General features: G+C 73.0%; 53 protein-coding genes and 1 pseudogene (1 of these 54 cut by a window edge). 26 read left to right on the top strand and 28 right to left on the bottom strand.

Annotated elements, in window-relative coordinates:
* A protein-coding gene (locus ABZS80_RS20050; protein ID WP_355057826.1) for a cupin domain-containing protein crosses the window boundary here: on the top strand, positions 1-1,128 show its 3' portion. The gene continues 144 nt to the left of window position 1, outside the view; the window shows 1,128 of its 1,272 coding nt (coding positions 145-1,272); the start codon falls outside the window, past its left edge; its stop codon occupies positions 1,126-1,128.
* Positions 1,129-1,300: 172 nt separating this feature from the next.
* Here the strand turns inward: ABZS80_RS20050 and ABZS80_RS20045 are convergent, their stop codons facing one another.
* From ABZS80_RS20045 to ABZS80_RS20025, 5 genes are all read right to left on the bottom strand, one after another.
* Complete coding sequence (locus ABZS80_RS20045; protein WP_355057824.1) at positions 1,301-1,972, bottom strand: hypothetical protein; 672 nt, start codon at positions 1,970-1,972, stop codon at positions 1,301-1,303.
* On the bottom strand, positions 1,969-4,641 hold the full coding sequence (locus ABZS80_RS20040) for an FtsK/SpoIIIE domain-containing protein (RefSeq protein ID WP_355057822.1): 2,673 nt from the start codon (positions 4,639-4,641) through the stop codon (positions 1,969-1,971). Before ABZS80_RS20040 ends, ABZS80_RS20045 begins: the two co-directional genes overlap by 4 nt.
* Positions 4,634-5,515, bottom strand: a complete 882-nt coding sequence (locus ABZS80_RS20035) for a hypothetical protein (RefSeq protein WP_355057820.1) — start codon at positions 5,513-5,515, stop codon at positions 4,634-4,636. The genes ABZS80_RS20040 and ABZS80_RS20035 overlap by 8 nt, the downstream gene beginning before the upstream one ends.
* A gap of 9 nt (positions 5,516-5,524) precedes the next feature.
* Positions 5,525-5,785 (bottom strand): hypothetical protein, encoded by a 261-nt coding sequence (locus ABZS80_RS20030; protein ID WP_030504016.1) that lies wholly within the window; start codon positions 5,783-5,785, stop codon positions 5,525-5,527.
* A 200-nt stretch (positions 5,786-5,985) separates the two neighbouring features.
* The gene (locus tag ABZS80_RS20025) at positions 5,986-6,363 is read right to left on the bottom strand and encodes a hypothetical protein (protein WP_355057818.1); all 378 of its coding nucleotides are present in this window, start codon (positions 6,361-6,363) and stop codon (positions 5,986-5,988) included.
* A 115-nt stretch (positions 6,364-6,478) separates the two neighbouring features.
* On the opposite strand from ABZS80_RS20025, the gene ABZS80_RS20020 reads away from it, so the two are divergent.
* Genes ABZS80_RS20020 through ABZS80_RS20010 form a run of 3 tightly spaced genes read left to right on the top strand, consistent with a single transcriptional unit; the run spans position 6,479 to position 9,587 of the window.
* Positions 6,479-9,028, top strand: a complete 2,550-nt coding sequence (locus ABZS80_RS20020; RefSeq protein ID WP_355057816.1) for an ATP-dependent Clp protease ATP-binding subunit — start codon at positions 6,479-6,481, stop codon at positions 9,026-9,028.
* A 38-nt stretch (positions 9,029-9,066) separates the two neighbouring features.
* Positions 9,067-9,237: a hypothetical protein gene (locus tag ABZS80_RS20015; RefSeq protein ID WP_192579933.1), complete on the top strand. Its 171-nt coding sequence runs from the start codon at positions 9,067-9,069 to the stop codon at positions 9,235-9,237.
* Entirely contained in the window at positions 9,237-9,587 is a 351-nt protein-coding gene (locus ABZS80_RS20010; RefSeq protein WP_151464370.1) for a DUF3140 domain-containing protein, read from the top strand. Before ABZS80_RS20015 ends, ABZS80_RS20010 begins: the two co-directional genes overlap by 1 nt.
* A 186-nt stretch (positions 9,588-9,773) precedes the next feature.
* Here ABZS80_RS20010 and ABZS80_RS20005 read toward each other — a convergent pair whose 3' ends face one another.
* From ABZS80_RS20005 to ABZS80_RS19995, 3 genes are all read right to left on the bottom strand, one after another.
* Positions 9,774-10,010, bottom strand: coding sequence for a hypothetical protein (locus tag ABZS80_RS20005; RefSeq protein ID WP_151464357.1), 237 nt, complete (start codon positions 10,008-10,010; stop codon positions 9,774-9,776).
* Between the two features lie 19 nt (positions 10,011-10,029).
* Complete coding sequence (locus ABZS80_RS20000; RefSeq protein ID WP_355057813.1) at positions 10,030-11,016, bottom strand: LysR family transcriptional regulator; 987 nt, start codon at positions 11,014-11,016, stop codon at positions 10,030-10,032.
* A 74-nt stretch (positions 11,017-11,090) separates the two neighbouring features.
* Positions 11,091-11,708, bottom strand: a complete 618-nt coding sequence (locus ABZS80_RS19995; RefSeq protein ID WP_355057811.1) for a hemerythrin domain-containing protein — start codon at positions 11,706-11,708, stop codon at positions 11,091-11,093.
* Between the two features lie 170 nt (positions 11,709-11,878).
* Here ABZS80_RS19995 and ABZS80_RS19990 point away from each other — a divergent pair, with 170 nt between their 5' ends.
* Both ABZS80_RS19990 and ABZS80_RS19985 read left to right on the top strand, forming a co-directional pair.
* Complete coding sequence (locus ABZS80_RS19990; RefSeq protein WP_355057809.1) at positions 11,879-13,207, top strand: M20/M25/M40 family metallo-hydrolase; 1,329 nt, start codon at positions 11,879-11,881, stop codon at positions 13,205-13,207.
* A 57-nt stretch (positions 13,208-13,264) separates the two neighbouring features.
* Positions 13,265-13,918, top strand: a complete 654-nt coding sequence (locus ABZS80_RS19985; protein WP_355057807.1) for a hypothetical protein — start codon at positions 13,265-13,267, stop codon at positions 13,916-13,918.
* Between the two features lie 60 nt (positions 13,919-13,978).
* Here the strand turns inward: ABZS80_RS19985 and ABZS80_RS19980 are convergent, their stop codons facing one another.
* A complete protein-coding gene (locus ABZS80_RS19980; RefSeq protein WP_120682271.1) occupies positions 13,979-14,170 on the bottom strand; it encodes a DUF5703 family protein in 192 nt (63 codons plus the stop codon).
* 94 nt (positions 14,171-14,264) lie between these two features.
* Positions 14,265-15,236 (bottom strand): aldo/keto reductase, encoded by a 972-nt coding sequence (locus ABZS80_RS19975; protein WP_355057805.1) that lies wholly within the window; start codon positions 15,234-15,236, stop codon positions 14,265-14,267.
* A gap of 164 nt (positions 15,237-15,400) precedes the next feature.
* Here ABZS80_RS19975 and ABZS80_RS19970 point away from each other — a divergent pair, with 164 nt between their 5' ends.
* The gene (locus ABZS80_RS19970) at positions 15,401-16,453 is read left to right on the top strand and encodes an LLM class F420-dependent oxidoreductase (RefSeq protein WP_151464363.1); all 1,053 of its coding nucleotides are present in this window, start codon (positions 15,401-15,403) and stop codon (positions 16,451-16,453) included.
* The gene (locus ABZS80_RS19965) at positions 16,450-17,286 is read left to right on the top strand and encodes an undecaprenyl-diphosphate phosphatase (RefSeq protein WP_355057803.1); all 837 of its coding nucleotides are present in this window, start codon (positions 16,450-16,452) and stop codon (positions 17,284-17,286) included. The genes ABZS80_RS19970 and ABZS80_RS19965 overlap by 4 nt, the downstream gene beginning before the upstream one ends.
* A gap of 58 nt (positions 17,287-17,344) precedes the next feature.
* Here ABZS80_RS19965 and ABZS80_RS19960 read toward each other — a convergent pair whose 3' ends face one another.
* Positions 17,345-17,887: a hypothetical protein gene (locus tag ABZS80_RS19960; protein ID WP_355057995.1), complete on the bottom strand. Its 543-nt coding sequence runs from the start codon at positions 17,885-17,887 to the stop codon at positions 17,345-17,347.
* Positions 17,888-19,036: 1,149 nt separating this feature from the next.
* On the opposite strand from ABZS80_RS19960, the gene ABZS80_RS19955 reads away from it, so the two are divergent.
* The 4 genes from ABZS80_RS19955 to mshC all read left to right on the top strand — a co-directional run bounded on the left by ABZS80_RS19955 (position 19,037) and on the right by mshC (position 22,562).
* Positions 19,037-19,750 (top strand): histidine phosphatase family protein, encoded by a 714-nt coding sequence (locus tag ABZS80_RS19955; RefSeq protein WP_355057993.1) that lies wholly within the window; start codon positions 19,037-19,039, stop codon positions 19,748-19,750.
* 112 nt (positions 19,751-19,862) lie between these two features.
* On the top strand, positions 19,863-20,441 hold the full coding sequence (locus tag ABZS80_RS19950; RefSeq protein ID WP_355057801.1) for a DUF3090 domain-containing protein: 579 nt from the start codon (positions 19,863-19,865) through the stop codon (positions 20,439-20,441).
* Positions 20,438-21,256 carry an SCO1664 family protein gene (locus tag ABZS80_RS19945; RefSeq protein ID WP_355057799.1) on the top strand — a complete coding sequence of 273 codons (819 nt, stop codon included), beginning with the start codon at positions 20,438-20,440 and terminating at the stop codon, positions 21,254-21,256. Before ABZS80_RS19950 ends, ABZS80_RS19945 begins: the two co-directional genes overlap by 4 nt.
* A gap of 67 nt (positions 21,257-21,323) precedes the next feature.
* A complete protein-coding gene (gene mshC, locus ABZS80_RS19940) occupies positions 21,324-22,562 on the top strand; it encodes a cysteine--1-D-myo-inosityl 2-amino-2-deoxy-alpha-D-glucopyranoside ligase (protein WP_355057797.1) in 1,239 nt (412 codons plus the stop codon).
* 77 nt (positions 22,563-22,639) lie between these two features.
* Here mshC and ABZS80_RS19935 read toward each other — a convergent pair whose 3' ends face one another.
* On the bottom strand, positions 22,640-23,431 hold the full coding sequence (locus tag ABZS80_RS19935; protein ID WP_355057795.1) for a GntR family transcriptional regulator: 792 nt from the start codon (positions 23,429-23,431) through the stop codon (positions 22,640-22,642).
* A 114-nt stretch (positions 23,432-23,545) separates the two neighbouring features.
* The gene (locus ABZS80_RS19930) at positions 23,546-24,415 is read right to left on the bottom strand and encodes a PAC2 family protein (protein WP_355057793.1); all 870 of its coding nucleotides are present in this window, start codon (positions 24,413-24,415) and stop codon (positions 23,546-23,548) included.
* 216 nt (positions 24,416-24,631) lie between these two features.
* Here ABZS80_RS19930 and metH point away from each other — a divergent pair, with 216 nt between their 5' ends.
* Complete coding sequence (gene metH, locus ABZS80_RS19925; protein ID WP_355057791.1) at positions 24,632-28,147, top strand: methionine synthase; 3,516 nt, start codon at positions 24,632-24,634, stop codon at positions 28,145-28,147.
* Positions 28,148-28,204: 57 nt separating this feature from the next.
* On the opposite strand, the gene ABZS80_RS19920 is transcribed toward metH, so the two are convergent.
* The 3 genes from ABZS80_RS19920 to ABZS80_RS19910 all read right to left on the bottom strand — a co-directional run bounded on the left by ABZS80_RS19920 (position 28,205) and on the right by ABZS80_RS19910 (position 31,340).
* Entirely contained in the window at positions 28,205-29,428 is a 1,224-nt protein-coding gene (locus ABZS80_RS19920; RefSeq protein WP_355057789.1) for a site-specific integrase, read from the bottom strand.
* A gap of 1 nt (position 29,429) precedes the next feature.
* Positions 29,430-29,624 carry a helix-turn-helix domain-containing protein gene (locus tag ABZS80_RS19915; RefSeq protein WP_355057787.1) on the bottom strand — a complete coding sequence of 65 codons (195 nt, stop codon included), beginning with the start codon at positions 29,622-29,624 and terminating at the stop codon, positions 29,430-29,432.
* A gap of 132 nt (positions 29,625-29,756) precedes the next feature.
* Complete coding sequence (locus ABZS80_RS19910) at positions 29,757-31,340, bottom strand: replication initiator (protein ID WP_355057785.1); 1,584 nt, start codon at positions 31,338-31,340, stop codon at positions 29,757-29,759.
* A 42-nt stretch (positions 31,341-31,382) separates the two neighbouring features.
* Here ABZS80_RS19910 and ABZS80_RS19905 point away from each other — a divergent pair, with 42 nt between their 5' ends.
* Positions 31,383-31,694: a VOC family protein gene (locus tag ABZS80_RS19905; RefSeq protein ID WP_355057991.1), complete on the top strand. Its 312-nt coding sequence runs from the start codon at positions 31,383-31,385 to the stop codon at positions 31,692-31,694.
* A gap of 241 nt (positions 31,695-31,935) precedes the next feature.
* Here the strand turns inward: ABZS80_RS19905 and ABZS80_RS19900 are convergent, their stop codons facing one another.
* The 4 genes from ABZS80_RS19900 to ABZS80_RS19885 form a co-directional block, all read right to left on the bottom strand.
* Positions 31,936-32,499: a histidine phosphatase family protein gene (locus ABZS80_RS19900; protein ID WP_355057783.1), complete on the bottom strand. Its 564-nt coding sequence runs from the start codon at positions 32,497-32,499 to the stop codon at positions 31,936-31,938.
* Between the two features lie 667 nt (positions 32,500-33,166).
* On the bottom strand, positions 33,167-33,940 hold the full coding sequence (locus tag ABZS80_RS19895) for a DUF2785 domain-containing protein (RefSeq protein WP_355057782.1): 774 nt from the start codon (positions 33,938-33,940) through the stop codon (positions 33,167-33,169).
* A gap of 588 nt (positions 33,941-34,528) precedes the next feature.
* Positions 34,529-35,023, bottom strand: a complete 495-nt coding sequence (locus tag ABZS80_RS19890) for a GNAT family N-acetyltransferase (RefSeq protein ID WP_355057780.1) — start codon at positions 35,021-35,023, stop codon at positions 34,529-34,531.
* A gap of 106 nt (positions 35,024-35,129) precedes the next feature.
* A complete protein-coding gene (locus ABZS80_RS19885) occupies positions 35,130-35,687 on the bottom strand; it encodes a DinB family protein (protein WP_355057778.1) in 558 nt (185 codons plus the stop codon).
* Positions 35,688-35,801: 114 nt separating this feature from the next.
* Here ABZS80_RS19885 and ABZS80_RS19880 point away from each other — a divergent pair, with 114 nt between their 5' ends.
* Positions 35,802-36,332 carry a GNAT family protein gene (locus ABZS80_RS19880; RefSeq protein WP_355057776.1) on the top strand — a complete coding sequence of 177 codons (531 nt, stop codon included), beginning with the start codon at positions 35,802-35,804 and terminating at the stop codon, positions 36,330-36,332.
* Between the two features lie 130 nt (positions 36,333-36,462).
* Here the strand turns inward: ABZS80_RS19880 and ABZS80_RS19875 are convergent, their stop codons facing one another.
* Positions 36,463-37,122 (bottom strand): HNH endonuclease family protein, encoded by a 660-nt coding sequence (locus ABZS80_RS19875; protein WP_355057774.1) that lies wholly within the window; start codon positions 37,120-37,122, stop codon positions 36,463-36,465.
* A gap of 274 nt (positions 37,123-37,396) precedes the next feature.
* Between ABZS80_RS19875 and ABZS80_RS19870 the strand changes: the two are divergent.
* Together ABZS80_RS19870 and ABZS80_RS19865 are read left to right on the top strand one after the other, a co-directional pair.
* Positions 37,397-38,073 (top strand): annotated as a pseudogene (locus tag ABZS80_RS19870) (glycoside hydrolase family 15 protein); the annotation flags it as partial.
* 191 nt (positions 38,074-38,264) lie between these two features.
* Positions 38,265-38,444, top strand: coding sequence for a hypothetical protein (locus ABZS80_RS19865; protein WP_151462895.1), 180 nt, complete (start codon positions 38,265-38,267; stop codon positions 38,442-38,444).
* Positions 38,445-38,657: 213 nt separating this feature from the next.
* Here the strand turns inward: ABZS80_RS19865 and ABZS80_RS19860 are convergent, their stop codons facing one another.
* Positions 38,658-39,473 (bottom strand): methyltransferase domain-containing protein, encoded by an 816-nt coding sequence (locus ABZS80_RS19860; protein ID WP_355057772.1) that lies wholly within the window; start codon positions 39,471-39,473, stop codon positions 38,658-38,660.
* 51 nt (positions 39,474-39,524) lie between these two features.
* On the opposite strand from ABZS80_RS19860, the gene ABZS80_RS19855 reads away from it, so the two are divergent.
* The 3 genes from ABZS80_RS19855 (at position 39,525) to ABZS80_RS19845 (ending at position 41,413) form a co-directional block, all read left to right on the top strand.
* On the top strand, positions 39,525-39,737 hold the full coding sequence (locus ABZS80_RS19855) for a hypothetical protein (protein WP_355057770.1): 213 nt from the start codon (positions 39,525-39,527) through the stop codon (positions 39,735-39,737).
* Positions 39,738-39,901: 164 nt separating this feature from the next.
* Positions 39,902-40,651 carry a neutral zinc metallopeptidase gene (locus ABZS80_RS19850; protein ID WP_355057769.1) on the top strand — a complete coding sequence of 250 codons (750 nt, stop codon included), beginning with the start codon at positions 39,902-39,904 and terminating at the stop codon, positions 40,649-40,651.
* Positions 40,652-40,765: 114 nt separating this feature from the next.
* Positions 40,766-41,413, top strand: coding sequence for an HAD family phosphatase (locus ABZS80_RS19845; protein WP_355057767.1), 648 nt, complete (start codon positions 40,766-40,768; stop codon positions 41,411-41,413).
* A gap of 58 nt (positions 41,414-41,471) precedes the next feature.
* Here the strand turns inward: ABZS80_RS19845 and ABZS80_RS19840 are convergent, their stop codons facing one another.
* The 3 genes from ABZS80_RS19840 to ABZS80_RS19830 all read right to left on the bottom strand — a co-directional run bounded on the left by ABZS80_RS19840 (position 41,472) and on the right by ABZS80_RS19830 (position 45,729).
* Complete coding sequence (locus tag ABZS80_RS19840) at positions 41,472-44,021, bottom strand: FtsX-like permease family protein (RefSeq protein WP_355057765.1); 2,550 nt, start codon at positions 44,019-44,021, stop codon at positions 41,472-41,474.
* Positions 44,021-44,788, bottom strand: a complete 768-nt coding sequence (locus tag ABZS80_RS19835) for an ABC transporter ATP-binding protein (RefSeq protein WP_151462883.1) — start codon at positions 44,786-44,788, stop codon at positions 44,021-44,023. The genes ABZS80_RS19840 and ABZS80_RS19835 overlap by 1 nt, the downstream gene beginning before the upstream one ends.
* 257 nt (positions 44,789-45,045) lie before the next feature.
* The gene (locus tag ABZS80_RS19830; RefSeq protein ID WP_355057763.1) at positions 45,046-45,729 is read right to left on the bottom strand and encodes a response regulator transcription factor; all 684 of its coding nucleotides are present in this window, start codon (positions 45,727-45,729) and stop codon (positions 45,046-45,048) included.
* Positions 45,730-45,839: 110 nt separating this feature from the next.
* Between ABZS80_RS19830 and ABZS80_RS19825 the strand changes: the two genes are divergently transcribed.
* Entirely contained in the window at positions 45,840-47,051 is a 1,212-nt protein-coding gene (locus ABZS80_RS19825) for an RNA-guided endonuclease TnpB family protein (RefSeq protein ID WP_355057761.1), read from the top strand.
* A gap of 46 nt (positions 47,052-47,097) precedes the next feature.
* On the opposite strand, the gene ABZS80_RS19820 is transcribed toward ABZS80_RS19825, so the two are convergent.
* Both ABZS80_RS19820 and ABZS80_RS19815 read right to left on the bottom strand, forming a co-directional pair.
* The gene (locus tag ABZS80_RS19820) at positions 47,098-48,291 is read right to left on the bottom strand and encodes a sensor histidine kinase (RefSeq protein WP_355057760.1); all 1,194 of its coding nucleotides are present in this window, start codon (positions 48,289-48,291) and stop codon (positions 47,098-47,100) included.
* Positions 48,292-48,368: 77 nt separating this feature from the next.
* Entirely contained in the window at positions 48,369-49,277 is a 909-nt protein-coding gene (locus tag ABZS80_RS19815; RefSeq protein ID WP_355057758.1) for a PD-(D/E)XK nuclease family protein, read from the bottom strand.
* Positions 49,278-49,469: 192 nt separating this feature from the next.
* Between ABZS80_RS19815 and ABZS80_RS19810 the strand changes: the two genes are divergently transcribed.
* The 3 genes from ABZS80_RS19810 (at position 49,470) to ABZS80_RS19800 (ending at position 52,254) form a co-directional block, all read left to right on the top strand.
* On the top strand, positions 49,470-50,561 hold the full coding sequence (locus ABZS80_RS19810) for a M50 family metallopeptidase (protein ID WP_355057989.1): 1,092 nt from the start codon (positions 49,470-49,472) through the stop codon (positions 50,559-50,561).
* On the top strand, positions 50,558-51,514 hold the full coding sequence (locus ABZS80_RS19805; RefSeq protein WP_355057756.1) for a tRNA (adenine-N1)-methyltransferase: 957 nt from the start codon (positions 50,558-50,560) through the stop codon (positions 51,512-51,514). The genes ABZS80_RS19810 and ABZS80_RS19805 overlap by 4 nt, the downstream gene beginning before the upstream one ends.
* Positions 51,515-51,681: 167 nt before the next feature.
* Positions 51,682-52,254: a hypothetical protein gene (locus ABZS80_RS19800; RefSeq protein ID WP_355057754.1), complete on the top strand. Its 573-nt coding sequence runs from the start codon at positions 51,682-51,684 to the stop codon at positions 52,252-52,254.
* A 53-nt stretch (positions 52,255-52,307) separates the two neighbouring features.
* Here the strand turns inward: ABZS80_RS19800 and ABZS80_RS19795 are convergent, their stop codons facing one another.
* Entirely contained in the window at positions 52,308-52,601 is a 294-nt protein-coding gene (locus ABZS80_RS19795; protein ID WP_151462875.1) for a ferredoxin, read from the bottom strand.
* A 177-nt stretch (positions 52,602-52,778) separates the two neighbouring features.
* Here ABZS80_RS19795 and arc point away from each other — a divergent pair, with 177 nt between their 5' ends.
* Positions 52,779-54,560 carry a proteasome ATPase gene (gene arc / locus ABZS80_RS19790; protein WP_151462873.1) on the top strand — a complete coding sequence of 594 codons (1,782 nt, stop codon included), beginning with the start codon at positions 52,779-52,781 and terminating at the stop codon, positions 54,558-54,560.
* Between the two features lie 93 nt (positions 54,561-54,653).
* A complete protein-coding gene (locus tag ABZS80_RS19785; protein WP_355057752.1) occupies positions 54,654-55,418 on the top strand; it encodes a hypothetical protein in 765 nt (254 codons plus the stop codon).
* The last annotated feature ends 131 nt before the right edge of the window (positions 55,419-55,549 follow it).

The following is a 55,549-nucleotide window of genomic DNA, read 5'->3' as shown; positions in this document are numbered from 1 at the left end:
GCCGAGCTGCCCAACCCGGCCGGCTTCACGGACCTGCTCAGCCCCGCCGACGCCGACGAGCTGCTCAGCCGGCGCGGCCTGCGTACCCCGTTCCTGCGGGTCGCCAAGGAAGGCCAGTTGGTGCCGGCGGCGCGGTTCACCGGCGGCGGCGGCGCGGGCGCCGAGATCGGCGACCAGGTCCTCGATGAGAAGATCCTCGCCCTGTACGCCGACGGCGCCACCCTGGTCCTCCAGGGCCTGCACCGGACCTGGCCGGCGCTTGTCGACTTCGCCCGCGATCTGGGCGCCGCGCTGGCCCAGCCGTTGCAGGTCAACGCCTACCTGACCCCGGCCGGCAACCAGGGCTTCGCCACCCACTACGACACCCACGACGTGTTCGTGCTCCAGGTGGACGGGCGCAAGCACTGGCGGATCCACCCGCCGGTGCTGCCCGACCCGCTGGAGAAGCAGCCATGGGGCGGCCGGGCCGACGAGGTCTCCGCGGTCGCCGAGGGCCGGCCCGCGCTGGACGTGGTGCTCGAACCCGGCGACGCGCTCTACCTGCCGCGCGGCTGGCTGCACAGCGCCGAGGCGCAGGAGTGCAGCTCGCTGCACCTGACCGTCGGCATCCGGGCGCTGACCCGGTACGCCCTGGTCGAGGAGCTGCTGGCGCTCTCCGCCGAGGACGCGCGGCTGCGCGCCGGGCTGCCGTTCGGCGTCGACGTGGCCGACCCGGACGCCATCGAGCCGGAGCTGACCGAGACGGTCGAGGCGCTGCGCGACTGGCTGCTGCGGGCCGATCCGGCCGCGGTGGCCGCGCGGCTGCGCGACCGGGCCTGGCCGGCCGCCCGCCCGGCGCCGATCCGGCCCCTCGCCCAGGCCGCCGCCCTGGCGGCGCTCGACCCGGACAGCCGGGTCGCGCCCCGGGCCGGGCTGCGCTGGCAGCTCACCCCCACGGGGGACGGGAAGGTGGCGCTGCGCCTCGTCGACCGCACCATCACCCTGCCCGGCACCTGCGAGCCGGCGCTGCGCGCGCTGCTGGCCGGCGAGGTGACCCGGGTCGGCGATCTGCCCGGCCTGGACGACGACGCCGACCGCCTGGTCCTGACCCGCCGCCTCCTGAAGGAAGCCGTCCTGACCCCGGCCTGACCCCCGCACCCCACCCTCACCCGTGCCCACCGCCCGGCCCAGCGTCGGTGATCATGAAGTTATCGCCCTCGGCCACGGCGTGTCGCGGCAACAACTTCATGATCACCGAGCCGGGCCGACCCGGTGCCCGGACCGGGCCGAGGCCCGGCCCGGCAGGGCCCGCCGGGTCGGGTCAGCGGGTGAAGGTCAGGGTCAGCAGGAGGGCCGTCGTCGCCAGGCCGGCGGCGGCGACCAGCAGGATCGGGCGGGGGGTCAGCACGGCGTGGCGGCGGTCGGCCAGCAGCCGGGCCGGCGCCAGCCCGACCAGCGGGCCGAGCAGCGTCACGACCAGGGCCAGCACCGGCATGCCGACCGCCAGGTCCCCGCCGGAGCCGGCGCCCAGCGCCCGTGCCCCCGCGCCCAGGGCGTACGCCACCAGCGCGCCGCCGATGCCGCAGCCGACCAGCAGCGGGTTGGCCGAGCCGGGCAGCTCGCCCGGCTGCCGGGTGCGGTCCAGCAGCTCCCGTACCCCGCGCAGCAGCGGCACCGGGTCCCCGGCGGCGTCGCGGGCCGGCCCGGGCGGGTCACCCAGCCGCCGCCCGCCGGCGCCGATGCGCTCCCGGAGCTGCCCCCACAGGTGGGTCGCCTCGGTGTCCACCCGCTCCACCATCCGCCGCGCCTCGGCCACCTCGGCCTCGGCCTGCCGCACCTGCTCGGCGGCGTCGGCCACCGCGCGGTCGGCGGCGGCGACCTGCTGCGCGTACCAGCCGTGCGCCTCGGCACGCTGGGCGGCCACCCGGGCGGTCAGGTCGGCGAGCCGGCGGACGTGGGCGGCGTACGTGTCACTGGCAACCGGTGCGTTCATCGGGACGGACCATAAGGGATGATCACCTGTCCGGTGCGGTGCACCGCCCGGTCGAAGTAGAGGCCCCGCCACGGGCGGGGGTACCAGTCCGGCCCGCCGGTGCCCGGATAGAGCGAGGAGCCCAGCTCGGCGCCTTGCACGTCGAGCGCCACCCAGGCGCCGATCTGGTCGGTGCGCGCCGCCGGCCCGCCCAGGTCGACCCGCATCCGGGCCACGCCGCGCCACCAGGCCAGCACGTGGGTACGCCGCTCCGGCCCGTCGTGCAGGATCCGGCGCAGCTGCTCCAGCCCGGTCCGCCGTCCCGCCTTCCCGGCGAGCTGCCCGGCCGCCGCGTCCACCGCGTACAGCAGCAGGAAGTGCGGGGTCTGCGGGGTGCCCGGCGCGCCGAGCGCGTCGCCCACCTCGGCCATCAGCTCCGGCACCGTCTCCTCGTCGTACCAGGCGGCGTCGTCGGCCAGGTCCTCGTAGAGGGCGCGGGCGGCCGGGTCGGCGTCCGGGTCGAGGCACGCGATGGAGAACCGGGCGGTGCCGGGCCGGTACTGCCGGGCCAGGGAGCGGGCGGCGGCGTCGAGCACCGCGCACGCCTCGTCGACCCGGGTGCCGAGCACGGCCAGGTTCCGCCCGGGGGCGCGGGGCAGCCGCAGCGCCGCCGAGCGGGCCTGCACGTCGATGATCTCGCCGAGCAGCGCGACCGCGCTGCGTGGCACCCCCTGCTCGGGGGCGGTGAGCGCCCGGAAGTCGGGCGCCTCGGCCAGCCTCGGGATCGCGTCGCCGTCGAAGAGCCGGGCCGGGGCGGCGTCCTGCGGGCGCATCCGCCACAGCCGGTGCTGGAGCTGGCTCCACGTCTCCCAGTCGCCGGCCGACGGGATGCGGGCCACCTCGTTTCCCTCGGCCAGGCCGGACTCGGCGTTGACCACGGCGTGGTGCCGGGGCAGCGACTGCGCGGCGTCGTTGCGTTCGGCCAGGATCCGCAGCGCCTTGGGCAGCGCGATACGCAGGGTGAACTGGGCGACCAGGGCGGGCCGCCCCCACAGCGCCTCGATGCCGCGCACGTCCTGCGAGGCGAGGACCAGGTGGATGCCCTGCGACCGGCCCCGCCGGGCCAGGTCCTCCAGCAGGTCGGCGGCCTCCCGGGCGACCACGTCCCGGCCGGCGAGCAGCGCCTGGAACTCGTCGACCACCGCCACGATCCGCGGCCAGTGCCCGGTCGGGTCCACGGCGCGCAGCTCGGCCAGCTTGGTGACCTCGTGCTTCTTCGCCGCGTCGGCCCGGCGGCGCAGCTCCTCGGCGAGGAACCGCAGCAGCGCCAGCCCGAACTCCCGGTCGGTGTTCACGTTGATCCCGACCAGCCGCATGTGCGGCAGCCAGCTCGGGTCCCGCCGGCCCTGGGCGAACCGGGCGAAGGACACCCCCTCCTTGAAGTCGAGCAGGTAGAACTCCAGCTCGGCGGGGGAGTAGCGGGCGGCGAGCGCGCCGATCCACGCGAAGATCAGGTTGGTCTTGCCGGTGCCGGACGGGCCGCCGATGAGCGCGTGCGGCGGGTAGTCGCCGAGGGTGAGCAGCACCGGCCGCCCGTGCGGGCCCTCGCCGATCGGCGCGGTGAGCCCGTGCGCCGAGTCCTCCCGCCAGTATTCCCCGGCCGGGGGGAGCAGGTCGGTGAAGGGCGCCGGCGGTGGGCCGGCGTTGACCCGGGAGGCCACCTCGCGGCAGGTCTCGGTGACCAGCCCGGCCGGCGGTGGGGCGTCGAGCGCCACCGGCAGGCCGCCGATCCGGGCGTCGTCCGGGTCCACCACCACCCGCGTGACGGTCGGCCCGTCGGGCAGGTCGATGCCGCGGACCACCAGGTGCACGCCGCAGGCCGCCCCGGTGCGCACCACCCGGTCCAGTTGGCCGCGCTCGTGCCGGGACAGCTCGTCGCCGCCGAGCAGCACCGCCACCCGCCACGGCTCCGGGCGCCGGCCGGTCGCGGCCGCCAGCTCGCGCAGCGACGCGTACTCGCCGGCCAGCACGGTCTCGTTGATCCGGCGGATCTGCTCCACCAGGTCGTCGAGGAGCCGGCCCAGGCCGCCGGGGCCGACGAAGGTGAGCAGCCCGGCGGTGCCGAGCGGGGCGAACCCGGCCAGCCCGCCGCCCAGGTGCTCCGGGTCGTACCCGAAGAGCCGGACCGCGCCGGGGTCGGCCCGGCCGACCGAGCGCAGCAGCAGCGCGGGCACGACCGCGGCGACGCCCTCCCGGTCGCTGCCGGCGAGGTGCACGTGCCCGGCGTCGAGCAGCGGAACCAGCGCCGGGACCGGCTCGGCGCCGGGGATGCGTACCGTGCCGACCCGGACGGCGCCGGGCGGCTCGGCCCGGCCGGCGGGGGTGGCCCGCCAGCCGTCCCACGGCGCGGACGCCGCGCCCGGGGCCTCCCGCCCGGCCGCGGCGGCGGCCCGGCGGGCCAGCTCGGCGATCCGGGCGGCATGCCGGGCGTCGATCTCGGCGAGCCGCTGGTCCCGCGCCGTGCCCACCCGCTCCGGCACGGCCGCGGCGGCCCGCCGCACCCGGGCCAGCCGGTCGCGGGCGGCGACCAGGTCGGCGTCGGCGGCGACGAGGCGGGTCCGGGTGGTGCCCAGGGCCTCGGAGAGCATCCCCCGGACCCGCGTCACGAGTTGCGCGCGGACGTCAGCCACGGGACGGCTCCCGGTCGTCGGTGTCCTTCGGCAGGTCCCGGCCGAGCCGGTCGAGCAGCACCCCGGTGACCACGCCGGCCGTGACCGCCGGGTCGGCGGCGTGCGGCTGCTCCTGGTCCTCGGCGCGGCGCGGCGGGGGCATCCGGCAGACCCGGGTGAGCAGGGTGTCCAGCACCGGCGGGGGCAGGCCGGGCAGCAGGTCACGGACGCGTCCGTCCAGCTCCCGGCGTAGCCGGCCCAGGTCGTCGGCGCGCGGCGGGTGGCCGAGCAGCTCGCCGGCCAGGCCGCGCAGCATCGGCGGGGCGATCGCCGCCAGCCCCAGCCCGATGTCGGCGTGGGCCCGGCGCAGCTCCCGGTGCAGCCGGTCCCGGTCGCCGGCGCGGATCCCGGTCACCACCCGGCGCAGCAGCTCGCGGGAGTCGGCGACCCGCTCGTCGGGCTCGTTTGGTGCGCCCTCCCGGCCGCCGGTCAGCTCCGCGACCCGCACCGCCCACCAGCGCCGCACCGCCGGCTGCTCGTCGGGGTCCGGGGCGGCGCCCGGGGCGGGGGGTGCGACCTCGCCACGGGCCGCGTCGTGCCGCGGCCGGCGGTCCGCGGCCTTCGGCGCTTGTGCCCCGTCGGCGGCCAGCCCGATCGCGGCCAGGTACGCCGACAGCTGCTCCTGCGCCACCCGCAGCGCGTAGCCGGCGGTCTCGGCGTGCTCGGTCGCGGCGGACAGCTCCGGCACCCCCATGGGGTTGGCCGATTCCTGGCGCACCCAGCGCAGCCGCTCGCTGGCCTGGCCGAACTTCTCCAGCGCCGCGGCGAGCTGGGCCAGGGGCAGTTCCTCGGCGGCGGCGCGGACCTGCGCGCCGATGTCCTCGACGATGGACACGACCGGTCCTCAGAGGGTGGCGACGTAGAGCTGCGCCTGCTCGACCGCCACGAGCGTGGCGGCGAGACACTCCTCCAGCTCCTGGCTGGCCTGGGTCAGCGAGGCCTGGGCCGCCTCGACGGTCTCGTGGCCGCTGCCCTCCAGCGCGCCGGCCAGGGTCTGCTGCGCCTCGGCCAGTTTCTCCCCGGCCGCCTGCACCGCTGTCTGCCCGTCTCCTATCTGTTGGAGAGCGACATCGATGGCTGCCTTCAGCTCGGCGACGCTCGCCACGGGGGACCTCCTGGGGGCGGGGAGATCTCCATTACAACCCATCCCGATGGGCGGGAGAACATCCACCCTCGCGGCGTTCCTGCCCGGCTGTCCGATTGTCGCTCTGACGTGCGGAAAGACGCCCCACGGCGGGGCCCGCCGGTCCCACCGCCGGACCCACGGGTCCCGTGGACGGGACGCGCCGGCGTCCCGGAGACCGGTCAGCGGGGCAGCCGGCGCGGGCCGTACACCTCGGCGCCGAGCGCGCCCACCCGGGCCCGCAGCTCCCGGTCGGCGGTGACCACCGCCCGGCGGCGCTCCGGCGCGGCCGCGACCAGCGCCACGATCGTGTCGTCGCCGGAGCCGGGCGCGGAGACCACGGCGACCCCGGGCACGGCCGGGACGTCCCGGGCCGCGCCCTCCACCACGAGCACCACCTCCACCGGCGGCGGCAGCTCCGGCGGCATGCCCGCCTCGGCGACGGGCACCAGCGCGTCGCGCAGCCGGGCGGCCGCCCCCGCCCGGTCCCGCCACCAGCCGTCCGGCCGCGAACCCACCACGTTCGCGCCGTCGACGATCAGCAGGGGCCGGGTCTCCATGCCCCCAGCCTGCCACCCGTCCGCGTTTGTCGCGCCGACCGCCGGGTAGCCACCGCCGACCGTGCCGCGCCATGACGCGTCCCGGCGGCCGTGCCGACCGACTGCGGAGGACAGAATGATGGGACCCGGTGACTTCGGCAACGACCCGTGGGACGAGTTCCTGGCCCGGTATTTCGGGCGGGGCGAGGGGGGACGCCGGCCGGCGCACCGGGTCGACATCACCCGGCTCATGACCGCCGACGCGCGGGAGATGCTGGCCGACGCCGCCCGCCGCGCGGCCCAGAAGCACAGCAACGACCTGGACACCGACCACCTGTTGTGGGCGGCGTTGCAGCGCGAGCCGCTGCGCGACCTGGTCCGCCGGGCCGGCGCCGACCCGGACGCGCTGGTCAACGCCCTCGGCGGGCGAGGTGACGGTGCGCCCCGGGGCGAGGTCCCGCCGAACCTGTCGCTCACCCCGGCCGCCAAGCGGGCGCTGCTCGACGCCCATCAGCTGTCCCGGGCCATGGGCGCCAACTACATCGGCCCCGAGCACATCCTCATGGCCCTGCCGCTCAACCCGGAGTCGCCGGCCGGCCGGATGCTCGCCGCCGGGCGGATCCAGCCCGAGTCGCTCCAGGCGGCCAGCGCCGAGCGCGGCCCGATGACCGGCCCGAAGCCGGACCGCGGCACCCCCACCCTCGACCAGTACGGCCAGGATCTCACCGACCTGGCCCGGATGGACCAGATCGACCCCGTGATCGGCCGGGCCGACGAGATCGAGCAGGCCGTGGAGATCCTGTCCCGGCGCACCAAGAACAACCCGGTGCTGATCGGCGAGGCCGGCGTCGGCAAGACCGCCATCGTGGAGGGGCTGGCCGAGCGCATCTGCGACGGCGACGTCCCGCAGACCCTGATCGGCAAGCGGGTCATCCAGCTCGACCTGGCCAGCCTGGTCGCCGGCACCCGCTACCGGGGCGACTTCGAGGAACGGCTCAAGAAGGTGATCGACGAGATCCGCGCCCACCGCGAGGAGCTGATCGTCTTCCTGGACGAGATCCACACCCTGGTCGGCGCGGGCGGCGCGGGCAGCGAGGGCGGCATGGACGCGTCCAACATGCTCAAGCCCGCCCTGGCCCGCGGCGAGCTGCGGGTGATCGGCGCGACCACGCTGGACGAGTACCGCAAGAGCATCGAGAAGGACGCCGCGCTGGCCCGCCGGTTCCAGCCGGTGCTGGTCCCCGAGCCCACCGTCGAGGACACCGTGGCCATCCTGCGCGGCCTGCGCGACCGGTACGAGGCGCACCACCAGGTCCGCTTCACCGACGAGGCGCTGGTCGCCGCCGCCGAGCTCTCCGACCGGTACGTCACCGACCGGTACCTGCCGGACAAGGCGATCGACCTGATCGACCAGGCCGGCGCCCGGGTGCGGCTGCGCACCCGCACGCCGGCCGCCGACGTGCGCGAGCTGGAGCAGCAGCTCGACGAGGTACGCCGGGACAAGGAGCAGGCCGTCTCCGACGAGCAGTACGAGCGGGCCACCCAGCTGCGTGACCGCACCGCCGAGCTGGAGGACCAGCTGCGGCGCGCCCGGGGCGACGAGGGCCCCAACCAGGTGCCCGAGGTCGGGCCGAAGGAGATCGCCGAGGTGGTCTCGCGGGCCACCGGCATCCCGATCAACCAGCTCACCGAGGAGGAACGGGACCGTCTGCTGCGCCTGGAGGGGCACCTGCACGAGAGGGTGGTCGGCCAGGACGAGGCGGTCAGCGCGGTGGCCGAGGCGGTGCGCCGCTCGCGTACCGGGCTGGCCGACCCGGACCGGCCGATGGGCAGCTTCCTCTTCCTCGGCCCCACCGGTGTCGGCAAGACCGAGCTGGCCCGGGCCCTCGCCGAGGCGCTGTTCGGCGAGGCCGACCGGATGGTCCGGGTGGACATGAGCGAGTTCCAGGAGCGGCACACCGTCAGCCGGCTGGTCGGCGCGCCCCCCGGCTACGTCGGCTACGAGGAGGCGGGCCAGCTCACCGAGGCGGTGCGCCGCCGCCCGTACGCGGTGGTGCTGCTCGACGAGATCGAGAAGGCCCACCCGGACGTGTTCAACATCCTGCTCCAGGTGCTCGACGACGGCCGGCTCACCGACAGCCAGGGGCGCACGGTCAACTTCAAGAACACCGTACTGATCATGACGAGCAACCTCGGTTCGGAGCTGATCACCGGCACCCAGCGCACCGTCGGCTTCGGCGCCGGCGAGCCCGGCGAGCAGGAGACCAGCGAACTGCGCGAGCGGCTGATGCGCCGCCTGCAGGAGAACTTCCGGCCCGAGTTCATCAACCGGATCGACGAGGTGATCATCTTCCAGCGGCTGGAGGCCGAGCAGCTGCGCCAGATCACCGGTCTGCTGCTGGAGGAGACCCGCCGCCGGCTGCACGCCCAGGACATCCGGGTCGAGTTCACCACCGCAGGCGTGGATTGGCTGGCCGAGCACGGCTACCAGCCCGAGTTCGGCGCCCGGCCGCTGCGCCGGGTCATCCAGCGCGAGGTCGACAACCGGCTCTCCCGGATGCTGCTGGAGAACGAGATCTCGCCCGGCCAGCAGGTCACCGTCGACGCGCGGGACGGCCAGCTCGCCATCGAGGTGAGCGCCACCGACCGCGGCTACACCGCCGCGTCGACGTCCCATCCGCGATGAGGCAAAGCGCCCCAACCCCGACGGATCGGAGGGCGGACATGACCGAACCCGAGGAGACCCGGGAGGACGAACGCAGCGAACCCATCGTGGCGCCGCCGACGGCAAACCCGGCCCGGGTCAAGGTGCCGCCGGAGGGCTTGAAGCAGGAGACCGACAAGGGCGAGGGCGACCCGACGCCGTCCGGGTCGCCGTCGGGAGAGGAGGCGTGATGGTACGCGAGGCGCGACTCGATCCGGAGGTCGAGGTGATCTGGGACGACTTCCACGCCGAGGTCAACGTCCCCTCCGAGCAGCTCCGGCAGTGGTTGCTCACCCGCGGCTCGGGGGAGGAGGCGTTCGGCCCGAACCCGGACCTCGACCTGCCCGAGCCGGGGCGGCGGATCCTCCAGGTGCTCACCAAACGCAAGGTGGACCTGACGCCGGAGGACATCGAGGTGATGCGGGACGCCATCGAGCGGATCCGGGCGCTCAGCGCGGAGAAGCCGAGCCGGGGCAACGCCGACGACGAGTGGCGGCACTCCCTGCTCGACCTGGGCCACGACGTCCTCATCGAACGCTGACCGCGGGACGCGGTCCTCCCTGAACGCTGACCGCGGGACGCGGTCCTCCCTGAACGCTGACCGCGGGACGCGGTCCTCCTTGAACGCTGACCGCGGCACGCGGTCTCCTTGAACGCTGACCGCGGGAACGCCGACGGCACGGTGCGGCGGCACCCGGGACCCGGTCCCGGGCGCCGCCGCCGTCCGCTACTCGGACTCCATGCTGGGCAGCATCAGCCCGGCGGCGTCCGCGGCGTCCTGCCGTTCGCCCCGAGCCCGCTCCTCCCGGCTGAGCAGGTTGGCGAACTCGGTGATGTCGGCCGGCTCCGGCACCTCCGGCAACCGGCGCAGGAACGCCTCCAGGTCGGCGGAGGCGGCGGTGTGCGCGGCGGCCGCCTGGCGCAGCAGCTCCCGCTGGTCGGCGGCCGGGTACAGATCAGTCATGTCGCCCAGATACCCGCGCTCAGGCGGTTCGCACCCCGGACGGGGTGGTCGACTGCACGCCGAAGTCCGGGTGGGACAGCAGCCAGGCCAGGTAGTCCGGGTGGTTCGCCAGCGCGTCGGTGTACGCCGCCATCGCCGCCTCCAAAACCGGCTCGGCGACCCGGGCCGCCGGGGCGTCCGGGTGCCAGCCGAGCAGCAGCCGCCAGCGCAGCGGCGCCCCGGCGAGCCGGCGGGTCACCAGGCCGGCCACCGGGCGGAAGGTGGCCTGGCACAGCGCCACCGCCTCGCCGGCGTCGACCAGGTCGAGGCAGCCCCGCACATCCGCCTCGTAGACCTTGCGGGGGGTGAAGCCGGCGCGGGCGCAGGCGGCGGCGAAACAGTCGCCGAAGCAACCGTCGCCGGGCGCGGCCACCCACTGTTCGCGGCGCAGGTCGACCAGGCGCACCTCGTCCCGGCCGGCCATCGGGTGGGTCTGCGGCAGGAGCACGAAGACCGGGTCGACGGCCACCTCCCGCCAGCTCAGCCCGGACTCCGCCGACGGGGTGGCGTCGCCGCACACCCCGGTGAGCGCGAAGTCGAGCCGCCCGCCGGCCACCAGCTGGGCCAGCTCGTCCACCGACCACGACGCGTACATGGTGATCTGCACGTCGGGACGCTCGGCGGCGAGCCGGTGCACCAGCCGGCCGAGGATGGGGCTGTTCACCCCGCCGAACCGGTACCGTTTCAGCGCGTCGCCCGCCCCAGCCAGGCGGGCCGCCTCGTCCTGCAGGCCCTTCATGGCCGGCAGCAGCACGCGGGCCCGGTCCAGCACCAGCTCACCCAGCGCGGTGGGCCGGGCGCCCCGGCGGTCCCGCTCGAACAGCGGCCCGCCCAGGGCCCGCTCGATGCGTTGGAGCTGGGCGGTCAGCGCCGGCTGGGCCAGGCCGAGCGTGGAGGCCGCCTTGGTGACGCTCCCCGTCTCCGCGATCGTGCACACCACCCGCAGGTGTCGCAGCTCCAGATTCATAACGTGACGGTAGGACCACCCAGCGGCTGGGCGGAAGGGTCTTACGGCATCGGTATACCTGTATGGGACAGCCGTCAGACGTCGCGGGGGCGCTCCAGGTCCGCGAGGCGGGTCCGCCGCCCGGAGACCACGTCGCGCACCTTGTCCAGCACACCCACCGCCGGCTCGACGATCTTGTTCCACGGCGGGGTGGCCGGGGTGCCCGGATGCGGCCGGGTCGGGGCGGCCTCCTCGGCGATCTCCCAGCGGTTGCCCAGCCGGATCAAATCGGCGTCGCTGGCCACCTCGCGCAGCGGCGTCACCAGCGCGGCGACCCGGCTGACGTGCCGGCGCACCCGGTCGGCCACGTCGGCCACCGCCGGGTCGTCCGGCCCGGACAGTCCCTTCAGCGCGGTCAGCAGGGCGGCGTCCGCCTCGATCTCCCGGTCCACCAGGTCGACGCTCTCCGGAACGGCGGCCCGGGCGGCCGGGAAGAGGTACTGCTCCTCGGCGGAGACGTGCCGGGACACCGCGGCCGTCAGCACGTCCAGCACCTCGCGGCGGCGCGCCGGGTCCAGGCTCCCGTCGCCGGCCTGCTCGGCCAGCCCGAGCAGCACCCGGTGCTCCCGGTCCACGAGGTCGGCCAGGCTCCGCCCGCCCGGCCGGTACGCGTCGTCGGCGGTGGGTGGCAACGGCGGCAGGGGGACGGTCATGGTGCCCTCCGTGAGCTGGCGGCCACGGCCATCCGGGCTCGGCGCGTCTGGCGCCGCGGAACAGCCGATCGACGGGTGTGGTGGTCCGGCGGTACCCGCCCGGGCGATCCGCGAAACCGCGCCCCGACCGGGGGCGACCGGCCGGCCGGCCCTGCTGGTATGAAGAAGCGATGACGAGCGACCCCGCCTCCGCCCGACCGGACCCCACCGACGAGGTCGTGGACCTCTGCCGCGACCTGCTGCGCATCGACACCACCAACACCGGGGACAACGACACCAGCGTCGGGGAGCGCCGGGCCGCGGAGTACGTCGCCGAGAAGCTCGCCGAGGTCGGCGTCGACGCGGAACTGATCGAGTCCGCGCCGGGCCGGGCCAACCTGGTCGCCCGGATCCCCGGCACCGACCCGGGCCGGGACGCGCTGCTCGTGCACGGGCACCTCGACGTGGTGCCCGCCGACCCGGACGAGTGGTCGGTGCACCCGTTCTCCGGCGAGATCCGCGACGGCTACCTGTGGGGCCGCGGCGCCATCGACATGAAGGACTTCGACGCGATGGTGCTGGCCGTGGTCCGCGGCTGGCAGCGCGCCGGGGTCCGCCCGTCCCGCGACATCGTGCTCGCCTTCACCGCCGACGAGGAGGCCGGCAGCGACTACGGCGCGCACTTCCTCGCCCAGCGGCACCGCCACCTCTTCGACGGCTGCACGGAGGCGATCGGCGAGGTCGGCGGCTTCTCCTACTCGGTGGACGAGTCGCGGCGGCTCTACCTCATCGAGACCGCCGAGAAGGGCATCGACTGGCTGCGCCTGCACGCCAAGGGCCGCCCCGGCCACGGCTCGATGGTGCACGACGACAACGCCGTGACCGCGCTCGCCGAGGCGGTGGCCCGGATCGGCGGGCACCGCTTCCCGGTGGTCATGACCGACACCGTCCGGGCGTTCCTGGCCGAGATCTCGGACGTCCTCGGCATCGAGATCGACCCCGACGACCCGGAGACCGCGATCGCCAAGCTCGGCCCGATCGCCAACATCATCGGCGCGACCATCCGCAACACCGCCAACCCGACCCGGCTGACCGCCGGCTACAAGGACAACGTCATCCCGGGCCGGGCCACCGCCACCATCGACTGCCGCAGCCTGCCCGGGCAGAGCGAGGTGCTGGAGCGGCAGCTGCGGGAGCTGGTCGGGCCGGACATCGCCATCGAGTACGTCCAGCGCCAGCCGGCCCTGGAGACCACCTTCGACGGCGACCTGGTCGAGGCGATGTCCGCCGCGCTGCGCGCCGAGGACCCGGGCGCCCGCCCGGTGCCGTACATGCTCTCCGGCGGCACCGACGCCAAGGCGTTCTCCCAGCTCGGCATCCGGTGCTTCGGATTCGCGCCGCTCCGGCTGCCCGCCGACCTCAATTTCTCCGGCCTGTTCCATGGCATCGACGAGCGGGTTCCGCTGGACGGACTACAGTTCGGCGTGCGGGTTCTCGACCGCTTCCTCCGCAGCTGCTGACCGTGCCCGTCGCGCCATCGGCGCGGAACCTCCCCCATCGCGAAGGGACTGCCTCACATGACCGACCAGCACGGTGAGCTGGACGCCGCCCTCGACCGGGTGATCGACGCGGCCCGCGCCCACCTGGCCGCCGTCCGCGCCGCCCAGGGCCGGATCGACGACGACGCCGTCTGGCAGGCGTACGTCAATTTGAACAACGCCTCGTTCGCCTACGACGAGCAGCTGCTCGACGCGTTCGGCGAGGTGACACCGTGGGACGTCGAGTCGATCGACCCGGACGAGGCCGACGAGCGCTTCGGCGGCGCCGAGGGCGTCGAGGCGACCGACCCGCACCCGCGGGTGATCTCCGTGCGGCAGCGGCGGGACTACCGCGTCCCGAGCATCTCCGCGCTGATCCGGGCCGCCGAGGCGGCCCGCCGCGAGGGCACCCCGGAGGAGGACGAGCCGGCCCCGGTCGAGGGGGTCGGCGAGGCGGTGCTGGAGCTGCTGCAGGGCGGCGACGGCTCGCTCTCCGCCCTCGACGTGCCCGAGTTGGAGCCGCTCGACGGCGTGGTCATGGTCAGCGAGGTCGGCACCCCGGTCGACCTGGAGTCCTTCGACGACGACGACCCGGTGGGCCCGTTCCAGCCGGCCGCCGACGACCGGCTGGTCGGCCGGCTCGACGAGCACCCGTTCCTGGAGCTCGACGAGGAGCACGACCACGCCCACTAGGCAGCGACGCCCCCGGAGCCACCACGCGGTGGCTCCGGGGACGCTCCCGCCTGGCGGCCGTCAGTAGGAGAGGCCCGGCTGCGGCTGGTTCACCCGGCGGCGGCGCAGCATGACCTGCCGCGTGCCGTCCCGGAACAGCCGCACCCGGGCCAGCTCCCAGCCGGAGAACTCCGCCTGGATCGCCAGCTGCGCCGCGGCGGTCAACCGATCGACGTTCGAGGGCAACCGCAGCGGCGCGTATTCGTAGTCCATGGCCTCTATGCTGCCCAGCTCGGGAGCCCTCCGCCACCCCCTGACGGTGACCCGCGTCGCCTCTTTCGCGCACCGGCCCGCGGCCGGCGGGGGGTCAGCCGTCCCGTTCCGGGTAGCCCACCGGCACCGCCGAGACGTCGTCCAGCGCCGTGACGATCTCCTCGGGCAGGGTCATCCGCTCCACCTGCAGCGCCCCGAGGAGCTGCCCCACGGTCCGGGCGCCGAGGATCGGCGCCGTCACCCCGGGCCGGTCCCGGACCCACGCGAGGGCCACCTCCAGCGGCGACACGCCCAGGCCGCCGGCCGCGATGGCGACGGCCTCCACGATGCTGGAGCAGCGCGGCTCCAGGTAGGTGGCGACGAAGCGCTCGAAGTGCGGCGACACGGCCCGCGAGTCCGCCGGCCGGCCGTTGCGGTATTTGCCGGTGAGCACCCCGCGACCCAGCGGCGACCAGGGCAGCACACCCAGGCCCATGGCCTCGCAGGCGGGCAGCACCTCACGCTCCACGCCCCGCTCCAGCAGCGAATATTCGACCTGGGCGGCGACCACCGGGGCCCGCCCCGGCCAGGCGGCCTGCCAGGCGGCGGCGCGGGCGGTCTGCCAGCCGGAGAAGTTCGACACCCCGACGTACCGGGCCTTGCCGCTGGACACCGCGTGGTCGAGCGCGGAGAGCGTCTCCTCCAGCGGGGTGTCCGGGTCGTACCCGTGGACCTGCCAGAGGTCGACGTGGTCGGTGCCGAGCCGGCGCAGCGAGGCCTCCAGGGTGCGCAGCAGGTGCCCCCGGGAGCCGTCCCGGCGGCGGCCGCTGCCCGGCCGCAGCCCCGCCTTCGTGGCGATGAGCAGATCGTCGCGGGGTACCAGGCTGCCCAGCAGGGACCCGATCACCGACTCCGCGTCGCCGTCGGCGTACACGTCGGCGGTGTCCACGAGGTTGCCGCCCGCGTCGAGGTAACTCTTCAGCTGGGCGGCCGCGTCGTCTTCATCGGTGTCCCGTCCCCAGGTCATGGTGCCGAGCGCGAGCCGCGAAACCGCCAGCCCGCTTCGGCCGAGCGGTCGCTGTTGCATGGGTGAACCTTATTTCGAAGCCGGCTCCACGGATATCCTCGCCGCAGTCAACTTCCCGCGCGACCTTCCACAGGTGTGACGTGTTCGAGGTGAGCCGGGGGTCCGCGCCACCACCGGCATTGCGTAACCTGATGCGACCTGTGGTGCGGATGGTGGGAGGACCAGTGCGACTCGGGCTCAGCCTCGGATACCAGACGGCGTGGAGCACGCCGGCCGACCACCTGGCGCTGGCCCAGGAGGCGGATCGGCTCGGCTACTCGGTGGTGTGGGCCGCGGAGGCCTACGGCTCCGACTCGCCGAGCATGCTGGCCTGGATGGCCGGCCAGACCGAGCGGATCGACGTGGGCGCCGCGGTGATGCAGATCCCCGCCCGCACCCCGGCGATGACCGCGATGACCGCGGCCACCATCGACGCGCTCTCCGGCGGCCGGTTCCGGCTCGGCCTGGGCGTCTCCGGCCCGCAGGTCTCCGAGGGCTGGCACGGCGTCCGCTTCGCCAAGCCCCTGGCCCGCACCCGGGAGTACGTCGACATCGTGAAGCTGGCCGTGGCCCGCAAGGAGGTCGCGTACGACGGCGAGCACTACACGCTGCCGCTGCCGGACGGCCCGGGCAAGGCGCTGCGGCTGGGCTTCCACCCGCCGCGCGAGCACATCCCGATCTACCTGGCCGCCGTCGGCCCGAAGAACCTGGAGCTGGCCGGCGAGATCGCCGACGGCTGGCTCGCCGTCTTCTACGCCCCCGAGTTCGCCGAGGAGCAGCTCGCCTCGGTGCGGGCCGGGCGGGCCCGGGCCGGCAAGGAGCTGGCCGGCTTCGACGTCGTCCCGTCCGTGCCGGTGGTGGTCGGCGACGACATCGCCACCTGCGCCGAGCTGGTGCGCTGGTACGCGGCCCTCTACGTCGGTGGCATGGGCAGCCGGCAGCAGAACTTCTACAACCAGCTCGCCACCCGGATGGGCTACGGCGACGCCGCCCGCGAGGTGCAGGACCTCTACCTGGCCAAGCGGCAGCGCGACGCGGCCGCCGCGGTGCCCATGGAGTTCATCGACCGCACCTCGCTGCTCGGCCCGAAGGAGCGCATCGCCGAGCGGATGCGGGAGTACGCGGCCGCGGGCGTGACCACCCTGTCGGTCACCCTCTTCGTGGCGGACCGGGACAGCGGCGTGCAGACCCTGCGGACCGTCGCCGAGGCGCTGGACCTCTCCGGAGTCGGCGAGTGACCTGGGTCGAAGCCATCGTCCTGGGCATCGTCCAGGGGCTCACGGAATTCCTGCCGGTCTCGTCCTCCGGGCACCTGCGGATCACCTCGGCGATCTTCTTCGACCGGGACGCCGGGGCGTCGTTCACCGCGGTGACCCAGCTGGGCACCGAGGCGGCGGTGCTCATCTACTTCTTCAAGGACATCTGGCGGATCGTCCGGACCTGGGTGCTCGGCCTGTTCGACAGCTCGGTGCGCTCCAGCCTCGACTACCGCATGGGCTGGTACGTCATCGTCGGCACCATCCCGATCGGCATCTTCGGGCTGCTGTTCAAGGACCAGATCCGCACCGCCGGCCGGAACCTGTACCTGATCTCCGGCACGCTGATCCTCTTCGGCCTGGTGCTGGCCTTCGCCGAGTACTGGGGGCGGCAGACCCGCACGCTGGAGAACTTCCGGATGCGCGACGGCGTCATCATGGGCTTCGCCCAGGCCGCGGCGCTGATCCCGGGTGTCTCCCGTTCCGGCGGCACGCTCACCGCCGGCCTGCTGCTCAACCTCACCCGCGAGACGGCGGCCCGCTACTCGTTCCTGCTGGCCATCCCGGCCGTGGTGATCTCCGGCGTGTTCAGCATCCCGGACGTCTTCGAGCCGTCCGCGCCGGGCACCGCCGCGCCGAGCGTGGCGCAGATGATCGTCGCCACGGTGATCGCCTTCGGCATCGGATACGCGGCCATCGCCTGGCTGCTGCGCTACGTCGCGCACCACACCCTGTACCTGTTCGTCCTCTACCGGGTGGCGCTCGGCTCCCTGGTCCTCTGCCTGCTCCTCACCGGCACGATCGACGCCACCTGACCTTGGATACGCCGCTGGCCGGCACCCCGTGTTGGGGGTGCCGGCCAGCTTGTTTGTGTCAGCTGTTCCAGTGCTGGGCGACGATGTCGGTGGCCTGCTGCTCCCACTGGGCGTAGGCGTCCGGGTAGGCCGAGACCTGCACGGTCTGCGCGGCGTCGGTCAGCGGCATCTTCTCCCAGCCGTCGACCTGCTTCAGGCCCTTGAGGAAGGCGAGGGTGGAGTACTCGGGGTTGGTGATCTGCTCCGGGGTGCCCCAACCGCTGGTCGGGCGCTGCTGGAACAGGCCCAGCGAGTCGTGGTCATTCTTATCGCCGAGGTGGCCCAGGTTCTCCAGCTTCGACTCCTGCAGGCTCGTGGCGATGGAGATGACCGCGGCCCGCTCGGGCAGACCGGCCTTCTTCGTCGCCGCGATGATCGCCTTCGCGTTGGCGGTCTGCTCGTCGTTCAGGTCGATCTTCGACTGGGCGCCCTGCACACTCACCGCCACCGGCGCGGTATGCACCGGCTCAGCAGCGTGGGCGGCGACCGGACCGGCGAAGACACCACCGGTGAAAGCCAGACCAGCAATACCCAGCACACTCTTACGCAGCATCGTGTTCATCACGGATGGCTCCTTGGGGGTTGGCGCACACGACCGACGGGGGTCGGGAATGTATCGGTGTGCGCAAGCACCGTCAGGCGCTCAAGAAAGTCTGAGGGGGATCATCCAGCGCGCGGGGCGAAGCCTCTACGTCGCGCCGGGACCATGTACAACGACCGACCGGCCATCGTCATTCCCGGCCGGGCAGTCCCGCCTCGGCGGGCGGTCGCTCTCGGCGGGTCACCCCGGGAGGCGGGGCGTGGTCCTCGGCCGTTCACGGGGATACAACGACCCCCGCCCGCCCACCATTCCACCGTCGGGATGCCGCCGGTCACCCCCGGAACCGGACACCGCGCCCAGGTCGGGACCGTCGGTGGAACGCCATGGATGTATCCGGACCCGGGAGACACACATAGCGTTCCACTCACCGCACACGCAGGGCACGAACCGGACACCCACCCCACACCGAGCCTGCGTGCGTGGGCGGCTACGAACGTGATGACGTAAACGGATCGGCGCGGCGGCCCGCCCCAACCGTCGCCTCGTCGGCGCCTGTCGAGCTGATGTCGACAGCGACTCGACGGCCAGGCGCACCGCGGCCAGGGAACGCCGCAGCCCCGAGGCGCCCAGCCGCAGGCCCGCCCAGCCACCGTCCCAAAACCAGCCCCGCGCCCACCCAGCACCGGCCCACCGGCCCGACCCTCTTGCTCTGCAGCCACGGACGCAGCATGTCCGGCCCACGGCCGCTGCGTGGATGGCTGCAGAGCGAAGGCGGTGGGTGAGCACCTGCCACCCGTGGCGGGCGACCGAACGCGATCCGTCCCGACCTGCCCCAAACCGGCAGCGCCGAGCCCGAACCTCGGGTCGCCGTAGCGGGACGCGCAGAGAAGCGGCACAGACAACAGCGCCGCCCGGCCCCGGAGGGACGGGCGGCGCTGTAGGTGTCGGTGTGCAGGTCGCCTCTCGGCGAGTGGCACGACGCGGCTCCAGCCGAACGGTATTCCGCGAAGGCAATGAGGTGAGGCCCGGGGACACTGGACACACCGACGCTCTGCACAACGGCCCGACCGGGTCCGGTGTTCCGGGCAGGGAGGTGTTCGCCGTCACAGCCCCGCCCCGATACCGCCACATCCCGTGGTGCAGTCGATCAAGGGGTGGTCAGCGCCTAGGGTGGTCTGCGTGGCGACCCTTCTGCTTCTGCGACACGGCCGGACCACCGCGAACGCCGACGGTGGCCTGGCCGGCCGGCAACCGGTCGAGCTGGACGACACCGGGCGCGCCCAGGCCACGGCGGTGGGCGAGCGGCTCAAGGGCCTGCCCCTCGCGGTGGTGGTGACCAGCCCGCTGATCCGCTGCCGGCAGACCCTGGAGCTGGCCCTGCCCGGGGCTGCGCCGGTGGTCGAGGAGGGCCTGATCGAGTGCGGTTACGGCGCCTGGGAGGGTCAGCCGTTGAAGAAGCTGGCGAAGGAGCCGCTCTGGCCCGTGGTGCAGCAGCACCCGAGTGCCGCCGTGTTCCCGGAGGGGGAGTCGATGGCGGCGATGTCGGCGCGGGCGGTCGCCGCGGTGCGCTCCTGGGACGCCCGGATCAGCGCCGCGCACGGGCCCGAGGCGGTCTGGCTGGCGTGCAGCCACGGCGACGTGATCAAGGCGATCGTGGCCGACGCGCTGGGCGTACACCTGGATCTGTTCCAGCGGATCGTGGCCGACCCGGCGTCGGTGACCGCGATCCGCTACACGCCGCTGCGGCCCTTCCTGGTCCGGCTCAACGACACCGGCGGCGATCTCGCCGGGCTGGTCCCGCCGCCGCGCAAGCGGCGCCGGCGGGCGACCGGGGCGACCGACTCGGACGCGGCCGTGGGTGGCGGAGCGGGGGCGACCCGGTGAGCCGCCCCGCCACGCCCGGCAACGGCGGGAGGCGGCCCTGGCGTTTCGCCCTGGGCGGATTCGGCGTCGGTGCGCTGCGCGACGGTTCCGCACGCCGGATAGGGTCGTGGGTATGACCCACCAGGTGCACGCCTTCGAGCCGCCGGAGCGGTTCGTCGCCGGAACCGTCGGCCCGCCGGGGGAGCGCACGTTCTTCCTCCAGGCGCGCGGCGGGGGCCGGCTGGTCAGCGTCGCGCTGGAGAAGGTCCAGGTGTCCCTGCTCGCCGAGAAGCTGGAGGAGTTGCTCTCCGAGGCGCAGCGCCGGTTCGGCGTGGACCTGCCGGAGGCGACCCCGGTGACCGGCGACAACGACCCGCTCGACACCCCGGTCGACGAGGAGTTCCGGGTCGGCACCCTGGGCCTGGCCTTCGACGTGGACTCCGCCACCGTGGTGATCGAGGCGATCGCCGCCGGTGAGGCGGAGGCCGAGGTCGAGCTGGGCGACGCGGACGACGACACCGACGAGGACCCGGACGAACCGGACGACGACCTCGACCGGCTCCGGGTCCGGTTGACCCCCGACGCGACCCGCGCGTTCATCGAGCGGGCCCGCCGGGTGGTCAACGCCGGCCGTCCGCCCTGCCCGCTCTGCGGCCAGCCGCTCGACCCTGCCGGTCACCTCTGCCCCCGGCACAACGGTTACCACCGGTGACGTCGTCCGAACTTCAGCCCCGACAGGACGCCGCCGCCTCGCTGCGACTGCTCAGCGACGGTGAACTCACCCTGGAGGGGCGGCTGGTCGACGCCTCCAACACCACCCTGCGCGGCGTCATCACCCTCGACGGGGCGACCGCGCGCTGCGTCTACAAGCCGGTCCGCGGCGAGCGCCCGCTCTGGGACTTCCCGGACGGGACGCTCGCCGGCCGGGAGGTTTCGGCCTACCTGGTCTCGCAGGCCACCGGCTGGGACCTGGTGCCGCCGACCGTGCTGCGGGACGGCCCGTTCGGTCCCGGCTCGTGCCAGCTCTGGATCGACGAGCCGGACGACGCCGAGCCGCTGGTCGGTTTCGTGCCGGCCGAGACGGTGCCGCCGCGCTGGTTCCCGGTCGCCGCGGCGCGCGACGACGACGGGGCCGCCTACGCGCTGGCGCACGCCGACGATCCCCGGCTGGCCCGGCTGGCGCTCCTCGACGCGGTGATCAACAACGCCGACCGCAAGGGCGGGCACGTGCTCGTCGGTCCGGACGACCGGGTCTACGGCGTCGACCACGGGGTCTGCTTCCACGTCGAGGAGAAGCTGCGCACCGTGCTCTGGGGCTGGGCCGGCCGGCAGCTCCCGCCGGACGCGGTGGCGATGCTCGACGGGCTGGCCGGCCAGCTCACCGGGGCGCTCGGTGACGAGCTGGCCGACCACCTCACCATCAGCGAGGTCGCCGAGGTGGCGGCCCGGGTGGACCGGCTGCGGGAGACCGGGCGGTTCCCGCTGCCGCCCGAGGAGTGGCCGGCCATGCCCTGGCCGCCCATGTGAGCCGCTGTCGCGTTGATCACCCGAGGCGCGCCACCCGAGCGCCTGACGGATCGTTAGGCTGGCAATCATGGAGTCTTGGGCGGGACACGAGGTGCCACGGCTGCCGGGCAAGGGCACGCCACTGAGCTTGTACGACTCGGCGCGGCAAGGCCTCCACTCCAGTCAGCCCGACGGCGCGGCCAGCATGTACGTCTGCGGCATCACCCCGTACGACGCGACCCACCTGGGCCACGCCGCCACCATGATCACGTTTGACCTGGTGCAGCGGATGTGGCGGGACGCCGGCCTGACCGTGCGGTACGTGCAGAACGTCACCGACATCGACGACCCACTGCTGGAGCGGGCCGAGCGCGACGGCGAGGACTGGAAGGTCCTGGCCATGCGGGAGACCGCCCTGTTCCGCGAGGACATGGAGGCGCTGCGGATCATCCCGCCGGCGCACTACGTCGGCGCGGTCGAGTCGATCCCGGACATCGCCGAGAAGGTCCTCGTGCTGCTCAAGGACGGCGCGGCCTACCGGCTCGACGACGGCACCGGGGACGTCTACTTCGACGTCGCGGCCGCCCCCGCTTTCGGCTACGAGTCCAACCTGTCCCGGGAGCAGATGCTGGAGATCTTCCCGGAGCGCGGCGGCGACCCGGACCGGGCCGGCAAGCGGGACCCGCTCGACCCGCTGCTGTGGCGCGGCGCCCGCGAGGGCGAGCCCTCCTGGCCGGGCGGCGAGCTGGGCGCCGGCCGTCCCGGCTGGCACATCGAGTGCGCGGTGATCGCGCTGAACCTGCTCGGCGATCGGATCGCCGTTCAGGGCGGCGGCAACGACCTGCTCTTCCCACACCACGAGTGCTCGGCGGCGCACGCGGAGCGGCTGACCGGCCAGGCGCCGTTCGCCGACCACTACGTGCACGCCGGCATGATCGGCCTGGACGGCGAGAAGATGTCGAAGTCCCGGGGCAACCTGGTCTTCGTCTCCCGGCTCCGGGCCGACCAGGTCGACTCCATGGCGGTGCGGCTGGCGCTGCTCAGCGGACACTACCGCAGCGACCGCTCGTGGACCGACGAGCTGCTGGTCGCGGCCCAGGAGCGGCTGGCTCGCTGGCGCCGGGCCGCCGCCGCGCCGGCCGGCCCGTCGGGGGACGAGCTGCTGGCCGGGGTACGCGCCCGCCTCGCCGACGACCTCGACAGCCCCGGCGCCCTCGCCGTGGCCGACGCCTGGGCCGACCAGGCCCTGGCCGGGGTCGCCGACGACGGGGCAGCCCCGAAGCTGTTCGCCGACACCGTCGACGCCCTCCTCGGCATCCGCCTCTGACCCCGGCTCTCCACACCGGCCCCGAGCGCCCGACCCCCGGCCCGGGCAGGCGCGGGCGGGGGAGCGGACCGCGCGGGTCAGCCCAGGATGAGGCCGGGGTCGGGGTCGGGTTCCGGCTGCGGGGCGGGGATCCGGTACTCCTCGGTGAGCGTGGTCATCGGGCCGGGCCAGGTGGCATGGGCGACCTCGATGGGCTTGCGCTGGGCGTCGTAGGCGACGTGCAGCAGGTGCAGCACCGGGGTGTCCGGGCGGATCTGGAGGATCTCCGCCTCCTCCCGGCTGGGCTGGCGGGCGCTGATCGTGTCGGTCGCCGTGACGTACCGGCGGCCGGTGGCCTCCTCGGCCTCCTGGTAGAGCGGGCGGCCGAACGCCTCGGCGCGCTCCAGGGAGGTGCCGGCGGTGTCGGCGGGCAGGAACCAGGAAGCGCCGACCTCGACGGGTGAGTCGTCGGTGCGGACCAGGTGCCGCCGGCAGAGCAGTTCGGTGCCGTCGGCCACCCCGAACGCGTCGGCCACCTCGGGCGGGGCGGCGGCGCGGCCCACCGAGACGAGCTGCTGCCGGTACCGGGCGGCCAGGTCGGTGTGGTAGCCGCGGAAGCCGCCGTACCGGCCCCGGGAGAGCCGGTTGAGCCGGCGCCGGGTGCCCCGGACGTACGTACCGGAGCCGGGCTTCGTGATCAGGATGCCCTCGACCCGCAGCTGGTCGACGGCGCGCTGCACGGTCTGCTTCGCGACGCCGAACATCTCGGCGATGGCCGGGATGGACGGCAGCCGTTCGCCGGGACCCCAGTCGCCGCGGCGGACCTGGGCCTTGAGCTGTGCGGCGATCTGCCGGTGCGGGAACTCGGCCGCGCCGGGATTGATCTGCATGCCCGCCTCCTCGTGACAGCTAGGTTCCTAGGATGCCCTAGACGGTGTGACCTCGCCACCCCGGACACGCGAGAACCGGGCCCCGCCCGGGACCCGGTTCTCGTCGGAAGTGGGCTACCAGGAGCCGGCGGTGGGGCCGGCGGAGCCGCCCCGGCGGCGCAGGTACTTCTCGAACTCCTGCGCGATCTCGTCCCCGGTCAGCGGGGTGATGCCGGCGTCGCCGACCCGCTCCTCCAGCTCACGGACGTACTCGCCCAGCTCGGCGTCCTGCTCGGCGGCGCTGCGCACGCGCTGCTCCCATTCGGCGGCCTCCTCGGCAAGGTCGGCCATCGGCACCGGCAGGTCGAGGACCTCCTCGACCCGGTGCAGCAGCGCCAGGGTGGCCTTGGGGCAGGGCGGGTTGTTGGCGTAGTGCGGCACGTGCACCCAGAACGAGACGGCGTCCACCTCGGCCCGGGTGCAGGCGTCGTGCAGCACGCCGACGATGCCGGTCGGCCCGTCGTAGCGGGTCGGGGTGAGCTGGTAGCGCTTGGCGGCGTCGGCGTCCGAGGCGCTGCCGCTGATCGGCAGCGGCCGGGTGTAGGGCACGTCGGCCAGCAGCGCGCCGAGCAGCACCACCCGCTCGACCTCCAGGCTGTGGCAGATCTCCAGCACCTGCTCGCAGAAGGTGCGCCACCGCATGCTCGGCTCGATGCCGCGGATCAGCACCACGTCCCGGTCGGTGCCCTCCGGGCTGGCCACCATGAAGCGGGTGGTCGGCCACTCGACCCGGCGGGTCTCGCCGTCGGCCATCGTGATGGTCGGGCGGCTCACCTGGAAGTCGTAGAAGTCCTCCGGGTCCAGCTCGGTCACCTGGCGGGCCTGCCAGACCTGCTCCAGGTGCTCCACGGCCGCAGTCGAGGCGTCGGCGGCGTCGTTCCACCCCTCGAAGGCCGCGATGGCGACCGGGGACCGCAGCACCGGCAGTCCGTCGAACTCGGTCACGCCGTCACCTCGAGCCGTCGTACGGTCGCGTCGCTGTTGTCCTTCACGTCCGCCAGCCTACGTGCCGCCGCCGGGCGCGGCCCGTCGGCCGCGCCGGTCGGCCGGCCCGACCAGTCGGGCGAACCGGATGAAAGGTACGCGGTGATCCCGCTGACAGTATGTGGGAAGCCCAGGTTGCGGTGACCTCTCCACGCCGGGTCGCACTAACCTGGCCCTGTGCGGACTTCGTTGCTCGATGTGCTGGCCGACCGGATCCTCATCGCCGACGGCGCGATGGGCACCATGCTCCACGCCGCCGACCTGACCCTGGACGACTTCGAGGGCCTCGAGGGCTGCAACGAGATCCTCAACGTCACCCGTCCGGACGTGGTCCGGGGCGTGCACGACGCCTACCTGGCCGCCGGCGCGGACTGCGTGGAGACCAACACCTTCGGCGCCAACCTGCCCAACCTCGCCGAGTACGGCATCGCCGAGCGGATCCGCGAGCTGTCCGAGGCGGGCGCGCGGCTCGCCCGGGAGGCCGCCGACGCGTACGCGACGCCGGAGCAGCCGCGGTTCGTGCTCGGCTCGATGGGGCCCGGCACGAAGCTGCCCACCCTCGGGCACGCGGCGTACGCGACCCTGCGGGACGCGTACCAGGAGAACGCGGCCGGCCTGATCGCCGGTGGTGCGGACGCGCTGATCATCGAGACCTGTCAGGACCTGCTTCAGGTGAAGGCCGCCGTGGTCGGCGCCAAGCGGGCCCGGGCCGAGCTGGGTCGGGACGTCCCGATCATCTGCCAGGTGGCCGTGGAGACCACCGGCACCATGCTGCTGGGCAGCGAGATCGGCGCGGCGCTGACCGCCATCGAGCCGCTCGGCGTCGACCTGATCGGCCTGAACTGCTCGACCGGCCCGGCCGAGATGGGCGAGCACCTGCGCTACCTGTCCCAGCACTCCCGCATCCCGGTCTCGGTCATGCCGAACGCCGGCCTCCCGGTGCTGACCGCCGACGGGGCCTACTTCCCGCTGAGCCCGGACGAGCTGGCCGACGCGCTGGACCGGTTCGTCACCGACTACGGCGTGTCCCTGGTCGGCGGCTGCTGCGGCACCACGCCCGAGCACATCCGGGTGCTGGTCGAGCGGCTGCGCGGCCGGCGGCCGGTGGCCCGGGAGCCGCGCCCCGAGGCGGGCGTGTCGTCGATCTACCACCACGTGCCGTTCGCCCAGGACGCCAGCATCCTGATGGTGGGGGAGCGGAGCAACGCCAACGGCTCCAAGGCGTTCCGCGAGGCCATGCTGGCGGCCGACTGGCAGGCCTGCGTCGAGATCGCCCGCGGCCAGGCCCGGGACGGCTCGCACCTGCTGGACCTCTGCGTCGACTACGTCGGCCGGGACGGCACGCAGGACATGCGCGAGCTGGCCGGCCGGTTCGCCACCGCCTCGACCCTGCCGATCATGCTGGACTCGACGGAGCCGGCGGTGGTCGAGGCGGGGCTGGAGATGCTCGGCGGCCGCTGCGTGGTCAACTCGGTCAACTTCGAGGACGGCGACGGCCCGGAGTCCCGCTACGCCCGGGTGATGCCGGTGGTCCGGGAGCACGGCGCCGCCGTGGTGGCGCTGCTCATCGACGAGGAGGGCCAGGCCCGCACCCGGGACTGGAAGGTACGCGTCGCGTCCCGGCTCATCGACGACCTGACCGGCCGGTGGGGGCTGCGCCGGGAGGACATCCTCATCGACGCGCTGACCTTCCCGATCGCCACCGGGCAGGAGGAGACCCGCCGCGACGGCATCGAGACGATCGAGGCCATCCGGGAGATCGCCGCCCGCTACCCGGGCGTCAACTTCACCCTGGGCATCTCGAACGTCTCCTTCGGCCTCAACCCGGCGGCCCGGCAGGTGCTCAACTCCGTGTTCCTGCACGAGTGCGCGCAGGCCGGCCTGACCTCGGCCATCGTGCACGCCAGCAAGATCCTGCCCATGTCGAAGATCCCCGACGAACAGCGCGAGATCGCACTCGACCTCGTCTACGACCGGCGCCGCGAGGGCTACGACCCGGTGCAGCGGTTCATCGAGGTCTTCGAGGGCGTCGACGCCGCCTCGGCGCGGGCCACGCGGGCGGAGGAGTTGGCCGCGCTGCCGCTGGACGAGCGGCTCAAGCGGCGGATCATCGACGGGGAGCGCAACGGCCTGGAGGCCGACCTGGACACGGCGATGGCCGAGGGGCGCACGCCGCTGTCCATCATCAACGACCTGCTGCTGGACGGCATGAAGGTGGTCGGTGAGCTGTTCGGCTCCGGTCAGATGCAGTTGCCGTTCGTGCTCCAGTCCGCCGAGGTGATGAAGACCGCGGTGGCCTACCTGGAGCCGCACATGGAGAAGACCGACGACGACGGCAAGGGGCGCATCGTGCTCGCCACCGTCAAGGGCGACGTGCACGACATCGGCAAGAACCTCGTCGACATCATCCTGTCCAACAACGGCTACGACGTCGTCAACATCGGCATCAAGCAGCCGATCAACGCGATCCTCGACGCGGCCGAGGAGCACCGGGCCGACGCCATCGGCATGTCCGGCCTGCTGGTCAAGAGCACGGTCATCATGAAGGAGAACCTGGCCGAGATGGCCTCGCGCGGGGTCGCCGAGCGCTGGCCCGTGCTGCTCGGCGGCGCGGCTCTCACCCGGGCGTACGTGGAGGACGACCTGCGCTCGGTGTTCCCCGGGCAGGTGCACTACGCCCGGGACGCGTTCGAGGGGCTGTCCCTCATGGACCGGGTGATGACGGCGAAACGGGGCGGCGCGCCGGTGGTCGACCCGGAGCGGGAGGCCGCCCTGGCGGCCCGCCGGGAGCGGCGGGAGCGGCAGCGGGCCCTGGTCCGCGAGGCGCTGCCGGAGCTGGACGACGCGTCGGTGCGCTCCGACGTGGCCGCCGACGCCGACGTGCCCACCCCGCCGTTCTTCGGCACGCGGGTGGTCAAGGGTGTGCCCCTCGCGGACTACGCGGCGCTGCTCGACGAGCGGGCCACCTTCCTGGGCCAGTGGGGGCTGCGCGGGGCGCGGGGCGGCCAGGGCCCGTCGTACGAGGAGCTGGTGGAGACCGAGGGGCGGCCCCGGCTGCGCTACTGGCTGGACCGGCTCATCGCCGACCAGGTCCTCGAGGCCGCCGTGGTCTACGGCTACTTCCCGGCCTACTCCGAGGGCAACGACCTGGTGGTGCTGGACGAGAACGGGCACGCCGAGCGGGCCCGGTTCTCGTTCCCCCGGCAGCGGCAGGAGCGCCGGCTCTGCCTGGCCGACTTCTTCCGCCCGAAGGGCGAGCAGCTGGACGTGGTGGCGTTGCAGCTGGTCACCGTCGGGCAGCCGATCAGCGAGTACACGGCGAAGATGTTCGCCGGCAACGAGTACCGCGACTACCTGGAGGTGCACGGCCTGTCGGTACAGCTCACCGAGGCGCTGGCCGAGTACTGGCACCGGCGGATCCGCGCCGAGCTGGTCCTGCCGGGCGGGCGTACGGTCGCCGACGAGGACCCGGCGGACCTGGCCGGCCTGCTGCGCACCGACTACCGGGGCTGCCGGTACGCGTTCGGCTACCCGGCCTGCCCGGACCTGGAGGACCGGGCGAAGATCGTGGAGCTGCTCGGCGCCGAGCGGATCAACGTGCAGCTGTCGGAGGAGTTCCAGCTCGTCCCCGAGCAGGCCACCGACGCGATCGTCGTCCACCACCCCGAGGCCAACTACTTCAACGCCAAGTGATCGCCGCAGATGCTCTGACCTGCGGCGGAGCACCCGGAACGGCTCTGTTCTCCATGATCATGCCGTTTCCAGGCCGTCGGGGGTCTGCGGGTCCTCGGCGAAGGCGTGGTCGATCGCGCGGCGGGTGCGGTCCTCGCTGGTCGGCAATAGGTGGGTGTAGATCCGGAGGGTGAAGCCTGGGTCGGCGTGCCCGAGGTACGCCGAGAGGGCCTTCACGCTTTCGCCGGCGTCGAGCAGGTCCGAGGCGTAGGTGTGCCGGAGCACGTGCATGCCGTTGTGCCGGTTGTCGGGGACGCCGGTTGCGCGGATGGCGGGCTTCCAGACGCCCGAGTTGAAGGCCGTTCGGCTCAGCGCCGTTCCGGCCGGGGTCGTCAGGTAGAGCGTCACGGTCCGCGGCTCGCCGGTCGAGGTGCCCCACGGAAGGGTGATGTCGACCGGCGGGTACTGCTTGGCGTGCTCGGCGAGTCGGCGTGACACCGACTCCGGTAGCGGAACGTCCCGCACCTTGCCGCCCTTGGGTAGCGCGAAGATCAGGCGCCCGCGCACGAGCTTGACCTGACGCGTCACGTGCAGGACGGGCCGGGCCGGGTCGATGTCGTCCGGGCTGACGCCGAAGATCTCACCCTGGCGCAGGCCGCAGCCGGCGCCCAGGTCGACGGTGACCCGGTAGCGGTCGGCCAGGGCGGCGCGGAAGCGGGCGCGTAGGTCGTTGGGCCACGGGACGACCTTGGGCGCTTGGTACTTCGGTGGCCGGATCGTCTTGACCGCGAACGGGTTGCTGACCACCTTCCGGTCATCGACGGCCGCGTTGAAGATCATGGAGACGTCGTTGAACAGGACTCGGCGGTAGCTGGCCGCCAGGCCCTTCGTTTGCAGCTGGTGTGCCCAGGCGCGGATGGTGGCGGGTTGGATGGCGGTGAGCGCCTGGTCCCCGAAGGCGGGGTAGACGTGGAGCCGGAACTCGTATTCGAGCCGGTCCCGGGTCAGCTCGTCGGTGGTTGCGGCGGCGAGCCAGTCGTCGGCGTAGCGCTTGAAGGTGATGCGCCCGGCGTCCGGGTCGACGTAGGTGCCCTTGAGGATGTAGGCCTGGACGCGGGCGAGGAACGCTTGCGCTTCCCGCTTCTTCTTGTCGGGGAACGACTGTGACTTCTCTTTGCCGTCTGGCGAGGTGTACCGGACCCGGTAGCGCATTCCCTGGCCGCATTCGGGTTTCGGTTCCTGGCGGGACTTGCCGTCCCGGCCGGTGACGGTGCGGTACCAGCGGTCGACGATGTGGGCCATGTCAGGCCGCCGTGGACTGGTCGGCGAACCAGGCGCGGACCGCGTCGGGGTCGTAGCGGAGGTGGCGGCCGACGCGGGCGGCGGGCGGTCCGTACTTGCGCTTGCGCCACTGGTAGAGCGTCTGGACGGGGACGCGCAGGTAGGCGGATACGTCTTCGATTTCCCACAGCGGTTCGGGGGCGGCAGGTGTGTTCATCGAGGCTCCTTTCGAGCGGTAGCGATGGGCGGATCAGGAAGGCATCCGGGAGCGTTCGGGCGAGGGCCGACGGCGGTGGTGTCGCTGTGGAGTTGTCAAGGAACGGGCTCACGAGGCGTTGACACGTACGTGTCAAGCGGCCAGGGATCGGGTGGCGGTGCGCTGCTGCGCCAGCTCGTCGGCCAGGGCGTCGAGGCCGGCGAGGTGTCGGGCGCGGGCCATGGCGGCGGCGGTGTTGGCCAGGAGGGCGTCGCCGCTGGTGATCCAACCGGTGGCGTGGTAACCGAGTTCGTAGATGACCTGCTCGGCTTGTTCGTCGTCCCAGGTGTGGGGGTGGCCTTCGGTGCGTCGCCAGATGGTGCGCTGGAAGCGGATGAAGCCGAGGGTGGCGGAGAAGGCGCGGCTCTTAGTGGTGATGTGGCCGCCGTAGCCGAACTGGTGCGCCCATCGGCGCAGCCGGGTGTAGTCGGGGTGCTCGCCGAGGTCCCAGCAGGCGCGGATGAGCCGCCCGAGGTGGGTGCGGGGGTCGCCGTGGACGTCGACGGAGAGGTCGTCGACGCGGCGCAGGTTCAGGCCGGTGACTTCGGTGCTCTTGGTGACGTACTTGGCGAGGTAGCCGGTGATCTGGGCGAGGTTGACTTCACCGCCGGGGGCGTTGACGTGCTTGATGTCCAGGCCCTTGTCGCCCCACGCGATGTGCCAGCCCTGCCCGTTGTTGGCCGGGTGCGGGGCGGAGGTGTAGGCCGTCTTGACGAAGGCGGCTTCGACGGCGTCAGCGAACATGTCGCGGGTGATGGCCGGCGGGGGCGGGACGATCGCGCCGGGGCAGTCCGGGTTCTCGCCGTCGAGGCGGATCAGGGCGTGGTAGTGGATGACGCCGCGTACCTGGAACTCGTAGACCTTGATGTAGCGGCGGCGCAGCTCGACGCCGTGGGCGCGGCCGAGGCGGCGTAGTTCGCGGTCGACCTGCTGGATGGTGCGGCGCCACAGTTCTGGTGCTTCGTGGTTCCAGACGACTTGGGCGGTGTGGTCGTAGCAGTCCAGGCACAGCGGCTGCCCGAGCTGCCCGTCACCGGCCTTGTGCCGGCCACCGCAGCGCAGGTCGACGCCGTGAGGGCAGGTGCGGCCGAACGGGTGGCAGACGGAGGCACGGCAGGTGCAGCCGTCCTTACGGCGGCAGTGCGCGGCGTGGACCTTGACGACCCGGTGGTGCACCGGCCCGAAGGACGGGGCGGTGGCGGTGAGGAAGATGGCGATGTGCTCGTGCAGCGGCGGCAGTCCCCACCGGTCGCCTTGGAGCCCTGCCTTGATGAGGTGGTAGGTGTCGCGGCGATAGACCTCGGCGCAGGACGGGCAGACGGCGGCGCGGCGGTTGCCGCACGGGGTGTAGATGGCGCCGTCGGGCATGTCCTCGGTGTCGATGGTGACCATGCGGTTGCCGTCGCGGTCGTTGACGTGGATCTGCCCGGCCAGCCGAATGGGGTGCTTGCACGCCGAGGCGGCGCGGACGTGGCCGAGCCAGTCCGGGTAGTGGGGGTCCTGAGCGCGGGCGCGGCCGGAGGCGACGGTGCGGGGGTCGTGCCCGCGTACCCAGCCGTCGTCGGCGGGGCGGGTGGAGGTGGGTGCAGCCCAGGGCCAGTAACCGGCGTCGGCGGAGGCTCCCGTACCCGGGACCGTGGTGGTCCCGGGTGCGAGAGGCAGCGTCGAGGAGGTCACGCGGTGGCTCCCACGGCAGTGCCGTTGTGCTGGTGGTCGTTGATGGTCGGTTGCGTGGTGAGGGCCGTCAGGAGGTCGGCGGCCGTGTGGGTGGGTACGCGCAGCCGGACGGCGAGCTGGCCCGGGTTAATCGGTTCACCGTGGGCCTTGGCGTGCGCGGCGGCGACGAGCCGGGCGTTCGACGTCGGCGGCGGCCGGCACGAGCCGTTGGAGGTGCGCTGGCCGCGGGTCCAGGCGATCGTCGACAAACTGGTGGCAGCAGGCGGGACCGTACTCCGGGTCGACGCACCGGACGGTGCCCCTGACCATGTGACGATGGCCGACCCAGAGGGCAACGAGTTCGACGTCCTTTAGGCCCGTTCGGCCGGGCAGCTGGCCAAGCCGTAGCCGTCGACAGCGTCACGCAGGTCCTGATACCGATGTGTCACGCAGGTCCCGAGACCGGACACCGAGAGTTGGAAATGTGATCCGACTGCTGATGTGCGACGCAGCTCCGCCAGTTGATGTGCGACAGATCCAGCAACCTAGGGGCGACAGGCTGGCCGCCGACGCAACGTCCTGTCATGCCGATGAGCGGATGCCGGATGCCGTACAGCTACAGGTGCCCCGTGTCGTTGAAGCTGACCAAGGTCGGCGGCCGGTCGGAATCCCACTGCACGATGGTGATCCCGCAGTTGGCCTGGTTGAGGCCGATCCACCGCCACTCCGGGGCGTCCAGCATGTGGCGGACGAACCACCCGATGACGAAGTTGTGCGTGATCAGCAGTTCGTGTCGGTCAGTGTCGCCGGCGACACCGAAGTGTGCGACAGCAGCCTGCAGGGCCTTCGCGTCTTCGTCGCGTTCGTCGTCGGGTACGCCGTCGAGCCAGGCATGCCACCGGTCCGGGTATCGGCCGCGTTGCCCGAGGGAGGGCACCGGCGTCCGGTCCGCTACAAAGTCGCACCCGTGTCGCGGCACCCGTGGGAGATGGCCGGCGACGATGTCGGCGGTCTGGGCCGCCCGGGCCAACGGGCTGTGGTGGATCGCCGAGAAAGGCACCATACCCAGCCGCCGGCCCAGCCGGTCCGCCTGCTCGCGACCGAGTTGCGAAAGGCCTCCGTCCGAAGCCGCTGGATCCTGTTCGCCGTGGCGGATGAGGTACAGCCGTGTACGAGCCATCGTGGGCCACCCTCCGGGTCCTTGTGCGACGAAGAGCACGATAGATCACGGAGGCACGGACGATGGGGCCGAGAACACGGCCAGGTGCACTCTTCTGGCCGCGATCAGCGCGCTGAGGTGTCGCAGATCAGTTGGCGGATGAGTGTCGCGCATCAGCCGACGGAGGACACCGAGAGTTGGAACGTCGTGTGAGAACTTTCTGTACGAGATCAAGGCGGCCCGCGTCGCGGGCCGCTCGCGCCGCCGAACCTGGGCCGGGCCGATGGCCCGCCGCCGCGCCTCTGGCCTTCGGCCGCCAGCGCGTCGGTGTTAGCCCGCCGGCGGCGCGACATACGACGAAGCCCCGGGCCGCCATGAGTACTGGCAGATCCGGGGCTTCGGTGTTGGGTCGGCACAAGGGCAGTGCCTCCGGCGGGGTCCTCGGGCACTCCGGGATGGTGGCGCCATCCCGACAACCTTCGTCCGGGCGGAGCCGAGCGGGTGGGGCCTGCCCGGTCAAGGTCGTTCAGCCGCAGGGTGCTCCACCTCGACCGGGCAGGCCCCACCCGCTCCACGGGTGTGCGGACGAAGGCCGACGGGATGGCTAGCAGGCACAGCGGGGGAGAGCTCGGGCGCGGTCTAGTTCCAGTGGCGGCCGACCGTGGCCATCCCTCCGGCGCCCCGCCGCCTATTCCACCATCTCTACCAGCCGCATCTTGACCAAGTCACGATGAGTGAGCTGGCTGCGAGGTCCGCCGTGCTGCTCGGGCATGCCGAGGTCGGCGTGGATGTAGAGCATCCGCAGGGTGCGCAGGGCGTTGGAGACGTGTGCCGGGGTGACGCCGCGGGTGAAGCGCTTGAGTTCCGTCTCGATCGGATCGAGCCATGCCACCGATTGTTGCGGAGAAAGCTCGGGGCGGGTGAGGGTCAGCGCAATCGAGCTAGCGAGACGATCGTCCTCGCGTTCGGCGTACACGTGGACGGTGGGGGCGAGAATCCGCGCAGCGGCGAGGTCCAGCATCGCTGCCGGGTCGACCTCGGGGTGGCGGCCGAGCGTACCGAGCAGGTCCGCGCCATGGGCGACCGCATGCAGCCAGCCCAGCTTGTCATCGTGGCCGCGCAGGTCCGTCTCGGCCGGGTACCAGCGTGCAAACGCCTCCTGCCAACTGGGGCGTAGGTCACCCCGGCTAACGATCATGTCGAGGACCAGTGGCGCAAACGTGCGGGCCTCAATGCGTGGGTTCGTGAAGCGCTCCGCCATGCGGTCGCCGAGCCAGGCTCGCCGTTGGCCGTCGATAACGTCGCGCGCGATCCAGGTGCGCAGCACCGCGTACGGCGTGCCGTCGCGCACCTGCGGGTCGGGGTCGCCCAAGCACATCGCGAGTTCGGCAGCCAGTTCGTCCAGGTCACCCTCGACCGGCGGAGCGCAGTCGCCGTTGTAGATCTTGTCCCAGTCAGTCACGGTGAGGCAGGCTACCGCGACCGAGCCGGGCCGACCAGTGGTTGCAAGATCATTGGGTACAGATCCACTACAACTGAGAGCGACCGGTAGTGGTGAAGCGTTGGCAAGTTTTGACAGACTTCCCGCTGGTGGCAGCGCCGATCAGTCAGATTGATGATGTTCCCTCGCTACGGTGGGTGTATGGGGTTCAAATCCCCTCTGCGCCACCAGTACCGGCGTTGAACGACCGGAACGGCGCCGGCGGGTGGGCCGCGGGTACAGCAGCGATGTACAGCAACCGACGACACCAAGCCGAACCCGGGTGGCCACCATCAGGCCGTCAACCAGCGGTGCGAGCCGAACCGGACCCTACTGCCGATCTCTGGGGGACAAGTGGTCCTCGCGACGACGACGGAGCCCAAGATCATGCCGTCTACAGGCCGTCTGAGGTGAACCAGCGGTGACCAACGACGACGAATAACGGCAGGTCCCGGCGCAGGTCAGCGGCCTTTCGGTCCCGTTGGCGGTGGTATGCCGATCACCGTTCACATTGCAACGCCAAGTGAGCGCCGTGAGCGTGCAGTGACTCGATCGGGACAGCGCCGAGCGTCAGGCTCCGATCTCAGCCACCATCGTGTCCGCGTCCTCGAACGACTCGACCGTGCGGAACCCTTCGGCGGCGTACAGCCTCGCGGCGAAGTTCGCCCGCTCCACGCTCAGTGACACCGTGGGGATGCCACGTTCTCGTGCGGCGTCCAGGACAGCGCGCAGGAGCGCCCGGCCCACACCACGGCCTCGCCAGGTTCCCACCACGCCGATGGTCAGCTCTGGCACGTCGTCACCCACGTACCCGTAGCCCGGATCGGCGGCGGTCAGGTATCGGCACCAGGCTGCGCCGACCGGCCGGTCGGCCGGGTCCACGGCGACCAGGCCGAAGTCGTTCGGCCGCGGCCAACCGGCGACGTAGTGAGCCAGCTCGGGGTCGGCCATGATCTGCTCGCGGGACCAGTTGCGCTCCGGCAGCCAGTTCACGGCCTCCACAAGCCTGTCGACCAGGAAGTCGTAGTCGGCCTGGGTGGCGGCGCGGATGCCGAAGTCGGTCACCGCCGAAGCCTCGCACACAAGATCGGCATCACCAAGATCATGCCGTCTCCAGGCCGGCCGACGCGGACCGACGCCACGTGGCCTTCGCGCAACGGGAAGGTGGGGGTCAGACGGTGAAGTCCGGGGGCGCACTCTCACCGACGCGACCATCGACCGCTTCACGGAGGATGTCGGCATGGCCGGTGTGCCGTGCGTACTCCTCCACCATGTCCAGCAGCATGGCGCGCACGGAGGGTGTGCGACCGTCCGGCCAGGTGAAGGACGCCGCTCCGTCGAGCCCGCGCTCCCTGATCACGTCGTCGACGACCGTCCGCGACCGCGCGACCGCCTCCCGCCACAGCGCGTGGACGTCGTCCGGAGCATCCAGCGCCCCCGTGCGCCATTCCCAGTCGGGATCGGCGTCGAAATCCACGGCGTCCCACGGCGCTCCGTAGTCGAGCCCGGCGAGTTTGACCGCCAGCCAGTCCGCTTCGACCAGGGCCATGTGCTTGACGAGACCACCGAGCGTCATGGCACTGGCCGCCGTGGTCGCACGCAGACCTTCCGCGTCGAGCCCCGACGTCTTCCAGGCGAAGGTCCGGCGGTTGCGGTCGAGGACGGACAGCAGGGCCTCGGCCTCGGTGGGCGCTACGGACGGGGAAGGCTCGGGTGCCGTCTCACTCATGGGCGGGAGCTTAGCCAGCCCGCTCGATCATTGCTGTCCTCGCCACCTGCCCCAGGTCCCACGGCGTCACCGGCCTGGGGAGGGGGGGACAGGCATGCCCGGGACAATGGGCCGGTGAACATCACCCGGCTCATCACCCTGGAGGACGCGCCGGCCCTGGCCGAGCTGCTCCGCGCCAATCGGGAGTTCCTCGCGCCGTGGGACCCGGTCCGGAGCGAGGACTACTTCACGGCGGCCGGTCAGCACGCCGTCATCGAGGCCGATCTCCAGCAGCACGCGCAGGGCTCGAAGCTGCCGCACGTCATCCTCGACGACTCCGGCGCCGTGATCGGCCGGATCACCCTCAACGGCATCGTGCGCGGCCCGTTCCAGTCGTGCGCCATGGGCTACTGGGTGAGCGCCAGCCACAATGGTCGAGGGTTCGCGACCAGGGCGGTGCGCGAGATCGTGCGGGTGGCCTTCGAGGAGTTGGGGCTGCACCGGGTGCAGGCGGAGACCCTGCTGCACAACGTCAGGTCGCAGGCGGTGCTGGAACGCAACGGGTTCGTGCGGTTCGGCATGGCGCCGGAGTACCTCAACATCGCCGGCCGCTGGCAGGATCACGCCATGTTCCAGGTCGTGAACCCCTCCCCGGCCACCAGCTGACGAGACCGCCCGTGGCGGGGCCGCTGACGCGGTCCACGTCGGTGGCCGCGCCGATCCGCCGCTCGCTGAGATCGTGGAGAGTTGCCGTCCGGTGGGAACGGCAACTCTCCAAGATCCAGAACGGGGAGCGTCAGTACGCGTAGGTGACCGAAATCGTGGTGGCGGGGCAGTTGTTCGCCCAGCTGGTCAGGGCGCTCTTCTCGGCGCTGTCCACGGTGAGCCGCCACCGCAGCTTCACCGCGACCCACTCACCGATGTAGCGGCAGCGGGCGGAGGCGTACGACGGCAGCCAGGTGGCCGGGTCCTGGTCGCCCTTGGCCTGGTTGACGTTGTCGGTGACCGCGGCCAGCGCGCGGGAGTCGCCCAGGTCGTTCGCGTACGCCTGGCGGCGGCTGGTGGTCCAGTTGCGGGCGCCGGAGTCCCAGGCCTCGGCGAGCGGGACCATGTGGTCGATGTCGAGGTCGCCGGTGAGGGTCCAGTAGGTGTTGTCGTAGTAGGAGTACCAGCGGCCGCCGGAGAGGGTGCAGGTGCCGCTGATCGTGGGCTTGGTGGTGGCCTCGGTGTAGAGGACCTCGTTGCGGGTGTTGCAGCCGTCACCGTCGGCGTCGATCCAGTGTGGGAAGAGGTCGCGGCTGTAGCCGGTGCGGACTTCGGTGGCCACGGGAAGGCCGGCGACGGCCGTGGTGAGCGGGGCGGAGTAGCCGGCGGCCGAGGTGGGCGGGGTGGGGCCGAGGGTGGCGGCCAGGATCGCGGCGAGGCTGATGGCCGTGGCGCGCAGCGTGGGGTTCATGGGACTCCGTCCGGATGGGATTGCCAGGTGGTGGCATCCATATAGACAGAGATAGAAGTAACGGTCTAGATCAAGTTCGGTGAACAGTGGACGACCGGAAACCGGACGGACGCCGCTTCCCGCATCGAACCGGGCGAGTCGCCGAGCGGTCAGGTGTGTGCCGCCGCGCCAGGGGTGGTAGTCGCGGGGGCAGCGGCGGAACGAGGGGGGAGGACCGGTGGACTCGTACCCCGCGGTCGAGGACCACGGCCTGATCGGCGACCTGCAGACGGGCTGGCAGCACCTCATCCGGACGGTGGACTGGCTCTGCGCGCACTGGGACCAGCCCGACGACGGGATCTGGGAGACGCAGGTCGGTCGCCAGGACTTCACCTACGGGCGCCTGATGTCCTGGGTGGCGCTCGACCGGCCGTCCGGCTGGCCCAACGGCACGGGCGCCCCGGCGACGTCGGCCGGTGGACGGAGGCCCGGAACCGCATCTACGAGCAAATCATGTCCCGCGGCTACCACCCGCGACGGCGGGCCTTCGTCCAGCACTACGACACCGACGTGCTCGACGCGGCGCTGCTCGCCATGCCCTCGCTCGGCTTCGCCGCGCCGACCGACCCGATGTAGCAGTCGACGCTGCGGGCCGTCGACGCCGACCTCGTCTCCGACAGCCTGGTCTACCGGTACAACCCGGGCGCCACCACGGACGGCCTCTCCGGTGGGGAGAGCACCTTCACCATGTGCACCTTCTGGTCCGTCCAGGCCCTGGCCGAGTCCGGCCGGCTCGACGACGCGCAACTGACCTTCGAGAAGATGCTGACCTACCGCAGCCAGCTCGGCCTGTACTCGGAGGAGATCGCCCCGACCGGGGAGCAGGCCGGCGACTTCCCGCAGGCGTTCAGCCATCTGTCCCTCATCAGCACCGCGTCGATCCTCGACCGGCTCCTCGACGCCCAGGGCTGACCGGGAAACCCGCTGTGCGACCGGGCCCGGCCCGCTACGGTGACCGGAGTACGGGTTACCGGCCCGGCCCGGGCGGGTAAGCGCCCCCGGCCCGCAGCGCGTGCCGCGGTCGCCGTCCACGGCGGCGCAGCCCGAGAGATGCGGCTGTGACGTCCGAGGACGAGCATGGGGGTACGACGAAAGGGGCGGAGATGACCGACGACATCGCTTCGAAGGTTCCGCCGGACCCGGCCCCGGTGCTGAGCGCGCCGGCGGGTCCACCGCAGGTCGGGCCGCCGAGCAGCCTGGACCTGTGGGCCCGGGCGCAGACGCTGCACCGTTGCTTCGGCGACGACGACGGCGAACCGCACATCATGCGCGGCCTGGACTGAGGCCCCGCCCCACCGCAGGCGCCCCCGGGCCGGGCGCCCGGATCCGCGCGTCGGCGACCCCCTGAGGGGCGGCGTCCCGACAATGGACGGACCGGCCCGGGCCCCCGATCAGCCGTTCAACCGGGCCGTACGCGCGTGCACGTAGCGCTGCTGGACCAGGTTCATCGACCGGCGGGCCGCCGCCAGGCACCCCGGAGACCAACCTAGGGCGGATCAGTCGACCCGGCCGGAGGCGAGCAGCGCGGCGGTGGGCAGCGCCAGGCTGCCGTCGGCCTGCCGGTGGGGAGCGGCGAGCCGGTCGTACTCCCGGCGGACGCGCTCGCGCGCGGCCGGCGGCTGCCGTTCCAGGACGAAGCCGATGGTGCTGATGCCGGCGGCCGGGCCCGCCCACCAGTCCTCCGGGTCGGTGCGGTGCGCCCAGGTCAGTGTCATGCAGCGGACCTCGGCCAGCCCGGCTGCGGCCAGCAGCCCGGCGAGGCCCGCCTCGGTGCGGGGGAAGTCCCGCTCGGGCGCGACCCGGGGCAGGTCGGGCGGTGTCGCGACGCCGGCCGCGGCGAGGGCTTCGCCCCAGAGCCGTTGCAGCGGCGGCTGCGGGGACGGCCAGACGGTCACCGCGGCCCGGCCGCCGGGGCGCACCACCCGGCGCAGCTCGGCCACGCCGACGGCCGGATCGCCGACGTGGTTGAGCACGAAGTTCGCCACCGCCGCGTCGAAGGTGCCGGTCGGGAACGGCAGGCGCGGCAACGCCGCGGCGTGCACCTCGGCGCCGGGCGCGGCCCGCCGGGCCGCGTCGAGCATGCCGGGCTCCGCGTCGACCGCCACCACCTCGGCGCCGCGGGCCAGGGCGGCCGCCGCGACGGTGCCCGGTCCGGTGCCCACGTCGATCACCCGCCGTCCGGCCCGCACGCCCGCCGCGTCCAGCAGCGCCTGCGCCGGGTACGCGCAGAGCCGGCCGAAGCTGCGCGCGTACGCCTCGGCGCGGCCCGCCCACCGGGACCGTTCGTGTGCGTCGAACTCGGTGTCGATCATCGCCGCAGCGTAGCGGTGACCGGGGGTGCGGGGCGGCCCTACAGTGGCCGCATGACAACAGTGCTCGTGACGCTGGCGGTGGTGGCCGCGGTCGTGGCCGTGGTGGTGGTGTTCGTCTCCTGGCGGGACCGGCAGCGGCGGGCCTTTGAGGAGGATCCGGAGGCGGTCCGGGCGGCCAGGGCGGAGCAGCACCGGCGGGCGGCCGAGCGGGAGCACGTGCAGCACGACGGCTGGAACAACGGCGGCCACGGCTTCACCGGCTGACGCCGTGCGGCGCGGCACCGGCACGCAGCGGTTGCTGGGCCCGTGGCTACCGTTCACCGCTCCCGACTGAACGAAGGCCGGCACGCACACGTGATCCCCGGTGGGCATCAACGACGCACGGTCGGGGTACTGCGCTGGCACAGCGAATCAGCCGGGAGGCAACGGTGGGGGAGAACGCGGGACGTCGGCGGCCGGGGCCGCTCGCCGGGCTGCTGGTCGCCGTGGTCGTGGCGGCCGGCTGCATGGGCGGCGGGCTGGACCAGGGCGAGCCGGAGCAGCCCCGCCCGCGGCAGAGCGGCCAGCCGGCCTCCCCCGGAGCCGACGCCACCCGGGCCGAAGGCACCACCAGCGTCGCGGAGTTCAAGCAGGACTTCTCCGACGCGGTCGGCATCGCCCAGCGCTACTGGGCGGCGCAGTTCCGGGCCTCCGGCAAGCAGTTCGCGCCGATCCGGCGGGTCGTGCCGTACACGCGGTCCGGCGAGGTGTCCTGCGGCGGCCAGGGCCTGCCCCGCAACAACGCGGTCTACTGCTCGGCCGGCGACTTCATCGCCTACGACGTGAACTGGTCGGTGGGGGCGTTCCGGCAGGTCGGCGACGCCTTCCTGTTCTACCTGCTCGGCCACGAGTACGCCCACGGCGTCCAGGTCCGCCTCGGCATCCGCTACAACTTCACCATCCAGCAGGAGCTGCAGGCCGACTGCATGGCCGGGGCGTACATCGGCGACAACGTGCGCTCGGGGACGCTGACCCTGGCCGAGGGTGACCTGGACGAGTTCCGGGAGGGGCTGCTGGCGGTCGGCGACGACCCGGACCAGCCCTGGTTCGCCGAGGGCTCGCACGGCACCGCCGAGCAGCGCAGCGACTCGTTCTTCCGCGGCTACGAGAATTCCCTGGACGCCTGCGGCCTGGGCTGATGCCGCAGGTCACCCCCGCCGGGGACGGTGACCGGCCGGCGGGGCGCGGCTGAGAGGATCGGCGGGTACCCGCACCCGAGGAGGCCCCCGCTGAGCAGCACACATCCCGCCGCCGTGCTCTTCGACATGGACGGCACCCTGGTCGACAGCGAGAAGCTCTGGGACGTCGCGTTGCAGGAGCTCGCCGCAATCTACGGGGGGACCCTCTCCGAGGACGCGCGCCGGGCGATCATCGGCACCAGCATGGCCGTCTCGATGCGCACCGTGCACGACGACCTCGGCCAGCCGGAGCGGGACCCGCAGGCCAGCGCCGACTGGATCAACGCCCGGATCCTGGAGCTGTTCCGCGACGGGCTGCGCTGGCGGCCCGGGGCGCTGGCCCTGCTGCGCGCGGTCCGCGCCGCGGGCATCCCCACCGCCCTGGTCACCTCCAGCACCCGGCCGCTGGTCGAGGTCGCCCTCGACACCCTGGGCCGGGACAGCTTCGACGCGGTGGTCTGCGGCGACGAGGTCGAGGCGGCGAAGCCGCACCCGGAGCCGTACCTGACCGCGGCGCGGCTGCTCGGTGTGCCGATCGAGCGGTGCGTGGCGATCGAGGACTCGCCGACCGGAGTGGCCAGCGCCCTCGCGGCCGGGGCCGCCGTGCTGGCCGTACCCGCCGAGGTGCCGCTGCCGCCGGCCGACGGCGTACACCAGTTGGCGAGCCTGACCGCGGCGGACCTGGAGTTGCTCTCGGCCCTGCTCGGCGAACGCCCCGCCTGACCGGTACGCGTGAAAGGGGCCCCGCCGGCGGCGGGGCCCCTTTCACGTCGTGCCCGGGTCAGTCGTGGGCGATGGCGCCCAGCACGTTGATCCGCGCGGCGCGGATCGCGGGCAGCACCGCGGCCACCACACCGATGATCGCCGCCAGGACCAGGAAGGTCACCATCTGGCCCCAGGGCAGGACCAGGTCGGTGATGCCCTCGTCCTTGAGCGCCCGGACCACGGCCGCGCCGAGGCCCGTGCCGACCACGACGCCGAGCAGCGCGCCGAAGATCGAGATCACCACCGCCTCCACGGTGATCATCCGCATGGTCTGCGCCCGGCGCAGGCCGATCGCCCGCAACAGGCCCAGCTCCCGGGTGCGCTCCAGCACCGACAGGGCGAGGGTGTTGATGATGCCCAGCACCGCGATCACGATGGCCAGCGCCAGCAGGATCTGGATCATCCGCAGCGGCGTGTCCAGCTGGCTGGTCTGCTGCTTGATGAACGCGGCCCGGTCCGCCACCGACACCTCGGGGCTGTCGGCCAGCAGCCGCTCGACCTGCGGCTGCACCGCGGCGACCGAGGTGCCCGGGGCGAGCTGCACGAAGCCCTGGATGGGCTGCGGGATGGCGAAGTCGGTGGCCGCCTGCGGCGGCAGCACCACCGGGTTGGTCAGCTGCGAGCTCTCGTAGATGCCGCTGACCGTGTAGGTGCGGGCCTCGCCCCGGGACAGCTGGACGTTCACCGTCGAGCCGACCGCCAGGTTGCGGGACTTCGCGGTGTCCGAGCTGAGCAGCATCTGGTCCGGGTTCAGCCGGCTGATGTCACCGGCGGTCGCCTTCGCCCCGAAGATCTTTTCCAGCGCGGCCACGTCGCTGGACGCGGCCACCCAGGTCCGCTCACCGTTCAGCGTCGCCATGTCGCCGTACTCGCCGTCGACCAGCCGCACCCCGGGGATGGCGGCGGCCTTCTCCAGCACCGCCGGGTCGAAGCTGGGCGGGCGGGGGCCGGCCTGGGCGCCGGAGATCACCAGCTCGGCCTTGATGGTGTCCTCCGCCAGGGCGCTGATGCTGCCCTTGGCCGAGTCGAGGATCACCGTCACCCCGGTCACCAGCGCGATGCCCACCATCAGCGCGGCGGCCGTGATCGCCGTGCGGCGCGGGTTGCGGCCGGAGTTGAGCCGGCCCAGCTTGCCCGGCACCGACCAGGCGAAGATCGTGCCCAGCAGGGCGACGACCGGCCGGCTGATCAGCGGGGTCAGCAGCGCCACGCCGATGAACGCGAACAGCACGCCGCCCAGGATGGTGGCGAGGGTGTTGTCGCCGGCGTGGCCGCCGAGCCCGAGGAACAGCAGGCCCGCGCCGATCGCGGTGACCACGGACCCGCCGACGGTCACCTTGGTCAGCGGCCGGTCCGGCGTGGCGACGTCCTGCATGGCGGCGATCGGCGGGATGCGCGAGGCGCGCAGGGCCGGCAGCAGGGCCGCCACCACGGTGATCACCGTGCCCACGGCGAAGGCGCCGATGACCGCCGCGGGCGGCACGCCCAGGCCGGCCAGGGTGAGCCCGCCGGCGAGCTTGCCGAACAGGTACGCCAGCAGCGCGCCGACCCCGATGCCGGCCGCGAGCCCGAGCACCGAGGCGATCAGGCCGACCGCCACGGCCTCCAGCACCACCGAGCCGATGACCTGCCGGCCGCTCGCGCCGATGGCCCGCATGAGCGCCAGCTCGCGGGTGCGCTGGGCCACGATGATCGAGAAGGTGTTGAGGATCAGGAAGGTGCCGACCAGCAGCGCCACCGCGGCGAAGCCGAGGAGGATCTTGTTGAAGAAGGACAGGCCCTCCTTCAGCCCGGCGGACGCGTCGTCCGCGAGCTGCTTGCCGGTCTTCACCTCGTAGTCCGCGCCCAGCGAACGGGCCACCTGGTCGCGCAGCGCCTCGGGTGTGGTGCCGCCGGTGGCCTGCGCCGTCACGTTGGAGAACACGCCCGGCTTGCCGAGCATCAGCTGCTGGGCGACCGGGGTGGTGAACGCCACCTCGTTGACCCCGCCGACCGAGTCCCGGCCGCCGCTGTAGCCGAAGACACCGACCAGGGTGAACTCCTTCTTCGGCGCCAGGGTCAGCACGCCGACCCGGTCGCCGACCTTGACCTTGGCCGCCTCGGCGAGCGCCACGTTGACCACGATCTCGTCGTCGGCCTGCGGCGCGCGCCCCTCCCGCAGCTTCACGAGGTCGCTCTCGCCCAGCCAGTTCTCGCCGAGCTGCGGCGGGCCGAACGAGGTGACCACCTTGCCGTTGCTGCCGATCAGCCGGGCCCCGTCGGCGTTGACCACGCCCTGGACGTCGGCCACACCCGGCACCGCCTTGACCCGGTCGACGACCGACGCGGGCACCGGGGCGGCGACCTGCTCACCCTCGACCTCCGACAGCGCGACCTTCGGCTTGCCGGCCACGTTGACGTCGACGTCGGAGAACGCGTCGGAGAAGACCGCGTCGAAGGAGCGGCCGAGGGTGTCGGTGAGCACGAACGCCCCGGAGACGAACATGACACCCAGCACCACCGCCAGGCCCGACAACAGCAGGCGCAGCTTGCGCGCCAGCAGGCTCTTCAGAGTGGCCCGGAACATCAGTTGCCCACCTCGGCCGGCGCGTCGAGCTTCTTCATGGTGTCCAGCACCGTGTCCGCGGTCGGCTCGATCAGCTCGGAGACGATCTCACCGTCGGCCAGGAAGACCACCCGGTCGGCGTACGCGGCGGCGGTCGGGTCGTGGGTGACCATGACGATGGTCTGGCCGTGCTCCCGCACGGAGTTGCGCAGGAAGTTGAGCACCTCGGCGCCGGAGCGGGAGTCCAGGTTGCCGGTCGGCTCGTCCGCGAAGATCACCTCGGGGCGGGCCACCAAAGCCCGGGCGCACGCCACCCGCTGCTGCTGGCCGCCGGAGAGCTGCGCCGGGCGGTGCCCGAGCCGCTCCCGCAGGCCGACCGTGTCGATCACCGTGTCGTACCAGGCCGGGTCGGGCTTGCGGCCGGCGATCGACAGCGGCAGCAGGATGTTCTCCTGGGCGGTGAGCGTGGGCAGCAGGTTGAACTGCTGGAAGATGAAGCCCACCTTGTCGCGGCGCAGCTTCGTGAGGCCGGCGTCGCCCAGCCCGGTCACCGTGGTGTCACCGATCATGACGGTGCCCCGGGTCACCGAGTCCAGGCCCGCCAGGCAGTGCATCAGCGTCGACTTGCCCGAGCCGGACGGGCCCATGATCGCGGTGAACCGGCCCCGCTCGAACTCGGCGCTCACCCCCCGCAGCGCGATCACCTGCGCCTCGCCGCTGCCGTACACCTTCCACACGTCGCTGGCGCGGGCCGCGGCCTGCGCCTGCTGCCCTACCGTCGCGGTCACGATCATCTACCTCTTCCGTCAGCCTGCTGATCCGCACCGCCCCCGCTGGTCGGTGCGGCAGTTCCATCCTCGGTGCCGCCGGGCCCGGATCCGTCCACCCCCGGGCGGAACCTCGCCGGGATTTCCGTTGGGGCAACCCCCGACGCCGGCTCAGGGTCATCCCTGACCGGCCGGCGCCGCCGACGCTAGGACCTCACGTCGCGTCATGGTCAACCCCGCCGCGCCGCCGATGGTCACGGTAGGTGACCGGTGCCACCTCACCCGCCGGGACGGACCAGGCCCGTCTCGTACGCCAGCACCACCGCCTGCACCCGGTCGCGCAGCCCCAGCTTGGTCAGCACGTGCCCGACATGGGTCTTCACGGTGGTCTCGCTCACCGACAGCTCCCGGGCGATCTCGGCGTTGGACAACCCGCGCGCCACCTGCACGAGCACCTCCCGCTCCCGCTCGGTCAGCGCGTTCAACGCCTTCGGCGGGGTGGCCGCCGGGTCGGGCAGCACGTCGGCGAAGCGGTCCAGCAGCCGGCGCAGGATCCGCGGCGCCACCACCGCCTCCCCGGCCGCCACCGTCCGGATCGCGGTCACCAGGTCCTCGGCCGGCACGTCCTTGGCCAGGAAGCCGCTCGCCCCGGCGCGCAGCGCGCCCACCACGTACTCGTCCAGGTCGAAGGTGGTGAGGATGAGCACCCGCACGGGCAGGCGGGCGTCCACGATCGCCCGGGTGGCCGCCACCCCGTCCATCCGCGGCATCCGGATGTCCATGAGCACCACGTCCGGCAGCAGCCGCCGGGACAGCTCCACCGCCTCCACCCCGTCGCCGGCCTCGGCCACGATGTCCAGGTCGTCCTCGGTGCCCAGCACCATCCGGAAGCCGGTACGCAGCAGCGGCTGGTCGTCGGCGAGCAGGATCCGCACCGGTCGGGGAGCGGCGCTGTGGGTCATCGAACTCCTCCATGGAGACCCCGGGCTTTAGCCGTGGGGAGGAAACGGGGGCCACGGCCGGCCGGCACGTCGCCCCGGTGCTCACAAGATGATCGGCTAGGTTGTGAGGCGTGGCCGTGAAGACGGTGAAGCGGGCGTTCAAGTACCGCTTCTACCCGACCCCGGAGCAGGCCGGCGAGCTTGCCCGGACGTTCGGGTGCGTCCGGCTGGTCTACAACATGGCGTTGCAGGCTCGCACCGAGGCGTGGACGCTGCGTCAGGAGCGGGTCAACTACAACGCCACGTCCGCGCTGCTCACCGGTTGGAAGAAGACTGAGGAACTGGCGTTCCTCAACGACGTCTCCTCCGTGCCGTTGCAGCAGGCGCTGCGGCATCTGCAAGGCGCGTTCACCAACTTCTTCGCCAAACGGTCGAAGTACCCGACGTTCAAGAGCAAGAAGAGGTCCCGCCGCTCGGCGGAGTACACCACCAGCGCGTTCCGCTGGCGCGATGGTCGGCTGACCCTGGCGAAGATGACCGCACCCCTGCACATCGTGTGGTCGCGGCCGCTGCCCGACGGCGCGGCGCCGTCCACGGTGAACGTCTCGCAGGACGCGGCCGGACGCTGGTTCGTGTCCTTGCTCTGCGACGACGTGATCCACCCCGCCCCGGCCGTCAACGCCGCTATCGGCGTCGACGCCGGCCTGGACAGCCTGCTCACCGTTTCCACCGGGGAGAAGATCACCAACCCCAAGCACGAACGCCGCGACCGGGTCGCTCTCGCCCGCGCCCAGCGCAACCTGGCCAAGAAGGAGAAGGGCTCCGCGAACCGGGCCAAGGCCCGGGTCAAGGTCGCCCGCGTCCACGCCCGAATCACCGACCGCAGACGGGACCACCTGCACAAGCTGACAACTCGGCTCGTTCGTGAGAACCAAACGATCGTGATCGAGGACCTGACTGTGCGAAACATGCTCCGCAACCACCGCCTGGCCCGCGCCATCAGCGACGCGGCCTGGCGGCAGTTCCGCACCATGCTGGAGTACAAGGCCGACTGGCACGGCCGCACCCTGATCACGATTGATCGCTGGTTCCCGTCGTCCAAGTTGTGCTCCGCCTGCGGCGCGGTCGCCAAGAAGATGCCGCTGGCCGTACGGAACTGGACATGCCGCTGTGGTACCACCCACGACCGCGACGTCAACGCGGCCGTCAACATCAAGGCCGAAGGGCTTTCGGTCTCTGCCTGTGGAGGCGGTGTAAGACCTCAACGGACGAACGTCCGGACGAGGCAGTCGCCGGTGAAGCAGGAAACCCCTGGGGCGACCCAGGGAATCCCCCGCCTCTAGGCGTGGGATGAAGGTCAACGGTCTCCCTCGTTCGGCCGGGCGCCGGTCACGCCGGGACCGCCCCGGCCGGCTCCAGCGGAATCCGCGCGTACACCCGGAAGCCGCCGCCGGGCCGCGGGCCGGTCCGCAGGACCCCACCGTAGAGGGCGACGCGCTCCCGCATGCCGACCAGACCGTGTCCGATCCGATCGGCCACCGGCGCCGGGCCGCGCCCGGTGTCGGTGACCTCCACCGCCAGGAAGCCCGGGGTGACGGTGAGCCGGACCAGCGCGGTGGCCCGGCCGGCGTGCTTGAGCGCGTTGGTCAGCGCCTCCTGCACGATCCGGTAGACGGTCAGCGCCACCCCGTCCTCCATCGGCCCGGGCGTGCCGTCGACCCGCAGCGTGACCGGCAGCCCGGCGTCGCGGACCTGCTCGACGAGGGCCTCGATGCCGGTCAGGCCCGGCTGCGGGGTCAGCTCGGCGGCCGGTTCGGCGTCGGTGCGCAGCACGTCCAGGAGCCGGCGCAGCTCCCGCAGCGTGGCCCGCCCGGTCTCCTCGACCGTGGCCATCGCCTCGTCCGCCGCGTCCGGGTCCCGGCGCAGCACCCGGCGTGCCCCGGTGGCCAGCACGCCCATCACGCTGACGTGGTGCGCCACCACGTCGTGCAACTCCCGGGCGATCCGGCGCCGCTCGTCGGCGACCGCCTGCTCGGCCAACGACCGCTGGGTGGCCTCGGCGATCCGGGCCCGCTCCCGCAGCATCCGGGTGGACTGCCGGCGCGCATGCACCGCCCGGCCCACCGCGAACGCCACCGACGCGGTGAGCAGGTTGTCGAGCACCAGCACGCCGGGGCCCATGTCGAGCACCCCGTCCAGCGGCGCGACCACGTTCGCCAGCACCACCGGCACCCAGAGCAGCAGCGCGGCCAGGGAGGCCGCGCGCAGCGGCCGGTGCGCCGCCATCGTGTAGGTGAGAACGACGAAGGCCAGCCCCTGGGTGGTGGGCGCCAGGCTGAACAGCACCGGCACGGCCAGCGTGGCCACCGCCGCGCCCACGGCGGGCCACGGGGCGACCCGGCGGATCGCCACCGGAGCGGCGCAGAGCACGCTCCAGCCCAGCGCCGCCCAGAGCTGCTCGGGTCGCAGCTCCCGCGGGGTCAGCAGCAGGAACGCCGCGTCCACGAGCGCCAGCGCGACGGCCGTGGCGGCGTCCGCGGCCAGCGGCCGGTCCCGCGCCCACGCGCGCAGCCGGTTCGTCATGCGTCGACGCTAGCCGCCGCCCGGCGCCGGCCGGTCGTCGCCGATGCCGAACCCCGCCTCCTCCGTGAGGAGGAGCCTCACTCGTCCGCGCCGGGCGCGGCCGGCCGGGAGCGGGCGTCGGTGAGCGGGTCGGCCGGCCCGGCCACCGGGAACGGCGGCGGCGTGCCGCCGAAGCTGGGGCACAGCGCCTGGTGGCTGCACCAGTCGCAGAGCCGGCTCGGCCGGGGCCGGAAATCCTGCCGGGCGGTGGCCTGCTCGATGGCCCGCCAGAGCGCCACCACCGTGCGCTCGAAGCGCAGCAGCTCCTCGGCGTCGGGGGAGTAGTCGCACACCTCGGCGTCCTTGAGGTAGAGCAGCCGCAGCACCCGCGGCACCACCCCCCGGGTCCGCCACAGCACCAGCGCGTAGAACTTGAGCTGGAACAGCGCCCGCGCCTCGAACGCCTCGCGCGGGGCGCCGCCGGTCTTGTAGTCGACCACCCGCAGGGCGCCGTCGGGCGCCACGTCGAGCCGGTCGAGGTAGCCCCGGATGAGCAGCTCGTCGTCGACCACCGCGGAGATCAGCGCCTCCCGCTCGGCCGGCTCCAGCCGGCGCGGGTCCTCCACCGCGAAGTAGCCCTCCAGCAGGGCCGCCGCCGAGCGGAGGAACCCCTCCACGGCGGCCGTGTCGCCCTCGGCGAACAGCGTCGCCAGCTCCGGCTGCTCGGTGACCAGCCGGTCCCACTGCGGGGCGACCAGGTCGCCGGCCGACTCCGGGGTGCGGGCGCCCGCCGGCAGGTCGAACAGCCGCTCCAGCACGGCGTGCACCAGCGTGCCCCGGACCTGCTCCACGGTGGGTCGCTCGGGCAGCCGGTCGATGCTGCGGAACCGGTAGAGCAGCGGGCAGGTCTTGAAGTCGGCCGCCCGCGACGGCGACAGCGACGCCCGCACCGTGGGCGCCGTGGCCGTCGGGTCGGGCTGCGTGTCGATCACCGGTTCCGCCGTCATGCCCGGAAGGTTAGGGCACCGGTGTGACAGGGCGGCCGTCGGCGTACCGGGGCATGATCGGCCCCGCGGTGCCGTCCTTCGTTCGCGACTGCGGGGCTCGCAGAACCGGCTCACTCCTCGCGCTCACGTAGCATCAACCCGGTGGAGCAGCGGACCCGACCGTCACGCCGGCCCGGTCTGACCCTCGGCCGGGTGTTCGGGGTGCCGCTGCGCGCCGACGCCTCGATGCTGCTGCTCACCGTGGTCGTCACCGTGCTCTACGCCGCGCTGGCCCGCCGCCAGCTCGACCTCGGCCACCTCGGTGGCTACCTGGTCGGCCTCGGCTTCGTGGTCTCGCTGCTCGGCTCGGTGCTGCTGCACGAACTGGGGCACGCGCTGACCGCCCGGCGCTACGGCATCGGTGTGCGGGGGATCACCCTGGAGCTGCTCGGCGGCTACACCGAGATGGACCGGGACGCCCCCAGCCCCAAGGTCGACCTGCTGGTCTCCCTGGCCGGGCCGGCCGTCTCGGCGGTGCTCGGCGCCGGCGCGGTCGCCGCCACTCTGGCCCTGCCCGCCGGCACCCTCGCCCACCAGCTCGCCTTCCAGCTCGCGGTCAGCAACGTCGTGGTCGCCGTGTTCAACAGCCTGCCCGGGCTGCCCCTGGACGGCGGTCGGGCGCTGCGCGCCGCGGTCTGGGCGGTCACCCGGGACCGGCACCGGGGCACCGAGGTGGCCGGCTGGGTCGGCCGGGCCGTGGCGGTCGCCACCGTGGCCCTGGTCGTGCTGCTCACCCTGCGCCGGGCGCTCGCCCCGCTCGCCCTGCCGCTCATGCTGCTGGTGGCCGTGACCCTCTGGCGGGGCGCCGGCCAGTCCATCCGGATGGCCCGGATCGGCCGCCGCCTGCCGCTGGTCGACCTGGCCCGGCTGGCCCGCCCGCTGCTGCCGGTGCCCACCGGCACCCCGCTCGCCGAGGCGCAGCGCCGCCGCGCGGAGGGTGCCACGCCCGACGCCGCGCTGGCCGTGGTCGACTCCGCCGGCCGCCCGGTCGCCCTGGTCGACCCGGCCCGCGTCGCCGCCGTACCCGCGGAACGGCGCCCGTGGCTCGCGGTGGACGCGGTGGCCCGCGACCTGGGCCGCGTGCCTGCGCTGCCGGTCGACGCGGACGGCGAGCGGGTGCTGGAGACCGTGCGGACCCACCCGGGCGCACAGTACGTCGTGACGGCAGGCGAAGATGTGGTCGGCGTCCTGCACATCGCGGATCTCGCCCAGCTCCTCGAACCCAAACGGAAGACGAACACGTGACCGCAGAAACCTCCACCGTCCCGGCGCTGCCCCCGGTCCACCGGGGGCCGTTCCGTCCCGGCGACCGGGTCCAGCTGACCGACCCGAAGGGCCGGATGCACACCGTGACGCTGGAGCCCGGCAAGGAGTTCCACACGCACCGGGGGATCCTCAGCCACGACACGCTGATCGGCCTCCCCGACGGCAGCGTGGTCACCACCGCCGGCGGCGGCACCGCGTTCCTGGCCCTGCGGCCGCTGCTGTCCGACTACGTGCTGTCCATGCCGCGCGGCGCCCAGGTGATCTACCCGAAGGACTCGGCGCAGATCGTCGCCATGGGCGACATCTTCCCCGGCGCGAAGGTCCTGGAGGCCGGCGCCGGCTCCGGCGCGCTGTCCTGCTCGCTGCTGCGGGCCGTCGGCACGGACGGTGAGCTGCACTCGTTCGAGGTGCGCGACGACTTCGCCCAGATCGCCCGGCGCAACGTCGAGGCGTTCTTCAACGGCCCGCACCCCGCGTGGCGGCTGCACGTCGGCGACGTCGCCGAGTGCACCGAGACCGGCTTCGACCGCATCATCCTGGACATGCTCACCCCCTGGGAGATGCTCGACATGGTCGAGCGGGCCCTCGTTCCCGGCGGCGTGCTGATCGGCTACGTGGCCACCACGCCGCAGCTCTCCGAGCTGGTCGAGGCGCTGCGCGAGCGGGGCGGCTGGACCGAGCCCCGCGCCTGGGAGTCCCTGGTCCGGGACTGGCACGCCGAGGGGCTCGCGGTCCGGCCCGACCACCGCATGATCGCGCACACCGCCTTCCTGGTCTCCGCGCGCAAGCTCGCCCCCGGGGTCACCGCCCCGCCGCGCCGCCGTAAGCCCAGCAAGGGCGCCGAGGCGTACGCCCAGCGCCGCGACGCGCTGCGCGCCGCCGAGGCGGCCCGCCGGGCAGCCGCCGAGGGCGAGGAGCCGGACCGGGCGTGACCCCGCCGCGCGGACGGGTGGGAGCGGGCGGATCATGGGTTCCGGCGGGGACCACACCGAGCGGGTGGAGACGGTGGCATGAGCGAGCGGATCGGGGCACGCGGCGGGCGCCGCGTTCGCCCCGGCGGTCCGGACCGGCGGCGGCGTACGGGCCGGGAGGCGGTGGCATGAGCAACCCGGGCTACGGCAACGGGGACCTGCCCGCCGTCTTTCCCGACTGGTCGCCCTACACCGACCTGGAGTCGGCCGCCCGGGCCTACCTGCGCGACCCCGACATCGCCCTGGACGCCCTCGGCGGGGTGCTGCGCGGCGCCTCCGTGCTCGGCTTCACCCTGGAACGCTTCGTCAACGAGGTCAACGGCGTGTGGCAGGAGGTCGTCGTCTGCGACGGCAGCCGGCTCGTGCTCTGGCACGGCGAGGACGTCCCGCCGGGGGAGGGGCCGGCCGGCTCGATGACCTCCTCGCTGCGGGTGGTGCCGGTCTCCACGGTCACCGAGGTCGGCTGCCGCCGGCGGCTCACCCGCGCCGACAACGGCGAGGTCCGGGTCGACAGCATCGACGTCTACCTGCTGCTCAGCTCGCTGGACGAGGCGCCGCCCAGCGACGAGATGGCCGGCGCGCCCCGCCACGACGCGCTGCGCTTCGGCAAGACCCTCGACGACGGCGGCGCCGGGCAGATCGCCCGGCTGGAGGAGTTCGCCCGGCTGGTCGCCTCGGTCGTCGGCCGCCCCGTGCTCTGACAGACACCGCGGGCCGGAAACCTCCCGGTTCCCGGCCCGTCGTGTCCGTCGGCTCAGTCGTCGGCCTCCGGGCCGGCCACCTCGGCGCCGTCGCGGGCGCGCACCACGTGGATGCACTCGCCCGGGCACTCCTTCGCCGAGTCGATCACCTCGAGGCGCAGGTGCTCCGGCACGTCCACCCGGGCGCCCGGAGCCTGGCGCAGCTCGCCGTCCGACCCCTTGACGTACGCGAGGCCGTCGACGTCGAACTCGAAGACCTCCGGCGCGTACTGCACGCACAGGCCGTCACCCGTGCACAGGTCCTGATCGACCCAGACCTGCAGCTGGTCCGTCGCGACGTCGGTCACGAAGCACCCCCCATGTTCTCCCGTCCCACGCTCCGACGGTACCCGAACGCCCGTACCCGCCCGACGACCAGCCCTTGGCGATCAAGCTTCGGTGACGAGCGCGTTGCGGAGGACCGAATCGGGCTCATAGCGGCTAGTGTTAGGTCAGAACGTTCAAGCCCCCCGGGGAGGTGGGACGTGGCACGCAGCGACGACGCGGACTCGCGCGCCGCACGGTGGGAGAAGGAGGCCCACGATCTCTCCACGCAGGTTGCGTTCCTTCAAGAGGAACTCGCCCTGGTGCGGCGCAAGTTGACCGAAAGCCCCCGACACGTCCGGCAGCTCGAGGAGCGGCTGGCGGCCACCCAGGCGCAGTTGGCGCGGCTGACCGAGAACAACGAACGGCTCGTGAGCACCCTCAAGGAGGCTCGCGCGCAGATCGTGACGCTCAAGGAGGAGATCGACCGCCTCGCCCAGCCGCCGAGCGGCTACGGCGTCTTCCTGGCCAAGCACGACGACGGCACGGTGGACGTCTTCACCGGCGGGCGCAAGCTCCGGGTGGCCGTCTCGCCCTCGCTCGAGGTCGACGAGCTGCGGCGGGGCCAGGAGGTCCTGCTCAACGACGCGCTCAACATCGTCGACGCGTTCGGCTACGAGCGGGTCGGCGAGGTCGTGATGCTCAAGGAGATCCTCGCGGGTCCCGACGGCGCGCCGGGCGACCGGGCGCTGGTGGTCTCGCACTCCGACGAGGAGCGGATCGTGCACCTCGCCGAGACCCTGATCGGTTCGCCGATCCGGGCCGGCGACTCGCTCATGATCGAGCCCCGCTCGGCGTACGCGTACGAGCGGATCCCGAAGAGCGAGGTCGAGGAGCTTGTCCTGGAGGAGGTGCCCGACGTCGGCTACACCGACATCGGTGGCCTCCACTCGCAGATCGAGCAGATCCGCGACGCGGTCGAGCTGCCGTTCCTGCACGCCGACCTGTTCCGCGAGCACCAGCTCCGGCCGCCGAAGGGCATCCTGCTCTACGGGCCGCCCGGCTGCGGCAAGACGCTGATCGCCAAGGCGGTGGCCAACTCGCTGGCCAAGAAGATCGCCGAGCGGCGGGGCGAGGAGAAGCACACCAGCTTCTTCCTCAACATCAAGGGCCCCGAGCTGCTCAACAAGTACGTCGGCGAGACCGAGCGGCACATCCGGCTGATCTTCCAGCGGGCGCGGGAGAAGGCCGGCGAGGGCACGCCGGTGATCGTGTTCTTCGACGAGATGGACTCGGTCTTCCGCACCCGCGGCTCCGGTGTCTCCTCGGATGTGGAGAACACCATCGTTCCGCAGCTGCTCAGCGAGATCGACGGTGTGGAGGGCCTGGAGAACGTCATCGTCATCGGCGCGTCCAACCGGGAAGACATGATCGACCCGGCGATCCTGCGCCCCGGCCGGCTCGACGTGAAGATCAAGATTGAGCGGCCGGACGCCGAGGCGGCCAAGGACATCTTCTCCAAGTACATCCTCTCCGGGCTGCCGCTGCACGCCGACGACCTGGCCGAGCACGGCGGCGACCCGCAGGCCACCGTGGCGGCAATGATCGACGCGGTCGTGCTGCGGATGTACTCGGAGACCGAGGAGAACCGCTTCCTCGAGGTCACCTACGCCAACGGCGACAAGGAAGTCCTCTACTTCAAGGACTTCAACTCGGGCGCGATGATCCAGAACATCGTCGACCGGGGCAAGAAGATGGCCATCAAGGAGTTCCTCACTTCCGGGCGCAAGGGCCTGCGGCTCCAGCACCTCCTCGACGCCTGCGTCGACGAGTTCCGCGAGAACGAGGACCTGCCCAACACCACCAACCCCGACGACTGGGCGCGCATCTCCGGCAAGAAGGGCGAGCGGATCGTCTACATCCGCACGCTCGTCTCCGGCGGCAAGGGCGCCGAGGCCGGTCGGTCCATCGAGACCGCCAGCAACACCGGCCAGTACCTCTGAGATCGACCGGCCGGGGCGGCGCCACACAGGCGCCGCCCCGGCCGTCGTTCCCGTGGGCCACGAAGGCGGGGCGCACCCGCTAAGGTCCCTCGCGTGCGAAGATCACTCGTCCCGGCCCTGGCCGTCGGCCTCACCGCCCTGCTGACCGCCTGCGGCACCGCCGACGCCGCCGGCCCCGCTCCGGCCGCCTCGGCGTCGGCCTCCACCGCCGCCCCCGTCGTCGCCGATCCGGTTGCCGCTGTCCGGCAGGGTCTGGACCGGAGCCTGCGGGAGACGGTCACGCTGGACGTCCTCGTCACCGTAGCCGACCAGACCATCACCATGACCTCGGCCGTCGAACCCGACAGCGGCCGGATGACGCTGCACATGAAGATGCCCGAGCCGGTCACCATGGTCGTCACCCAGGACGCCATCTACATCCAGCAGGACGAGTCGGACGGCAAGCCGTGGTTGAAGCTCGACCGGGACCGCCTCCGGCCGGAGGGCCAGCTGGCCCAGGGCCTCGACCTTCGGGCGCAGGCCGGCATCCTCGGTGGGGTGGTCTCCGTCGAGCGGACCGGCGACGGCCGGTACAGGGGCGTCGCCGACCCCGAGAAGGCCGTCGCCGCGGCGCGCAACGAGACCCAGCGCGCGTCCCTCCGGAAGGCCTTCAAGCTGGTCAAGCAGAAGTCGGTGCCGTTCGAGGTCACCCTCGACGCCGAGGGGCGGCTCACCCGGCTCACGTACACCTTCGACACGGCGGCCGGGACGATCGAGAACGAGGTGAAGCTGCACGGCTTCGGCGAGCCCCTCGCCATCAGCGCGCCGCCGGAGTCGGAGACCGAGGACGCGGGGGCTGACGTGTACCGGTTCTTCTGACCGGCGTAAGACGGACGTGGGCGGGACGGCGGGGCCCGCGGCGCCCCCCCCCCCGAACCACGGGCGGCGCGCGGCCGGGGCCGGGGCCCCCCCCACCCAGGAAACCGGGGCGAGGGAGGGACGGGGAGGGG

The sequence above is a fragment of the Micromonospora sp. NPDC005305 genome, from assembly GCF_040607315.1.
Lineage (GTDB): Bacteria > Actinomycetota > Actinomycetes > Mycobacteriales > Micromonosporaceae > Micromonospora.
This window is presented reverse-complemented; position numbering and strand designations above follow the sequence as displayed.

Excerpts from the sequence above, each read along its gene's own strand:
- ABZS80_RS20045 (WP_355057824.1), bottom strand. The coding sequence starts at position 1,972 with ATGAACGCACCGGTTGCCAGTGACACGTACGCCGCCCACGTCCGCCGG.
- ABZS80_RS20025 (WP_355057818.1), bottom strand. The coding sequence starts at position 6,363 with ATGGAGACCCGGCCCCTGCTGATCGTCGACGGCGCGAACGTGGTGGGT.
- ABZS80_RS20020 (WP_355057816.1), top strand. The coding sequence starts at position 6,479 with ATGATGGGACCCGGTGACTTCGGCAACGACCCGTGGGACGAGTTCCTG.
- ABZS80_RS20015 (WP_192579933.1), top strand. The coding sequence starts at position 9,067 with ATGACCGAACCCGAGGAGACCCGGGAGGACGAACGCAGCGAACCCATC.
- ABZS80_RS20010 (WP_151464370.1), top strand. The coding sequence starts at position 9,237 with ATGGTACGCGAGGCGCGACTCGATCCGGAGGTCGAGGTGATCTGGGAC.
- ABZS80_RS20005 (WP_151464357.1), bottom strand. The coding sequence starts at position 10,010 with ATGACTGATCTGTACCCGGCCGCCGACCAGCGGGAGCTGCTGCGCCAG.
- ABZS80_RS20000 (WP_355057813.1), bottom strand. The coding sequence starts at position 11,016 with ATGAATCTGGAGCTGCGACACCTGCGGGTGGTGTGCACGATCGCGGAG.
- ABZS80_RS19995 (WP_355057811.1), bottom strand. The coding sequence starts at position 11,708 with ATGACCGTCCCCCTGCCGCCGTTGCCACCCACCGCCGACGACGCGTAC.
- ABZS80_RS19990 (WP_355057809.1), top strand. The coding sequence starts at position 11,879 with ATGACGAGCGACCCCGCCTCCGCCCGACCGGACCCCACCGACGAGGTC.
- ABZS80_RS19985 (WP_355057807.1), top strand. The coding sequence starts at position 13,265 with ATGACCGACCAGCACGGTGAGCTGGACGCCGCCCTCGACCGGGTGATC.
- ABZS80_RS19980 (WP_120682271.1), bottom strand. The coding sequence starts at position 14,170 with ATGGACTACGAATACGCGCCGCTGCGGTTGCCCTCGAACGTCGATCGG.
- ABZS80_RS19975 (WP_355057805.1), bottom strand. The coding sequence starts at position 15,236 with ATGCAACAGCGACCGCTCGGCCGAAGCGGGCTGGCGGTTTCGCGGCTC.
- ABZS80_RS19960 (WP_355057995.1), bottom strand. The coding sequence starts at position 17,887 with ATGAACACGATGCTGCGTAAGAGTGTGCTGGGTATTGCTGGTCTGGCT.
- ABZS80_RS19950 (WP_355057801.1), top strand. The coding sequence starts at position 19,863 with ATGACCCACCAGGTGCACGCCTTCGAGCCGCCGGAGCGGTTCGTCGCC.
- mshC (WP_355057797.1), top strand. The coding sequence starts at position 21,324 with ATGGAGTCTTGGGCGGGACACGAGGTGCCACGGCTGCCGGGCAAGGGC.
- ABZS80_RS19935 (WP_355057795.1), bottom strand. The coding sequence starts at position 23,431 with ATGCAGATCAATCCCGGCGCGGCCGAGTTCCCGCACCGGCAGATCGCC.
- ABZS80_RS19920 (WP_355057789.1), bottom strand. The coding sequence starts at position 29,428 with ATGGCCCACATCGTCGACCGCTGGTACCGCACCGTCACCGGCCGGGAC.
- ABZS80_RS19915 (WP_355057787.1), bottom strand. The coding sequence starts at position 29,624 with ATGAACACACCTGCCGCCCCCGAACCGCTGTGGGAAATCGAAGACGTA.
- ABZS80_RS19905 (WP_355057991.1), top strand. The coding sequence starts at position 31,383 with ATGGTCGGTTGCGTGGTGAGGGCCGTCAGGAGGTCGGCGGCCGTGTGG.
- ABZS80_RS19900 (WP_355057783.1), bottom strand. The coding sequence starts at position 32,499 with ATGGCTCGTACACGGCTGTACCTCATCCGCCACGGCGAACAGGATCCA.
- ABZS80_RS19885 (WP_355057778.1), bottom strand. The coding sequence starts at position 35,687 with ATGAGTGAGACGGCACCCGAGCCTTCCCCGTCCGTAGCGCCCACCGAG.
- ABZS80_RS19875 (WP_355057774.1), bottom strand. The coding sequence starts at position 37,122 with ATGAACCCCACGCTGCGCGCCACGGCCATCAGCCTCGCCGCGATCCTG.
- ABZS80_RS19865 (WP_151462895.1), top strand. The coding sequence starts at position 38,265 with ATGACCGACGACATCGCTTCGAAGGTTCCGCCGGACCCGGCCCCGGTG.
- ABZS80_RS19860 (WP_355057772.1), bottom strand. The coding sequence starts at position 39,473 with ATGATCGACACCGAGTTCGACGCACACGAACGGTCCCGGTGGGCGGGC.
- ABZS80_RS19855 (WP_355057770.1), top strand. The coding sequence starts at position 39,525 with ATGACAACAGTGCTCGTGACGCTGGCGGTGGTGGCCGCGGTCGTGGCC.
- ABZS80_RS19840 (WP_355057765.1), bottom strand. The coding sequence starts at position 44,021 with ATGTTCCGGGCCACTCTGAAGAGCCTGCTGGCGCGCAAGCTGCGCCTG.
- ABZS80_RS19830 (WP_355057763.1), bottom strand. The coding sequence starts at position 45,729 with ATGACCCACAGCGCCGCTCCCCGACCGGTGCGGATCCTGCTCGCCGAC.
- ABZS80_RS19820 (WP_355057760.1), bottom strand. The coding sequence starts at position 48,291 with ATGACGAACCGGCTGCGCGCGTGGGCGCGGGACCGGCCGCTGGCCGCG.
- ABZS80_RS19815 (WP_355057758.1), bottom strand. The coding sequence starts at position 49,277 with ATGACGGCGGAACCGGTGATCGACACGCAGCCCGACCCGACGGCCACG.
- ABZS80_RS19800 (WP_355057754.1), top strand. The coding sequence starts at position 51,682 with ATGAGCAACCCGGGCTACGGCAACGGGGACCTGCCCGCCGTCTTTCCC.